Here is a 55,378-nt window from a genome sequence, read left to right on the forward strand (position 1 = left end):
ATCTGTTCGCCCAGGCCGCGCAGGCCGATCAGTTCTTCCTCGGTGAGCACCAGGGGCGTCGATTTGCGCAGTGTTCGCCACTGCTTGCGATCGAATTCCACATAGGGGCTGGGCTCGCTCATTTTCGCCACAGTATTAACCCGCCCCGCCTGCTCCGCAGGCTGCCATCCCCCTGGCGGCTGCGCTCCCATTCGGACAACACTCACGATCGCCCGGCAGGCTCCGTGAGTTTCGGTCTAGCTGTCGCCGCATGGACGAATTGTCCTCTGCCGCACAAGTGTGTGAAACGGGGGGTACCGCTACCGGCTGGTAACCGCAGGTGGCCCCGGCTCTCAGCCACTAGGGTTGACGGGCATGGAAGCGCATCCCCTTGTGACCGAATATCTGCGGATCGGCCTGGCCTTCGATCGGCTCGAGGAAGGTTTCGTCGACGCCTATACCGGTGACCCGGAGTTGCGCCGCGCCGTCCAGAACGCCCCCGCGCCGGAACCGCGCGACCTCGCGCGCCGTGCGGCCGGGCTGCGCGCCGAGCTCCCGGACGCGGGGCTGGCGCCCGAGCGCACCGAGTTCCTCGACGTCCACCTGCGGGCCCTGGAAACCTCGGGCCGCAAGTTCGCCGGTGACGACATCGGTTTCGTCGAGGAGGTCCGCGACTATTTCGACGTCGACATCGCCCCCGGCGACACCGAGCACTACCGCGAGGCGCACCGCCTGATGGACGAGGTGCTGCCCGGCGACGGCCCGCTGGCCGAGCGGGTCGCCGCGCATCGTCGCGCCGACGAGATTCCGCCGGCCCGGTTGCAGGTCTGCGTCGAAGCCTTCTCCTCCGCGCTGCGCGAGCTGGTCCGCGACCGTTACCCGCTGCCCGACCACGAGCACGTCACCTACGAGGTGGTCGGCGACAAGCCGTGGTCCGGATTCAACTACTACCTCGGCAACTACCACTCCCGCGTCGCGATCAACTCCGATCTCAAGCAGCACATGGCGAATCTGCCGAGCTTGATCGCGCACGAGTCCTACCCGGGTCATCACACCGAGCACTGCCGCAAGGAGGCCGGACTGGTGGCGGCCGGGCAGGCCGAGCAGACGCTGTTCCTGGTCAACACCCCGCAATGCTTGATGGCGGAGGGCCTGGCGGACCTGGCGCTGCGCTCGATCGTGGGGCCGGGCTGGGGCAAGTGGGCACAGGAGATCTACGCCGATCTGGGCCTGCGCTTCGACGGCGACCGCGCCGAACGCCTGGCCACCGCCTCGGCCGCGCTGCTGAGCGTGCGGCAGGACGCGGCGCTGCTGCTGCACGACCGGCACCGCGACGAGACCGAGGTCGCGGAATTCCTCCAGCAGTGGACGCTGGCCACGCCGGACCGGGCGCGGCAGTCGTTGCGATTCCTGTCCTCACCGCTGTGGCGGGCCTACATCAGCACCTACGTGGAGGGCTACAAGCTGCTCGGCGGCTGGCTCGATCAGGCCCCGGACGCCGCGGATCGCGCGGACCGGTTCCGCCGGCTGCTCGACGAACCGCTGACGCCCGGCGCGATCCGGCGCCAATGACCGAAAGGCCCGGCGCTTGGGGGCGCCGGGCCTTTGCGTCGCGAATTCTCCCGCGCTACTGGATGACTGCGCAGTTCCCGCCGGAGGAGATGGTGCACACCAGCTGCGACAGCACGCGCAGCAGGCCTTCGAGCGGGTTGGAGGGTACGGCGACCAGGTTCAGCATGAGTGCTTCCTTCGTAATCGAATGGAGATAACTTGCACCTGGTGAACCGGTGGTCACACCCCATTCCGTTACCTGTTGTCGCGCCCCCAAAACGTGGGGCAGGAGCGGGTTCTCGCCTGGCTTCAGCGGAAGATGACGCAGGTCGTGGTGGCGTGCGCGACCAGGCGGCCCTGCTCGTCGACGACGCGTCCCTCGGCGGTCGCGGTGGTCCGGCCGACGTGGATGGTGGTGCCGGTGGCGGTGAGCCGGCGGTCGTCGGTGGGCACCGACCGGATGTAGTTCACCTTCAATTCCAGGGTGCTGTAGCCGACGCCGGGTTCCAGGGTGGTGTGCACGGCGCAGCCCATCACCGAGTCGAGCAGGGTGGCGCAGATGCCGCCGTGCGTGCTGCCGAGCGGGTTGGCGAAATCCTGGCGAGTCCGCACGGCGAAGACCACTCGGCCGTGCTCGAGTTCCTCGACCTCCATGCCGAGCAGGTCACCGATGAAGCGCGGGCGGTTCGCCATGGTCATGGCGGTGCGCAGCAGTTCCAGGCCGGACATTTTCGAGTAGTCGATCTCGGCGGTGGTCATCGAATTTCCCGTCCTCTCTGTGAACCGATCGGTTCACATGGCATGATTGGAGTATGGACCGATCGGTTCATGAAGGCAAGGAGAAGCCCATGACGGCGGGCCCGCGGACCCGGTTGATCGACAGCGCCATCGAGCTGGTTCGCGAGCAGGGCGTGCCCGGCGCCGGCCTGTCCGCGCTGCTCGAGCGCAGCAACGCCTCCCGGAACTCGTTGTATCAGCACTTCCCGGCCGGCAAGGCCGAACTCGTGGCCGAAGCCACCACGGTGGCCGGTGCGCACATGTCCGCGGTCTTCGACCGGGTCACCGCCACCGGAACACCCGATCAATGGCTGTCCGGACTGGTCGGCTGGTGGAAGAAGGCCCTGCGCACCAGCGACTTCGCCGCGGGCTGCCCGGTGGTCAGCGCGGCGCTCGCCGAATCCGAACCGCGCGTGCAGGCCGCCGCGGCCGCGGTCTTCGACGGCTGGAACGACCGGCTGACGACCGCGCTGTCCGGCCAGGGAATCCCCGCCGAGCGCGCGCGGGCCCTCGCGAGCCTGGTGGTCAGCGCTCTGGAGGGCGCCATCGTCCAGGCCCGAGCCACGAAATCCGTGCAGGCGCTGGACGACCTCCAGGCCACCCTCGGTCCGCTGCTGCGCGCCGGATAAACTGAGCGCACCGCGACTGGCGCATTCGAGGTGGAAGCAACCACCGGGAAGCCTCCCGTCCCGCACCGCGCGCCTGGGTGCAGGGCAACGAAGAGGAGAACCCCATGCCCGACAACGCGGACCAGGCCAATACACTCGGCGGCGTGACCGCCTCTGTCAATACTCAGTCTCTCGGTGAGCTCGATCCGGAGCTCGCCGCCGCTATGGCCGGCGAACTCGCCCGCGAACGCGACACCCTCGAGATGATCGCCTCGGAGAACTTCGTGCCGCGCGCGGTGCTGCAGGCTCAGGGCAGCGTGCTCACCAACAAGTACGCCGAGGGCTACCCGGGTCGCCGCTACTACGGGGGCTGCGAGCACGTCGACGTCGTCGAGACCCTCGCCCGCGATCGCGCCAAGGAACTGTTCGGCGCCGAATTCGCCAACGTCCAGCCGCATTCCGGCGCCCAGGCCAATGCCGCGGTGCTGATGGCGCTGATGAGCCCCGGCGATCGGCTGCTCGGCCTGGACCTCGCGCACGGCGGTCACCTGACCCACGGCATGCGGCTGAACTTCTCCGGCAAGCTCTACGAGGTGCACTCCTACGGCGTGAGCAAAGAAGACCACCGCGTCGACATGGAGGAGGTGCGCAAGATCGCCCGCGCCTCTCGTCCGAAGGTGATCGTCGCCGGCTGGTCCGCCTACCCGCGCCATCAGGACTTCGCCGCGTTCCGCGAGATCGCCGATGAGGTCGGCGCCTACCTGTGGGTCGACATGGCGCACTTCGCCGGTCTGGTCGCCGCGGGCCTGCACCCGTCTCCGGTGCCGCACGCCGACGTCGTCTCCTCCACCGTGCACAAGACCCTGGGCGGCCCCCGCTCCGGCCTGATCCTGGCCAAGCAGGAATTCGCGAAGAAGCTGAACAGCGCGGTGTTCCCGGGCCAGCAGGGCGGGCCGCTGATGCACGCCATCGCCGCCAAGGCCGTCGCCTTCAAGATCGCCGCGGGCGCGGAGTTCAAGGACCGTCAGGAGCGCACCCTCTCGGGCGCGAAGATCCTGGCCGAGCGCCTCACCGGCGCCGACGTCAAGGACAAGGGCATCACGGTGCTCACCGGCGGCACCGACGTGCACCTGGTCCTGGTCGACCTGCGCAACTCCCAGCTCGACGGCCAGCAGGGCGAGGATCTGCTGCACGAGGTCGGAATCACGGTGAACCGCAACGCCGTTCCGTTCGACCCGCGTCCCCCGATGGTCACCTCCGGCCTGCGCATCGGCACCGCCGCCCTGGCCACCCGTGGCTTCGGCGACGCCGAGTTCACCGAGGTCGCCGACATCATCGCCACCGCCCTGGCGGGCGGCGACGTCGAGGCCCTGCGCGGCCGGGTCACCAAGCTGGCCCAGAGCGTCCCGCTCTACCAGGGTCTGGAGGACTGGCGCCTGCTCGGCTGAACCCGTGGGCTCAGTGCGGTAGTTCGACGCCCCGCGCGGCGGCCAGCTGGCCCAGCTTCTCCGACTCGTCGATGGCGACGGCAACGTAGGCGTGCATGCCGCCGCCGTCACGGCGGAGCAGGTATTCGTAGTCGCTGTCGGTGAGCAGGGCGCCCTGCGCGTCGTAGAAGTGCCAGCGGACCCGGACCCGGACGATCTGGCGGGTGAGATCGGTGGTTTCGAGCAAGGTGTAGCCGACGCTCGCCAGGCCGAGCCGGCGGTAGAAGGGGTAGCCGGTGGCCAGGCCCTCGGCCATCTCGGCGGTGCTGTCCGCGGAGCCGATGAAACCGTCGCTGATGATGGTGCCGGGCGTACCCCAGTGTGCGGCAGCGCGTTCGGAGTCGTAGGCGCTCAGGGCTTTCTCGTACTCATCGAAGAAGGCCTTGATTTCGTCTCGATTGGTCATAGCGTCCACGGTAGGGAAGAACCGCACCCACCGCGCCTGATTCGGCAGGCAAGGATGTGACACGCGCTCGCCGGGCCGGGCGAAATCAGGGCAACTGTGCTACGAGTCCATCCGGGCGCGGGCGCGAATAATGGCTTCATCCAGGTAGCGGGTGATTCCGGCGCTGGTCGCGGGCCGGATCATCAGCGCACCGTTGGCGGGCGTCTCGGCGTAACGGCCCTCGACAGTGTCGATCCAGCGAAGTTTGCCGGTGCGCAGCGGTTCCGCGTTGCGCGGGCCGAGCAGGACGACCACGGTGCCGCGGGTGCTGCAGGGCTGGCGCCAGAAACGGCGATAGCTGTCGCGGGCAACTGTGGGGTTGCCGAACGGGTCGGCCGGGTGCTCGTCGAGATCGCCCAGCAGATAACTCTTTTCGGCCGCGGTGCCGGCGGGTGGATCGGGTAGCAACCGGATGAGTTCGGTGGCGAGGTGGTCGCTGCGGCACCGGCGCAGACGTACCTTGCCGCCGTCGGCGGCGGGTTTCTGCATGGCGATGACCGCGGTGCCGCTGCGGCTGGCGCAGCCGATGGCCCGCATTTCGGTCGCCCCGCCGCGCCGGTTGTCGAGGCCGAATAGTTCTATGCGCCAATCGGGTTGGCCCAGCACCCGGAGCGCGCGCTTGAGGTGCAGGTGCTCGTCGGCGTCCAGTTCGCGCCGGAAGCGGCGCTGATAGTCGTGATATTCGTGCAGTCCGGGAAAGCGGCTGGTGAATCGGAACGGGAACGGCAGCCGGTCCAAGCCGGTGCCGTACCAGGCTGCCGCGAACTGTTCGGCGGTCAGCGTCCACTGGGGGAGCGGGGGCTGTGGCATCAATCGGCTCCGAGCGCGGGCGGGACGGTTTTCTCGGTCTCGCCGAGCAGTTCTTTCGTATGTTCTTTGGTGCGCAGGTATTTCGCCGATTTGTGCTCGCCGTCGTCCTCGCCGCGGGCGTGCCCGCGCGGCGGCATCATGCCCGCGTAACCGGGGGCGCCGGGCGTGGCGACGCGACCGCCGGCGGCGGCCGGGGCGGCCGGTGCGTTCTGTGCGGCCGGATGCGCGGGCACCGAGGTGCCGGGGCGCAACGGATTGGCCGCGTTCGCCGCGGCGCTCGAGTTGCCGGCCGCCGGGGCGCTCGGGACCACGGCCGGCTGCGGGGCTGCGGCGGGTGTGGTGCCCGGGACCACCGCGGTCGGCAGGGTGGCGGACTGCGGTGTGGTACCGGTCGCCGCCGGTGTGTAGGCGGACGGGAATGTGCTGCTGCCAGGATTCTGCGAAACCGATTGCGGTGCGGTGTTTCCCGGTGACTCGGCGGTATCGGCCGGATGCTCCGCGGTGGGGGTGGTTTCTTCGCTGGGCTGCCCCTGCTCGCTGGGCGTGCCCGCCTCGCTCGGCGCACCTTCCTCGGCGGGCGTGCCCGTTTCCGTGGGCTTCGCGGCTGCGGCGGGATCGGCCGGTTCGGTGGCGCTGGGCGTGCCGTTCCCCGTACCGGGTTGCTGCACCGGAGAATTCGGGCCGGGTGTGACCCCGGTGCCGGGCACGACGACCGGATTGACCGGCTCGGGCAGCGTCGGGATCTCCGGCGCCGTCGCGCCGTAGGGCTGGATGTAGTAGGTGTACATGTCGTCGCGGGCCTGCTCCTCTTGCGAGTTGCGCGCCGCCGGCTCGGTCGAGGCCGAGGACGTGTCCGCCACCGCGGGTATCGCGGCCTGGAAACTGGTCGCCGCGCTCGCCGCCGACGACAGCGGACCGGACTGCTGCGCCAGCGATTCCCCGAGTTCGCCCACCCGCGTGGCGTATTCGCGGATCCCGCGCACCGCCGCCGCGGCCGCGGCGCCTTCCCACCGCTGATCGATGGCTTTCTGGATCGCCGTCTCGAACTCGTCGCCCGCTTTCGTCACCGCCGTGGCGATCGCCGACCAGGCCGCGAACGCGGCGTCCAAGCCGGCCGGATTCATCTGGTCGGCGGCCTGTTTGATCTCGGCGTGCGAAAAGTTCTGCGCGTTCTCGGGATTGGTGATCGCCCTGCCGTCGGTAGGTCTCATGGATCGCTCCCCTGGTTCTCAGGTGCCCGGTGGCGGATGTGAGCCGTTCGACCATATAGACGCACTCCACCCCGTTCCGGTTCCATCGAAACACAGCCGATCGCCCCCGGCTAGGTGAGCGGGCGTTCACTTGGTGGTCAGCGCCGGGTAATCCTTCAGGTCGATGTCGTTGGCCGCCTTGTCACCGAACCTGGTCATCAGCGCGAACATTCGGCTGCCCAGGAACCAGTTGCGGAACTTGATGCCGCGTCCGGTGCGCGGCGCGAAGAACCTGCCCGCGCTGGTGTTCTTCGCGATCTTGGCGTAGCGGCGCATGATCTCGGTGTAGCGCTCGAAGGCGACGGTGTGATCGCCGTCCGCGAGTGCCAATTCCCCGGCGACCACATAGGCGCCGACCACGGCGAGCCCGGTGCCGAAGCCGCCCAGGGTATTTCCGTAGGCGGAGTCGCCGACCAGTGCGATCCGGCCCGTGGTGTAGCCCGTCTCTCGCATGCGCACCTGGCTCAGCGAATCCAGATAGAAGTCCTCGCATTCGGCTGCCTCGGCCAGCATCCGCGGCACCTCCCAGCCGAGGCCGGCGAACTTCTCGCTGACGATCCGGCGTTGTGCCGCGATGTCGGTGCGGTCGAATTCGATTTCGGGAGTGGCGAACACGTACATCTGCTGGGCCTTCGCGCCACCGTCGACGGCGAGCAGGCCCGGGGCGTTGAGCCCGTAGGCGATTTGGCGTTCCCGCCGGCTGATCTGCTCCGTCCACGGGCTGGCTCCCACCACGCAGTAGTAGTAGCCGAGATGTTCGACGAATTCCGATTCCGGCCCGAACGCCAGACGCCGGACCCGGGAATGGATTCCATCGGCCCCGAACACCAGGTCGAAGGTCCGCGGCTCGCCCCGCTCGAACTCGACGAGCACGCCGTCGGCGGTCTCGGTGAGCGCGCTGATCGAGTCCCCGAAGACGTACTCGCAGCTGCCGCTGGTCCGCCGATACATGATCTCGGCCAGGTCGCCGCGCAGGATCTCGACATCGCCGCCGGTGAAATCACCTGACATGAGGCCGATCCGTTCGCCCTGCTCGTCGACGAAGACGATGTCGGTGGTGCCGGTGCTGCGTTGCTGGACCTCCGCCCAGATGCCCATCCGCTCCACCACGGTCTGGTGGGTGGCGCCCTTGAAGTCGACGGCCTGGCCGCCGGGCCGCAGCTCGGGTGCCCGCTCTACGACGGTCACTTCGAAGCCGTACCGGTCGAGCCAGTAGGCCAGGGCCGGGCCCGCGACGGACGCGCCGGAGATGAGGACGGACTGGTTGCGCATGATTTCTCCTGACTCTATAACAGTGTCCGCTGGAATCTGTTTCCGGTGGACACGAATTAGAGTATGGTAGACACAGTTACCCGTCAAGCGGTTCCGGAAGGATCAAGGGCATGCCGTCACCGACCACCGTCGAGCTGCTGTGGGGCACCCAGCCGCGGCCCAAACGCGGACCGAAGCCCGCGCTCACGCTGGCGGGGATCGTCGCCGAGGCGATCGCGCTCGCCGACGCCGAAGGCCTGGCCAGCCTGTCCATGCAGCGGCTGGCCGATCGCCTCGGCTTCACCAAGATGTCGCTGTACCGGTATGTGCCGGGCAAGGAGCAACTCACCGCGCTCATGTTCGACACCGCCATGGGCGCGCCGCCGAAACCCGTGGCGCCGGCGGGGGATCGCGCGCAACCGTGGCGAGAAAGCCTGCGGCACTGGGCGGTCACGGTCTTCGACCGGTATTGCGCGCACCCGTGGTCGCTGGAACTCGCGGTCGGGATCCGCCCGCTGGGCCCCAACGAGATGGGCTGGCTGGAGGTCGCGCTGACCGCGCTGGAGGGCACCGGGCTGACCGGCCCGGAGCGGCTGGACTCGGTGGTGCTGCTCAACGGTCATGTCCGCAGCCTGGCCCAGCAGTCCCGCAGCGCCACCGGCGCGCAGCTGGCCGAGCAGGTCGCCCAGCAGTTCGGCGAGATGATGGCCGCCGCGGGGGCGGGTTATCCGGCCGTGCGCGCCGCGTTCGCCGAAGAAGCGGCCGCGGCCGGGCATCCCGGGCTTCCGGACAACCAGGGCGACGCACTGTACTTCGGCATCGAGCGGATCCTGGACGGGCTCGCCGTGCTCATCGCCGCGCGCAGGGGATAGTCCTAGCGCTCCGGTCCGCCTAGGCTCGACGCATGTCCGAGGAACTCGAACTGATGCAAGACGCGATCACCACGGTGCGGGAGTTCTTCGCCGCGCTGGAAATGGGCGCGGTGGACGAGGCGCTGGAACTGCTGCACCCCGACATCGTCTGGAAGAACACCTCGCTGCCCGACATCCGCGGCCTGCGGCGGGTCGGCGCTGTGCTGCGCGGCCTGGACAAGGACGCGTTCGGCTTCGGGGTCGACATGCACCACATCGCCGCCAACGGCGGCATCGTGCTCACCGACCGCACCGACTACCTGCGCGCCGGCCCGTTGACGATCGGCTTCTGGGTCACCGGCACCTTGGAACTGCGCGAGGGCCGAATCGTGCTGTGGCACGACCACTTCAGCTTCGAGAACTTCCTCAGAGGCACGGCGGTGGGCCTGTGGCGGCTGGTGTCGGCGAAGCTGCTCACCCGCCGCTGAAATCCCCCCGCCACCGCTCGGCCGAGGCGAGCATGTCTTTGCCGACGTGATCGAGGTAGTTGCTCATCTCGTCCAGCCGCGCCGCGGCCGGGGCGGCCGGCCCCAGGATGGCGGCGCCCTGGCGGGCTGCCTCGGCCAGCAGGAAATTCTGCCGGGCGCCCGTGAAAGTCGCACGCGGCCAGGCGTCTTCGTCGAGCAGGTAGTGGTCGCGGCGGCGCTCGGCGTCGCGTTCGCGCCGGATGATGTCCTGCTGCTCGAGGTAGCGGATGGCCGCCGAGATCGAGGCGGGGCTGACGCGTAGCCGATGTACCAGTTCGGCGGCGGTGCAGCTGGCGGTGTCGGCGGCATACAGGCAGGCCAGCACGCCGGAGGCGGTGCGCGGCATGCCGGTGCGGGCGAACATCGCGGTGAAGTGTGCGATGAATTCGGCGACCGCGGGCTCGATCGGTTCGGCCACGGCCGCGACGGTGGGTGTTCGGCGGCGAGCGCGCCGTTCGGTGGCGCGGTGCGCCCGCTCGGGTTCGTAGCGGTTGGGGCCGCCGTTGCGGCCGACTTCCCGGCTGACCGTGGAGGTGGGCCGATTCAGCCGCCGGGCGATCTCCGCGTAGCCCAGGCCGCGGGACAGCCCCGCGGCGATGTCCCCGCGATCCTCCCGGGTCAATCGGCCTCCGGGCACGCACGCCTCCTCCGGTCGGTGCGAAGCGCTGCGGTGAAACGCAACTCGTTGCAACGTTCCGCCTTCATAATTGCGTTCTGCCGCAGCATCGTTGCAACTTACTTCTTCAATCTACCTGCAAATAACGGTGATTGGCTTTCGGTTCTCGTTGTTCACCCAGTCGGTGCAACGTAGCGTTCGGGTCCTTCCGAAGAGATGAGCCCGAGGAGTAGTCGTGACCGAAACACAGGCCGTTCGTCTTCCCACCACCCGCCCGCAGGGCTGTCCGTTCGCCCCGCCCGTCGCATTCGCGGACATTCGCGCGCACCGCCCCCTCACTCCGATGGCCTTCCCCGACGGCCATCTCGGCTGGCTGGCCACCAGCCATGCGGCGGTCCGCGCGGTGCTGTCCGATCCGCGCTTCAGCTCCCGCTTCGAACTCATGCACTACCCGCTCGCCGATGTCGGGCAGCTGCCGCCCGCCCCGCTCGGCGACCTCACCGGCATCGACGCCCCCGAGCACGCCCGCTTCCGGAAACTGCTGGCGAGCAAGTTCACCGTGCGCCGGATGCGGCTGCTGACCGAACGCGTCGAACAGCTCGCCGCCGAACACCTGGACGCGATGGAGCGCGCCGGCGGCCCGCTCGATCTGATGAGCGCCTACGCCCGGCCCATCCCCACGTTGGTCATCTGCGAGCTGCTGGGTGTGCCGTACGGCGAGCGCGACGCCTTCTTCGCGCACACCGTCACGATGGGTGCGCTCGACAGCAGTCCCGAACAGCAGTACGCCACCTTCGAGGCCGTCAAGGACTACGTGCGCGACCTCGTCCGCGCCAAGCGCGCCGACCCGACGGACGATCTGCTCAGCGACCTGACCGGCACCGAACTCACCGACGACGAACTGGGGGGCATCGGTGGCTTCCTGCTTGCCGCAGGACTGGACACCACCGCGAACATGCTGGGGCTCGGCACCTTCGCGCTGCTGCGGCACCCCCATCAATTGGCGCTGTTGCGTACCGAACCCGACCGCGCCGACCGCGCCGTCGAGGAACTGCTGCGCTATCTGTCGATCGCGCATACCGCGGCGCGCACTGCCCTGGCGGACGTGCGGGTCGAGGGTCAGCTGATCCGGAAGGGCCAAACCGTCGCGGTGTCACTACTGGCCGCCAACCACGACCCGCTGAAGTTCGACGACCCCGGCAGCTTCGACATCGGCCGCAACGCCGTCGGGCACGTCGCCTTCGGTCACGGCGCGCACCAGTGCCTGGGCCAGCAACTGGCCCGCGTCGAAATGCGGGTCGCGCTACCGGCTCTGGTGCGGCGGTTCCCCGCGCTGCGCCTGGCCGTGCCCGCCGAAGATGTCCCGGTGCGCCACGACATGGACATCCACGGTGTTCATGAGCTCCCGGTGACGTGGTGAACCCGATGCGGATCACCGTGGATCGGGCCCGCTGCATCGGGGCGGGCATGTGCGCCCTCACCGCCGCCGCTGTGTTCGATCAGGATGCGGAGGAGGGCAAGGTGATCCCACTCACCGACACCCCCGGACCCGGAGTGCGGGACGCGGTGCGCGAGGCGGCGCTGATCTGTCCGTCCGGCGCGATCACCCTGCGGTAGCCGTGCGGGCTCAGCTGTGCGCGGCCAGGTACTCCAGGTAGAACGGCCGCAGCTGCTCGGCGACCGCGCCGTCCCCGGCGTGGATGTAGTCGTCGATCAACGGGACGACGTACTTGATGTCGGCCTCGCTCTCGCCGAGATCTCCGGCCGCGGCTTCGGCGGCCGGAATCCGGGTGAGCAGCTGCCAGAGGAACTTCACGTCCCCGTGGCGCACCGCGAGCTTCACCGCCTCGTCGTGCAGTTCCTTCGACGACAGGTTCTCGAGTTCCTCGTTGCCGGACATAAACCGACTCTAGCTCGCAGTCTCGTATCGGTTAACGAAAGATTCACGGACACGCCTTCACTTCCCCGAGCGCAGACCGGGTGGTCGGCGGTAGCGTCGGTAATGCGGGCCGCGTCGGTGTGGTTCGTACGGGAGGTCCTGACCGTGACTGAGAAATTCAGTGCGAGAGGGCCGGCGCCCGGCCCTCGTGGCAGTTGACGCAAGTCCAATGCCATCAGGACCGGCCGGTCCAGCGAGATCGTCCGCGCGCGGGTGCCGCACGGACACAAAGGAGCCCACCGTGACTGCTGCACGCTCCGTTTCCGCTCCCTCGGCGAAATCCTCCAGGAAATCCGCCGCTGTCCCTACAGACACCAAGGGGGCTCGCCCTTCGCTCTCCCAGAAAACCTTTGTCATCGACACCTCGGTCCTGCTGTCGGATCCCTGGGCATTCACCAGGTTCGGCGACAACGACGTGGTGCTTCCGCTGGTCGTCATCAGCGAACTCGAAGGCAAACGGCACCATCACGAACTGGGCTGGTTCGCGCGGGAAGCCCTGCGCAACCTCGACGATCTACGCCTGCAGTACGGCAGGCTGGATGAGCAGGTGCCGATCGGCACCGAGGGCGGAACGCTGCAGGTGGAACTCAACCACACCGACCCCGCGGTCCTGCCCGTCGGATTCCGCACCGACACCAACGATTCCCGCATCCTGGCCTGTGCGCTCAACCTGGCGGCCGAGGGCCGCGAGGTGGTGCTGGTGTCCAAGGACATTCCGTTGCGCGTCAAAGCCAGCGCGGTGGGCTTACACGCCGACGAATATCACGCCCAGGACGTGGTGACATCCGGCTGGTCCGGCATGGTCGAGATCGACGTCTCCAAGGAGCGGATCGATCAGCTCTACTCCGAAAACTCGATCGACCTGGACGAAGCCCGGGAGCTGCCCTGCCACACCGGCATCCGGCTGCTCGGGACCAGTTCCAGCGCACTGGGCCGGGTGACGCCGGACAAGCGGGTGCAGCTGGTGCGGGATCGGGAGGCGTTCGGTCTGCACGGCCGTTCCGCCGAACAGCGCATCGCGCTGGATCTGCTGCTGGACGAGAGCATCGGCATCGTCTCGCTCGGCGGCCGGGCGGGCACCGGTAAGTCGGCGCTCGCGCTGACCGCCGGCCTGGAAGCGGTGCTAGAGCGCCGCACCCAGCGCAAGGTCGTGGTGTTCCGTCCGCTCTACGCGGTCGGCGGCCAGGATCTGGGCTACCTACCCGGTTCCGAGAGCGAGAAGATGGGGCCCTGGGCGCAGGCCGTCTTCGACACGCTCGACGGCTTGGCCAGCCGCGAGGTGCTGGAGGAGGTGCTCTCCCGCGACATGCTGGAGGTCCTGCCGCTCACCCACATTCGCGGTCGCTCGCTGCACGATTCGTTCGTGATCGTGGACGAGGCGCAGTCGCTGGAGCGCAATGTGCTGCTCACGGTGCTCAGCCGGCTGGGTACCGGATCGCGGGTGGTGCTCACCCACGATGTGGCGCAGCGGGACAACCTGCGGGTCGGCCGGCACGACGGTGTCGCGGCGGTGATCGAAAAGCTCAAGGGGCACCCGCTTTTCGCACACGTCACGCTCACTCGCAGCGAGCGGTCGCCGATCGCCGCTCTGGTCACCGAGATGCTGGAGGAGTACGGCCCGAGCGCGTAGCCCGGTGGTGCTCTCGTAGAGCAATCTTCGAGAGTGTGTTTCATCTCACATCGAACGGGTAATATCCCGCGGCGATACCTGTTCAGCGCGATCCGGCGAATCCCTTGCAGATTCGCCGGATCGTTGCTGAACATCATGGTTTGCCTATTCGAGAAGAGGATGGACATGACCCACTTCGCTCGACGAACGGCTACATTCACCGCGGCGCTCGGCGTCGCCGCACTGCTGCTGTCCGCTGGATGCAGTGAGGACGAGGCGAAAGAGAACGTCGACAAGGCCAAAGGCGCGGTGACATCGGTGCTGGCGACGCCCTCGCCCACCGCGAGCGGCTCGGCCACCGGCTCCGAGACCGCCGGCGGCAGCGCCACCAGCACCACCGAGGCGGCCGAGGAAACCAAGATCGCCACCCAGGGCGGCCAGGAAGTCACCATCTCCGGCGATATCTACGAGAAGTACCTCGCGGCCGGCGGCGCCACCGGTGCGCTCGGCCTGCCGCTGGAAGCGCAGGAGAACGGCCCGGCCGGCGGCAAGTATCAGGACTTCGCCGGCGGCACCATCTACGAGGCCGAAGACGGCGATCCGCACATCGTGTGGGGCGAGATCCGCAAGGCCTGGGAGGCCAACGGCGGCGCCAACGGCAAACTCGGCTATCCGACCAGCGACGAGAAGGACATCACCGGCGGCAAGGAATCCACCTTCACCGGCGGCACCATCACCTGGAAGGACGGCCAGACCACGGTCACGCCGAAGTAGCAGCCCGGGAGCGCTCGGGACTCGCGGTCCCGGGCGCTCTTTCTGGTGCGTAGCTCCCCGCTGGCTGGACGCACCAGCTAGGTTGTGCTGGTGCAAAATCACTTGACCGACCGCGAGCTGCTCGACGCGCTGGCGGATGAGGTGGACCTGATCCTGAACCGGCACATCGCCACCGCCGACGGCTGGCAGCCGCACGACTACGTGCCCTTCGACGACGGTCGCAACTTCAGGTTCCTCGGCGGAAACGATTGGGAGCCCGGGCAATCCGAGCTCAGCGAGGTCGCGAAGCTGGCGCTCACCGTCAGCGTGCTGATCGCCGACAACCTGCCGGCCTTCCATCGCGAGCTCGGCAAGCATCTGCGCATCGGTCCGTGGTGGCGCTGGGTCGGCCGGTGGACCGCCGAGGAGAACCGGCACGAGATCATGATCCGCAACTACCTCATGGTGACGCGGGCGGTCGATCCGGTCGAGCTGGAGCGGGCCCGGATGGCGCACATGACGACCGGCTTCAGCCGTCCCCCCATGCATCTGCTGGACGTGCTCGCCGAATGCGCGATCGAGGAAGCCGCCTCGGCGATCCGGCACCGCAATACCGCGGCCCTGAACGAGAACCCGCTGGTGACCGCGATGTCGGAGCGCATCGCCGTGGACGACGAGATGCAGTCGGTCGTCTTCGCCGAGCTGATCGGCGCGGCCTTCGCGATCGCGCCGGACCAGACCATGCGCGCCATCGCCGATCGGGTCGCGGGCTTCACCGTGCCGTCGGTGACCTTGCCGGACGGACGCTCCAGCGACGAGGTGCTGGCGGCGGCCGGTATCTACGACCCGGCCAAGCAGGATGAGCTGGTCTTCGCGCCGCTGCTGCGGCGGTGGAACGTCTTCGAGCGCACCGATCTGGGTGCGGAGGGCGAGCAGGCGCGCGCCGAGCTCGCGCACCTGCGCGCCGGAGCGCCCGCCTAGGAGAACGCCGGCCTGGGTATCCGAGATAGCGGATACCCAGGCCTTTCGTCACTTGTCGCCGTCGACCTTCGACATCGACAGCACATCGAGGCGGCGATCGAGTTCTTCCTCGCTCAGCTTCTCGCCGATCAGCCCGCGGTCGATGACCGTCTGCCGGATCGTCTTCTGCTCCTTCAGCGCCTGCTTGGCCACCGCCGCCGCCTCCTCGTAACCGATCGCCGAGTTCAGCGGGGTCACGATGGACGGCGAGGACTCGGCCAGGGTGCGCAGCCGCTCCTCGTTCGCGACCAGCCCGCGCACGCACTTGTCGGCGAACAGTCGCGACACATTGGCCAGCAACCGGATCGACTCCAGCACGTTGCGCGCCATCACCGGAATGTAGACGTTGAGCTCGAAAGCGCCGCTCGCGCCGGAGAACGCCACCGTCGCGTCGTTGCCGATCACCTGCGCCGCGACCTGCGTAACCGCCTCGGGTAGAACGGGATTCACCTTGCCCGGCATGATCGAGCTGCCCGGCTGCAAGTCCGGCAGCTGCAATTCGCCCAAGCCGGTGAGCGGGCCCGAACCCATCCACCGGATGTCGTTGGCGATCTTGGTGAGGCTGACCGCGACGGTGCGCAGCGCGCCCGAGAGTTCCACCAGGCCATCTCGGGCGGCCTGCGCCTCGAAGTGGTCCCGCGCCTCGGAGAGCGCATCGATGCCGGTCGACTTCACCAGTTCCGCAACGACTTTCGAGCCGAAACCGTTCGGGGCGTTCAAGCCCGTGCCGACCGCGGTACCGCCGATGGCGAGCTCGCCCAGCCGGGGCAGCGTCGCCATCAGGCGTTCCATGCCGGCCGCGACCTGCCGGGTGTAGCCGCCGAACTCCTGACCGAGGGTCACCGGCACCGCGTCCATCAGATGCGTGCGGCCGGACTTCACGACCGTGCGCCACTCGCTGGACTTGTCCAGCAGCGCCAGGCGCAGATGTTCCAGCGCCGGAACGAGATCGGTGATGACCGCCTCGGTCGCCGCCAGATGCGTCGCGGTGGGGAAGGTGTCGTTGGACGACTGGGACATGTTCACGTCGTCGTTCGGGTGCACCTCCACCCCGGCCGCCTTGGCGAGCGAGGCGATCACCTCGTTGGCGTTCATGTTCGAACTGGTGCCCGACCCGGTCTGGAAGACATCGATCGGGAACTGGTCGTCGTGGGCGCCCGCGGCGATCTCTTGGGCGGCCGCCACGATGGCGTCGGCCTTGGTCTTGTCCAGCAGACCCAGATCCCGATTCACCGTGGCACAGGCGGCTTTCAGCAATCCGAGCGCACGGATCTGCGCTCGCTCCAGCCCGCGTCCGCTGATCGGGAAGTTGTCCACGGCCCGCTGCGTCTGCGCGCGCCACAGGGCGTGCACCGGGACCCGGACTTCCCCCATCGTGTCGTGCTCGATGCGAAACTGCTGCGATTCCTCGGTCATGGGATCGACCCTATGTCGCTGGCGCCGCCTTGTGGGCTGCCACGCCTGAGGTCATTCGCACATCCGGTTCCCGGAATAAGGCGCGGCTCAGGACGAGAAGAGCATCTTCCCGAAGCCCTTGTTCCGGCCGTGATGGCCGTGCCCGTACCCGCCGTGGCCGCCGTAGTGCGGCGCGGGCGCGCCCCACGCCGGACCGGGCGCACCGGCGGGCGGTGGCGGCGCGGCGTAACCGGATTCCAGCCGAGTCAGATTCTCCAGCTCGCCGTAGTCCAGGAAGATCCCCCGGCAGTTACCGCACTGCTCGATGTGAACACCGCTGCGATTGTAGGTCTGCATCAGACCATGACATTTCGGACACTGCATATCGGCGACGGTACTCGCTTCCGCGCAACCATGCGCCGATCACGATGTGACGGAGTGCGCGGAAATCCGGCGGCAGGCGTCGACCAGGGCGATATCGACGTCGTCGAGGGGTTCCCCGGTGCGTCCGGCAGCGCCGACAGCCAGTGCGGCAGCTTGGATTACGACCGCGCGGGCGGGAAGCTCCAAGGCAGGCCAGGGGTCGCCGTCCACCGGCACCGCAGGCCCGCCCGCACGGCGATACGCATCCAGAAACCGTTCCCACACAACACGTTCCAGCACCCCCGCCGCATAGAAGGCGGCCGGTCGCGCGAGATCCCACGCCGGTTCACCGCGCCCGATATCGTCGATATCAACCAGCCGCCAAGAGTTTTCGCCGCCCTCTGGCAACCGGATGAGCTGCCCAAGATGAAAGTCGCCATGCACGAGTAACCGTCGCCCGGCAGTCGGTGCGGGCTTCTCGGTGGTGCGATCGGTCCTGCCGACAACGTGGCCAGGTTTGTCGATGAGGTGTCCGGGTTTGCCGACTGCGTGGTCAGGTTTGTCGGTGGGGCGGTGGGCCTTGTCGGTGGTGAGGTTGGGACCTTCGGGTATGAGGCCGGGCCTCTCGGCGGTCAGGTCGGCGAATGCGCGGCGCACGACCGCGGCCGCGGCTTGGTCTACCGCGCTTCCGGCAGCGTCGAGTCGGTTCATCGCGCGCCTGACCCGGGCGGGGCCGCCTGCGGCGGGCAGCGGGTCCAAAGGGTGGGCGGCGCAGTTGACGCGATGCTCTGGGGGTATCGGCAGCGCGTGCAGTCGTGCGAGCAGGGTTGCCGCTTCCTCCCACGGCGCGGCGTCGGGGTTCTCCGGATCCACCGTTTCGCCGAAGGGCCACACGGTGATCAAGCGATCTTCGTAGCGCTGGGCGATTGTCGGGGTGTTCGGTGCCGCGATGATCTCGCGCAGCCACGGGTGGGAGGCGAGCCGCAGCCGAACCAGCAACGCCGCCTCGTTGGTCTCGGGCGGATGCGCCTTGGCCACCCAGGCCCCCACCCGGACTACCGCCGCGTCCGCCCGATCCGCCAACAACTGCGGCTCGCCCCTCCCGCCCGCCGCTCGCGCCGCCCCCGCCAGCTCTTCGACAGCCCGGAAGCACTGGCCCGCAACACCATCCGTCCCACCTTGCGAGTATGCCGCAGTGCGGGCGGCCGCACAGGCCGGGCCGTCACGACACAGCGGCGATCGCGCAGGTGCAGTCACTCGCAGGGCTGTAACGAGCCCTGCGACAGGGCTACCCGCCCCTGTTCCGTGACAAGCGCCGTCCGGGTGTCGGCACGGCTGGGCAACGAAAAGGCGCGCAGGCGAAAGTGCCTGCGCGCCTGGCGATTCGGCCGAACTCAGGGTAGCGGCGGGGTCGCGTCCTCGTCGCCGATGAAGTCGACCGAGCTGTACTCGCGCAGCTTGGTGAGGCGGTGGTAGGCGTCGATCATGCGGACCGTGCCGGACTTCGAGCGCATGACGATCGACTGGGTGGAGGCGCCGCCGCCGTAGTAGCGCACGCCGCGCAGCAGGTCACCGTCGGTGACGCCGGTGGCGCAGAAGAAGATGTTCTCGCCGGAGACCAGGTCCTCGGTGGACAGGACGCGGTCCAGGTCGTGGCCCGCGTCGATGGCCTTCTGGCGCTCCTCGTCGTCCGTCGGGGCGAGCATGCCCTGCAGCGCGCCGCCCATACAGCGCATGGCGGCCGCGGCGATGATGCCCTCGGGGGTGCCGCCGATGCCGACCAGGATGTCGGTGCCCGAGTCGGGACGCGCGGCGGCGATGGCGCCGGCCACGTCGCCGTCGGAGATCAGGCGGATGCGGGCGCCCGCGTCGCGCACCTGCTGGATCAGGTCCGCGTGGCGCGGGCGATCCAGGATGCAGACGGTCAGATCGGACTTCGACAGCTTCTTCGCCTTCGCGACGCGGCGGATGTTCTCGGCGATCGGGGCGGAGACATCGATCACGTCGGCGGCATCCGGGCCGACCGCGATCTTGTGCATGTAGAACACCGCGGACGGATCGAACATGGCGCCGCGCTCGGCGACCGCGAGCACCGCGATGGCGCCGGGGGAGCCCTTCGACATCAGCGTGGTGCCGTCGACCGGGTCGACCGCGAAGTCCACCTCGGGCCCGGTGCCGTCGCCCACCAGCTCGCCGTTGTAGAGCATCGGGGCTTCGTCCTTCTCGCCCTCGCCGATGACCACGACACCGCGCATGGACACCGAGTTGACCAGCTCGCGCATCGCGTCGACGGCGGCGCCGTCGCCACCCTCCTTGTCACCGCGGCCGACCCAGCGGCCCGCGGCCATCGCCCCCGCCTCGGTCACCCGGACCAGTTCGAGCGCAAGGTTGCGGTCCGGTGCCTCGCGGCGGCTAGTGGGCGAAGATGCCGTCATGGCGGGGTGCCTCCCTCGGGTTGTGCGTACCGGACGATTGTCTCATTACGTGGGTAAGCCCCGTGCCACCCCTGGTCCGAGGGGTGCGCCCGCAAGTGGATACTGGGGACGTGTCGTATCAGAAACCGCGGATTCTGCTCAACTACAAGGATCTGTTTTTCTCGCTGATCCCGCTGGTGCTGATCGTCGTGGTCTTCGCCGGGGTGGCCAGCCAGTGCAGCTTCGCCGCCAAAGGCCCGACGCAAGGCGCGATCCCGCATTTCGACATCAAGTCGGCCCTGGCTTCGGACGCGAAATCGCTGACGTTCCCGATCCGGAATCCGGCCGTCCCTGCCGACTGGACACCCAACTCCGGCAGCCGCGCGAGCATCGCCGGCCCGGGCGGCGGCGCCGTCAGCACTGTGGGCTACATCACCCATCAGGGCACCTACATGCAGCTGACCCAGACCGACGCCACTGAAGAGGCGCTCGCCCGCTTCGTGCTCGGCTCCCGCTATGCCAGCGGCACCCAGCCGCTGGGCAATCAGCAGTGGACCGTCTACGCCGAGCCGACCGAGGAGACCGCCTGGATCGCCGACCTCGGCGCCGCCCGCGTGCTGATCAAGGGCGCCGGCAACGAGGGCGCCTTCAAGACCCTCGCCGAAGCGGTCGCCGCCGCCCAGCCGCTCGCGCGCTGAGGCTTTCACCCCGGAACTCGCGCCCCGAGTAATCGGGTCGTGCGCTGTCCTCTCGATCCCCGAATACTCGTCCCGGGCGGGGATTTCGATAAAGAGGATAGTTCCGATGAAGAAACTCGTAGTCGTCGTAGCCGCGTCCGCGGCCCTGCTCACCCCCGCCGCTGTCGCCGGTGCCGCCCCCGTGGCGCCGGCCCCCGAAGCGGCCGTGGTCGCCGAAGGTGGGTCGAGCGGTTCCTCCTCGGGTTCCGCCGCGGCCCAAGCCCTGTGCCGCCTGCTGAAGATGCTCAAAGCCGGCTCGGTCGACAGCTCCGGCGGCGGCCCCGCCTGTACGTTCTGACCCGTTCGGCTCAGGCCTCTTCGGCGGCCTCGGAACGGGAGATCGCCTCCTCGACGCGCTGGCGGGCGCCCGCGAGATGTTCCTCGCAGCGGTTCGCCAGCGCTTCGCCGCGTTCCCACAGCGCCAGCGAGTCGTCCAGGTCCAGGCCGCCCTGTTCCAGCATCTTGACGACGTTGACCAGTTCGTCGCGGGCGCGCTCGTAGCCGAAGGTCGCGATCTCGGCGGTGTCCTGGGCGGTGTCGGGTTCGGCCACGGTTAATCCTTCTCGGTGTCGGATGGCTTGCGGGCGCCCAGGGCCTGGGTGCCCAGCGCGGCCGCGGAGATCGCGCCGTCGGCGACTCGGATGCGCAGCTGGCTGCCGGCCGGGGCGTCCTCGATGCTGCGCACGACATGACGTTCCGGTCCGGTCACCCGCTGGACCACAGCGTAGCCACGCGACAAGGTCGCGGCCGGACCCACCGCGGTCAGTTTCTCGCGCAGATGCCGGGCGGCGGTGGACTCGGTCCGGATCAACTGCTCGGCGCAGCGCCGCGCGGCGGTGCGCAGTCGCTCGACTTCCTCTGTGCGCCGGTCGATTTCGCGCAGCGGATCGGCCATAACCGGGCGGGACCGGAGCTGGACCAGCGCCCGGGTCTCGCGCTCCACCCAGCCGCGCAACGCGGCCGCCGAGCGGGCGCGCAGGTCACGCACGCCCGCCAATTCGGCCGCGGCGTCGGGAACTACCCGCTTGGCCGCGTCGGTCGGGGTGGCCGCGCGCACGTCGGCGACGAAATCGCTGAGGGGGTTGTCGGGTTCGTGCCCGATGGCGCTGACGACCGGGGTGGTCGCGGCCACGATGGCGCGGCACAGCGCCTCGTCGGAGAAGGCGAGCAGGTCTTCCACGCTGCCGCCGCCGCGCGCCAGCACGATCACCTCGACGGCCGGATCGCGATCGAGTTCGGCCAGCGCGTCGATGAGCTGCGGCACCGCCATCGGGCCCTGCGTCGCGGCGTTTCTCACTTCGAAATGTACTGCGGGCCAACGGTTCTGCGCGACCGTCAGGACATCGCGTTCGGCGGCGCTGGCGCGGCCGGTGATCAGGCCGACGGTCTTCGGCAGGAACGGCAACGGGCGCTTGAGCCGCGGATCGAACAGACCCTCGGCGGCCAGCAGCGCCTTCAAGCGCTCGATACGAGCCAATAGTTCACCGACGCCGACGGGGCGAATCTCGAGGACGCGCAACGAGATCGTGCCGCGGCCGGCGAAGAAGGACAACTTGCCGTAGACGACGACCCGGGTGCCCTCTTGCAGCGGGATCGGGGATTTGCGGATCAGCTCGGGATCACAGGTCACCGAGAGCGACATGTCGACGGAGGGATCACGCAGGACGAGAAAGGCGGTGCGAGTGCCGGGCCGCAGATTGATCTGCGTGATCTGACCCTCGACCCAGATGCTGCCGAGCCGGTCGATCCACTGCGTAACCTTCATCGAGACCGTGCGCACCGGCCACGGCGCGTCAGCGGAATTCGCGGGGCTGTTCGCCGAGGGGTTGGCCGCGGAGGTCATACAGCTAGATATACGCGGTGCCACCGACGCCCTTGCGCAGCGGTCGCCCGCTACAGCGTCGGCCGAACAATGTCATCAAGCTCTCCAAGCCTGAACCGGCCCCGAACGGAGGGAGTCTTACGACCGACCCGTTCGCGGCCGTCTCGCGTCAGAGTGGCCGAAGCGCAGGCGCCGCCAAAAATTACTGCGCCTGCACTGTCGCGATGCGATTGGTCAGCATGGTGACGAAGGCGGCCCGGGCGCGCGTCTGCTGCTCGTAGTCGAGCAGGGTGGCGAGATCCTCGAGGGTCAGCATGCGCAGGCGGGCGCGCAGCTGGGCCAGGGTCATGTTGGCGTAGTCGTAGCGGGCGGCGATCTCCGGCTCGGCGATCTCCACGGGCTCCGGCTCGGCCTCGGCGACCGGCTCCGGCTCGGATTCCGGCTCCGGCCGGTCGATTTCCGGCACCGTGATCGTCGTCACTGCGGTGACGTGACCATTGGTCGCGCGGGCGGAATCGGTGGCCTCGCCCTCGGTGTAGAGGTCGAAGCGACTGGTACGGCCGGCCGTGACCGGCGCGGAGCCAGAAGTTTGCTCCGAGGGCAGATCTTCGTCGAAGGTGGCCCACTCCGGCTGCGCTTCCGGACCCGTGCCGAGCCGGTCGAAAACAGCGTCACCCTTGAGCGCGAGGCTGGTCACGAACTGCTGCACGTGCATCGTGGTCTGCAGCAGCTGGCTGATCGCGGTGATCGGGAAATTCATTGCCGTCGTGGGTAACCGGCGGGTTTCTTCGAGGGCGTATACGGCGGCACCGGCGGCGACCCGGGCCAGGAACGGAGGTCGAAACATGGTCCTAGCCTGCCCGATCCGATTGGTTATGCAAAGACTTACTGTCACAGACACATCGTGACCCCCGTCATGCCGCGTAATCCGCCCGGGTCATGGTCGGTGTACGCCAGTAAGCTGTGGGGCATGTCTTCGGCCATACCTTTGAACGTCGGAATCGCCCGATCGGCGGGCGCCGGATCAGCCGATGCCAATGGGGGAAAGCGCGTCCTACTCGCGGAGCCGCGCGGCTACTGCGCGGGCGTGGACCGTGCGGTGGAGACGGTGGAGAAGGCGCTCGAAAAACACGGCGCCCCCATCTATGTGCGCAAGGAGATCGTGCACAACCGCCATGTGGTGGAGACGCTGCGCGATCGCGGCGTCGTCTTCGTCGACGAAACCGACGAGGTGCCCGAGGGCCAGGTCGTGGTGTTCTCCGCGCACGGCGTCTCGCCGATGGTGCACGAGACGGCCGCCGAGCGGAATCTGCACACCATCGACGCCACCTGTCCGCTGGTGACCAAGGTGCACCAGGAAGCCAAGCGCTTTGCCCGCGACGACTACGACATTCTGCTGATCGGCCACGAAGGGCACGAGGAAGTAGAAGGCACCGCCGGTGAGGCGCCGGATCACGTGCAGCTGGTGGACGGCCCGGATTCGGTGGACAAGGTCACCGTGCGCGACGAGTCCAAGGTGATCTGGCTCTCGCAGACCACGCTGTCGGTCGACGAGACCATGGAGACGGTGAAGCGGCTGCGCGAGCGCTTCCCCGGATTGCAGGATCCGCCGAGCGACGACATCTGCTACGCCACCCAGAACCGTCAGGTCGCGGTGAAGGCGATGGCGCCGGAATGCGATCTGGTGATCGTGGTCGGCTCCCGCAACTCCTCGAACTCGGTCCGGCTGGTCGAGGTCGCGCTCGGTGCCGGTGCGAAGGCTTCCTACCTGGTGGATTACGCCAAGGAGGTCGATCCGGCCTGGCTCGGGGGCGTCCGCACCATCGGCATCACCTCCGGCGCCTCGGTGCCGGAGATCCTGGTGCAGGGTGTGCTGGAAATGCTGGCCGAGCACGGCTTCGGCGAGGTGCAGCCGGTGACCACCGCCAATGAGACCCTGGTCTTCTCGCTGCCCCGGGAGCTGCGCGCCGCGCGGAACTAGCCGCTACAGGTTTTCCGGCTTGCGCCGCTCGGTGCGGCCGGTATCCCGTTCCCGGTAGCGCACATTGGGCCGCGGCAGCGGCGGGTTGTCGCTGCGCGGGGTGGCCGAGCGTCCGGTGCGGCCCGAGCGGCCGTCCCGGGACCGGCCCGACTTGCCCACCCGGGGCGGGGTGTCGGCGACGTCGCCGGACCCGCGCTTGCCCGGCCGTGGCGGCGGGTACTTGTCGGTCTTCTGATCGGCCAGATCCAGATCGTCATCCGGCTCCGGCTGACCGCGCCGGGGCCGGCGCTTCGCGGAATCCGCGAGACCGCCGCCCCGCCCGGAGCGGGATCGGCCGGTCTCGGTGCTGCGTCCCCAGCTGGAGCCGCGCCGCGCCTCCGCGGCGCTCTCGGCGGACTGCTCGCGCCGGAACAGGTAGATCCGCAAGCCGCCGATGAGCAGTACCAGCGCCGTGGCCAGCAGCATCGTCGGGAAGCGGTAGACCAGCGGGACCGCCAGGTTCAGCAGGATGTCCTTGAGGCCCGAGCCGCCGCTCCCCGACAGCTGCTGGTAGGCCAGCGGCACCGAGATGAACATCAGCAGCGGCGGCAGCACCATCGTGCTGAACAGCCCGCGGTAGCGAACGACGAGCACCGCCGCCACGCAGCCGACGACATAGAGCGTCGCGAACGTACCCGTCAGCTCGCTCATGTCGCCGTTGGCATCGATCAGGAACCCGAGGAACGTGCAGGCAACCGCAATCAGGACGGCTGCGCCGGCCGGGATACCCGGCACCGACGGCAGGATCGAACGTTGCGGCGCGGGCACCCGGGAACGCACACGTTGGGAAGCAGCCACGTTATGAACCCTAACCGCCGACGCGCCGTACGGCGTTATGGCACGGCGCGACTATGTATTGCGGCTAACCGTCGGCGTCCGCGAACCCCACCGCGCGGGGCCAGGAATCCACTCGTGCGATGGCCGGGACCTCTTGCTCGGCGATCTCCATGTCGTGCAGCTTGCGGGCCGTCACCATCACTCGAGACTCCACCGAGGCCACTGTGTAGTTGAAGGCGTCCACGGCTTTCGACAGCTGGGAGCCGAGCCGGTCCAGATGCCGTCCGGTCATGCCGAGGCGGGAGTAGAGCTCGCGGCCCAGCTGCTGGATCTTCGCCATATCGCGGGACAGGGCCTCCTGCCGCCAGCTGAAGGCCACCGTGCGCAGCAGGGCGATGAGTGTCGTGGGGGTAGCCAGGATCACGTTGCGGCCGAACGCGTATTCCAGCAGGCCGGAATCGGTGGTGAGGGCGGCGTCGAGGAACGGATCGCCCGGGACGAACAGCACCACGAACTCCGGGGACGGATCGAAGGCCGCCCAGTAGGCCTTGTCGGCCAGCTGATCGACGTGCGCGCGCAGATGTTTGGCGTGCCGGAGCAGATGCTCGGCGCGCTCGTCCGGATCGTCGACGGTGCTGGCGTCCAGATAGGCGTTGAAGGGGACTTTGGCGTCGACCACGATGTGCCGGCCGCCGGCCAGCCGGACCACCATGTCGGGCCGGACCGTGCCGGTGCGGTCGGCGTTGCCGTCACCGCGCGCCGCCCGGCTCACCTGGGTGTCGAAATCGCAGTGCCGGGTCATGCCGGCCAGTTCCACCACGCGCTCCAGCTGTATTTCGCCCCAGCGGCCCCGGATCTGCGGCGCGCGCAGCGCCGCCACCAGCTGGCTGGTCTGGCTGGAGAGCTGATGCGAGGTGCGCTGCATGCCCGCGACCTGTTCGCGCAGACCCGAATACGCGTTGATGCGGCTGTGCTCGACCTGCTGGATGTGCTGATTCAAGGCGCCTACCGCCTCCCGCAGCGGTTCCACCATGGCGCCGATGGCGTGCGAATGCCGGCGGGCCGCATCCTCGTTCGCGGCGGTCAGGGATTGGCGCAGCAGGTGCTCGTTGTCGTTGGCCGCGGACAGCCTGGCCTCGGCGGCGGCGGCTCGTTGACCCGCGTGGGCGGTGTGCCCGAGCCAGCCCAGCCCCACTCCGGCGGCGAATACCAGCAACAGTGCGACAAGCATCGATGCGGTCATGGAACGAGATAGTGCCCCACCCCACCGACAAGTTCGGTCGCCTGGCAACTTCACAGCGCATGTGTCGGCAAACCGACTGAGCCGCAGTGATGTCAATGACTGTGGACAGACCGGCGAGCCGTGGCAAACAAATGTGCGCGATCGGCGTGCGTCCGGGCACACCGAAATCCGCTGGCGCTGCGGGGACTATAGGCAGCGGGGTGTTCGCCGAGATCAGCGGAGTCGGGGTAGCGCATGCGCCGCATTCGTGAGTTCGGGCACTCGACACGCGGCCTGGCGCTGAAAACACGCCGCTGCGGAACCCGGCAAATCCGACACCCCGGTCGCGGCAATTGAATTGTGTCGGTGGGTGCGCCTACGTTTTTCGCCATGCGGATGCTGCACACCTCGGACTGGCACATCGGGCGTACCTTCCACGGTGTCGATCTGCTTGCCGATCAAGAGCGTTCGTTGCAGGCCATCGCGGAGCTGGTGGCGTCCGAGTCGGTCGAGGTGGTGGTACTGCCCGGCGACGTGTACGACCGCTCGATCCCCAGCGCGGACGCGATCGCGGTCTGCATCCGCGGCTTCGAGGCGATCCGCGCCGCGGGCGCGCAGATCGTCGCGACCTCCGGCAACCATGATTCGCCTGCGCGGCTCGGCGCGGGCGCCAGCTTCGCGGCGGCGGGCGGACTGCACCTGCGCACGCGGGTCGCCGACGCCGACCGGCCGGTCCTGCTCGCCGACGCGCACGGCGAGGTCGCCTTCTATGGCATCCCCTATCTGGAGCCGGAGGTCACGCGCGCCGAACTCGGCGTGCCACAGGCGCGTTCGCACGCCGAGATCCTGGACGCCGCGATGGGCCGGATCCGCGCCGACATCGCCGCGCGCGGCGCCGCGCGCACCGTGGTGCTCGCACACGCCTTCGTCGTCGGCGGCGAGGCGACCGGCTCGGAGCGCTCCATCTCCGTCGGCGGCGTCGAAACGGTGCCGATGTCGGCGTTCGACGGCATCGACTATGTAGCGCTCGGCCACCTGCACTCCCCGCAGATCCTGTCGGAGTCCATCCGCTATTCCGGCTCGCCGTTGCCGTACTCGTTCGCCGAGAACTCGCACCGCAAGGCAGTCTGGATCGTCGATCTCGACGCCGCGGGCCTGCACACGGTCGAGCGTCACGATCTCCCGCTGGTCCGCGGCCTCAGCAGGCTCACCGGAACCCTCGACGAATTACTCTCCGACGCCGCCCACGCCGAGGCGGTGGAGCACTACGTGTCCGCGACTCTGACCGACCACGCCCGCCCGGTCGACGGCCTGCGCAAACTCCGTGCGCGCTTCCCGCACGCGGTACACGTGGAATGGTCACGCCCAGAAGGCAATCCGGAACTGCGCTACCGTGAGCGAGTGCACGGCCGCCGCGACACCGAAGTAGCGCACAGCTTCCTCACCGACGTGCGCGGTGTGCCCAGCGCCGGTGAAATGGCCTGGCTGGAGCGCGCCCTCGCGGTAGCGGTCACCGAACCCGAGCGGGTAGCAGCTGTCAGCGATCAGACCCTGCTCGGGGAACTCTCGGCATGATCGACCGCACAGCCGAATATCCTCACGGGGTTCGCAGCTCCTCGCTCAACCGAAAGTGGACCACCCTCCGTGACCTTTGTGTGAGTGATCAGGGGCTTCGGCTGGCGAGGGGGCGGGGGTGAGGCTGCATCGGTTGGAGATGACAGCGTTCGGGCCCTTTGCCGAGACCACGGTCGTCGACTTCGACGCGCTGGGGGCCGACGGCTTGTTTCTGCTGCATGGGCAGACCGGCGCGGGGAAGACGACGGTGCTCGATGCGATCGCGTTCGCGCTGTATGGGCGGGTGCCGGGGGCGCGGGGCGAGAGTAAGCGGCTGCATTCCGATCACGCGCCGGAGCAGACTCCGCCGCAGGTGGTGCTGGAGGCGACGCTCGGGGGCCGGCGGTTGCGGCTGAACCGGGTTCCGGAGTTCGAGCGGCCCAAGCTGCGTGGCACCGGGATGCGGACCGAGCAGGCGAAAGCGACGTTGGCGTGGCTGGATGGGCGAGGCGAGAATTTGTCGCGCATCCCCGATATCGGGGACGAGATCGTCCGGCTGCTCGGCATGAGCGCTGATCAGTTCTTCCAGGTGGTGTTGTTGCCACAGGGGGATTTCGCTCGATTCCTGCGGGCCGACAACGAGGATCGCGAGAAGCTGCTCGAAAAGCTCTTCGACACTGAGCGATTCGGTACGGCGGAGCAGTGGCTCGCGGATAAGCGCCGGGCATCGGCGGCTGATCTGGAGAAGCGCCGCCAGGGGATCGAGCGTTTGATCGCGCAGATTCGCGGTGCGGCGGGGCTGAGTGTCACCGAATCCGTCGGGGCATTGGAGTCCGTCGGCTGGTCGCAGGATCTGCTTGCTACCGCGCGTACCGATCTTTCCAGTGCGATCACGGAAACCGAACGCTGCCAACAGGAGTCGACACGCGTCGGGAAGCTCGCCGAGGAGCAGCGCAGGCTGCACGAATTGCGCCGTCGGATGACGGCGGCGCGCGCGCAGCTCGACGACTACGCCGCGAACGCCGACCACCGCGCCGCCTTGCAAGCCGAACTCGAAGCGGCCCGGCGGGCCCAGCCGGTCGCCGACGCGATCGACGAGGCGCGCGCCGCGGTGATGACGAGTCGACGGCGTGACGCCGAAAAGCAGGAAGCTGCGGCGAAACTCGTGGCCGCGTTGATCGAGCCCGCCGCCGCCGAGGTTGGTGGTGCAGAGTTGATCGCCGACGACCGCCACGGCGACGACCGGCTTGCCGACGACCGCCACGCCGACGAAATTGGCAGCACCGCAATGATTCCGGGCACCGACCTGCCCGGTGACCGGGCGCCTGCCATCCGCCCCGACGCCGATGTCGATGTCGCTATCCGGCACTGGAGCACCCAGATCGGCGCACTCGACGAGATCAGTGCCGACGCATCTACCGCCACCAAACTCGGCGCCGAATTGACCAAGCTGCGTGAGGAAGACACCGCATTGACAGGGCGGGTCGGGAAGCTCATTCGCTTGCGTGAGCAACTCCCCGCCTCGATCACCACCATCGAAGCCCGGCTCCGCGAGGCCACCGAGGCCGTCGCACTCCTGCCCGCGCTTACCGCGGACTGCGAGCGCCTCCAGACCGCCGCCACGGCTGCCGTCGAATTGGCCAGGCACCGGCAGGCTTTGGACCGTACCCGGATCGAATTCGAAACCGCTCGCACCGCCCACAACGATGCCAAAGAGCGCGTCCTCGATTTGCGTGAGCGGCGCTTGGCCGGGATGGCGGCCGAACTGGCCGGACAACTCAGCGACGGCCGGCCGTGCACGGTCTGTGGCTCGGACGAGCATCCCGCACCCGCCCGCCCGACCTCGGACGCCGTCTCCAAGGAGGCGGAGGAAGCGGCGGAAACCGCGGCCCGCAGCGCCGAGGACAAGCGGGACCAGGTCCTGGCCCGCATCGCCGAACTGGAACGCGAAATCGAAGGCCTCACCGCCCGCGGCGGCGACATGGACCGTGTCGAACTCACCACCGCCCTGCGCACGGCGACGGACCGCTACGAGGACGCCTCCCAATCCGCCACCCTGGCCGAAGGTTTGACCGCCGAACTGGCCCAACTCCGCGCCGACGAATCCCGCCTGCACGACGAACTGCGCGAAACCGAAACCCGCCGCAGCACTATCACCACCCAGATCACCGCGACCGCCACCCGCGTCCTCGAACTCACCGACCGCCTGCGCACCGCCGCGGGCGCCGACGAATCCATCGACCGCCGCCGCACCCGCCTGAACACCCTGATCAAATTCGCCACCACCTACCGCGACGCCCGCACCCAGGCCGCCGCCGCCCGCGAAGCCGTCACCACCATCGCCACCCGCGTCGAAAGCCTCTCCCTCGCAGCCGGTTTCGTCATCACGACGAACACGTCGGGGTCGAGCGGCGCGGCGCAGGCGAACGCCGTCAACGCGACAGGTCCCCTGGCCTCCGGTCAGCGTGCGGGGATGGTGGACGCGACAGGTTCCCTCGCTTCCGGCCAGCGTGCGGAGATGGCGGGCGCGACAAGTCCACTCGCTCCCGAGCAGCGCGCGGAGATCAGCGCTTCGTCCCCGCGTCGTGACGGCCCGCGCGACGATGTCGCACTGCTCACCGCCTACGCCAAGATCGTTACCGCCGCCGCACGAACCATGCAGCGGCAGAACGAGATCGAAGCGGAACTCGTGGCCGCGGACCGCGCTCGTGCCCACGCCGAAGCGGTGCTGGCCGAACCCGAGGTGCGGGCCGCCGCGGCGGCGGAGCCCGGTGACCTCGCCGAACTGGAGACCGCTGTCGCGCAAGCACGGTCGCAGCTGAACGCCGCCGTGGCCGCGCACGCCGACGCCACCCGCCGCGTCAAACTGCTCGAGGAACTCGGTACCCAGCTCTGGACCGAGGTCGACCGCATCACCCCGCTCCAGCGGTCCCACGACGAACTCGCCGGGCTCGCCGAGGTGGTCGCGGGCCGCGGTGAGAACAACCGCCGCATGTCCCTGCGCTCCTACGTCCTCGCCGCCCGCCTGGAGGAAGTCGCTCTCGCGGGCTCGGTCCGGCTGCGCCGAATGTCCATGGGCCGCTACGAATTCGTGCACACCGACAAGGCGGGCCCGCGCGGCCGCCGCGGCGGCCTCGGCCTCGACATCCGTGACGACTACACCGGCGCCATCCGCCCCGCCAAAACCCTGTCCGGCGGCGAAACCTTCATGGCGTCCCTGTCCCTGGCCCTCGGCCTCGCCGACACCGTCGCCGCCGAATCCGGCGGCATCGCCCTGGACACCCTCTTCATCGACGAGGGCTTCGGCGGCCTGGACGCCGACACCCTCGACGCCGTCATGGGCGTCCTCGACGAGCTCCGCTCCAACGGCCGCGTAGTAGGCGTAGTCAGCCACGTCGACGAAATGCGCCAGCGCATCCCCAGCCGCCTCCACGTCCGCCGCACCCCCACCGGCTCCCACCTGCGAGCCACCGTCGCCTGAAGCGGTTGTATATACTTGCTGTCGGGGATCCATATACCCGGAGGCGGGCTCATGACGAAGCGACTGATCGAGATCGACGACGAACTACTCGAAGCTGCGCAGCGAGAACTAGGGACCAGCGGCGTCTCCGACACCGTGCGGGCGGCCCTGCGGTCCGCCGCCGCGGCCGCCGCTCGGGTAGCCGAACTGGAATGGCTTCAAGAAGGGGGATTGGAAGAGATGCAAGATCCTGAAGCAAGAGCCCGCGTATGGCGGTGACCGCTCGGTTCCTGATCGACACGAGCGCGGCCGCCCACCTCGAGAAGGAGGCTGTTCAGCAGCGGCTCGCCCCACTGATCACCCGCGGTCTGGTAGCCACCTGCGCGTCCCTCGACGCCGAAGCGCTCTACAGCGCCCGAAGTCCGGCCGACTACGAGAAAGTCCGGGCGAATCGGCGTGCGGCATACGAATATCTGCCGACCGACGACGAACATTGGCAACGCGCGTTCGCGATCCAGCGCGAACTCGCCCGCGGTGGCAGGCATCGCACGGTCGGCATAGCGGACCTGCTCACAGCGGTTCTGGCCGGCCAACATCGGCTGGTGCTCATTCATTACGACGCGGACTTCGAAACCGTGGCATCGGTCATTGATCTGAACCATCGCTGGGTAGTGCCGCGGGGGAGCCTGTAGCGACCGAGGTTCAGGCCTCGTGGTCGAGGAGCCAGCGCTTGGCTTCCAGGCCCCAGCGGAACCCGCCCAGGGCGCCGCCGATGCGGAAGACGCGGTGGCAGGGGACGAAGAGGGCGGCGGCGTTGCGGGCGCAGGCGTTGGCGGCGGCGCGGGTGGCGGCGGGGCGGCCGGAGAGAGCGGCGTATTCGGTGTAGGTGACGGGTTCGCCGGCGGGGATCTTGCGGAGGACGTCCCAGGCGTGCAGGAGGAATTCGCCGGATTGCTGGCGGACGGGGATGGCGTCGATGGCGGTGAGATCGCCTGCGTGATAGTCGATTACGGCTTGGCTGATCGCCCCGAGGGAATCCCGGCGGCGCAGTTCTGCGGGGCGCAGGGTGGGGTGGATCAGGAGACGGAGGTTGTCGGCGTCGGCGGTCCAGCCGGAGGCCAGGACGGCGCCGTCGGCGGCCGCGAGGGTGGTGAAGGGGCCGATCGGGGTGTCGACGATGGTGAAGTCGGCGGTGGTCATGAGATTCGTCCGTTCTTCTTGGGGGAGTTGGCTTTTCGGGGGGTGGCGGCGCGGTCGGCCAGGGCCGCCTTCCACAGGTGCATGGAGAGGTAGGAGCGCCAGGGGGAGTAGCCGGCGGTGTCGGTGAGGTCGAGACCGAGCAGGGTCGCGCCCTGCCGGACGACGAGGTCGGTGCCGAGCAGGATGTCGGGGTCGGCCAGCAGGCGCATGGTCACGTAGTCGGCGGTCCAGGGGCCGACGCCGTCGAGCGCCAGCAGGTCGCGGCGTAGCTCGGCGGCGGTGCGGCCCTGGTGTAGGTGCAGGTCACCGCCGGCGAGCGCGGCGGCCACGCCGACGATGGAGCGGATCCGCTTGGCGGGGCCGGTCAGCACTTCCGCGCCGCGTTCGGCGATCACGTCGGGGTTCGGGAACAGGCGGGGCAGCGGTCCCTCGATCGGTTCGCCGAGCGCCTGCACCAGTCGAGCGGTGTGCGTCGCGGCGGCCGACACGGAGATCTGCTGCCCGATCATGGTGCGCAGCAACAGTTCCGGGCCGTCCAGGCACCCGGGCACCCGGATGCCCGGACTGAACTGCGGCCGGACCGTCCGGATCGGCGGCGGCTCCGATTCGTCGGCGGGCGCGGCCCCGGCATCGGGCAGCCCGTCCACGGCGAGTTCGGGCACCGGCGTTTCCAGCGTTCGCGCGCCCAGCACCTCGTCGATCCCGACCGGGTCGGCATCCAGATCCAGCAGGTGCCGTAGTCGCGCCACGGTCGGCGCGAGGTCACGCATATCGTGCAACGCCAGCTCGGCCCGCACATGATCACGCTGGAAGCTGAGTCGCGCGGTGGCGTGCCCGTTGGGGGTGCGTAAGGCCCGGGTGTAGGCCCGGTCCTCCCACGACTCCATGCCGGGCGTCACATGCGCCGACAGGAACCATTCCAGCCACGCGCGATCCAGCGGCTCCCGGAACGGAAGCCGAAGCGTCAGTGCGCCGTTCGCGGCGGGCACGGCATCGCGCCGGGCCCGTTGGTGCGCCTCGGTGCGCATCACGGTCGGGCTGACCGCGAACACCTCGCGCACGGTGTCGTTGAACTGCCGGATACTGGCGAACCCGGCTGCGAACGCGATATCCGACATCGGCATATCCGTGGTCTGGATCAGCAGCCGCGCCGTATGCGCGCGGTGCGCCCGGGCCAGCGCCAGCGGACCCGCGCCGAGCTCGGTGGTCAGCACCCGGGTCAGCTGCCGCTGCGAATACCCGAGGGTGGCCGCCAGCGCGGGCACGCCGCCCCGTTCGATGACCCCGTCGCCGATCAACCGCATGGCCCGCGCGGCCAGGTCGGCCCGCGTGTTCCACAGCGGCGACCCGGGCGCGGCGTCGGGCAGGCACCGGCGGCAGGCCCGGTATCCGGCCTGCTGTGCGGCCGCGGCGGTCGGCAGGAAGCTGACGTTGGTCGGCTTCGGCGTGATCGCCGGACAGGAGGGACGGCAGTAGATGCCGGTGGTCCGCACCGCGGTGAAGAACTGCCCGTCGAACCGGGAGTCCCGGGTAGAGACCGCCCGATAACACCGTTCGAAATCCAACGCCATGATCGTCACGCATTCCACAATGTCAGCTCCGCGGCGGGCGCGCTAGCGGAAAAAAGACACCACAACCCGGCCTTGTCGCAGGGCACAAAACCGGGGCCGTGCCCCTGGCGGCAGGGGCCAGGGAACCTGGGGCTGTGGACTGCGCCGATGCCCGAATAGCGTGATCATCACTGCTTCGGGGGAAGTTGGGCAGTTCGAAAAAGACAGAGCAGAAGGAATTCTCGATGAAACGATCACTCGCCGCGGCCACCCTGGCCGGTGCGCTGATGCTGGCCCCGATGGCCACCGCCGCTGCCACGGCCGAACCGGTCGCCCCGGTCTCGGGCTGCACCACCATCCCGCCCGGCACCGGTGGGTGCAGCTGGTTCCACGAGCTCGGGAACCTGCTGACGGCCGGCTCCTCGGCCCTCAGCAGCGGCTCGAAGTCGGCGAAGTAACGCGCGACCCGCACGAAACGGCCGCCGCACCGATCTGGTGCGGCGGCCGTTTGTGTTCAACAGCAGCGGTTCTGCGGTTTGCGTTCGGCTTCGTCGTACCGATCGCGCCAGTACTGCCGCTCGCTCGGAACCTCGCAACCGGGATGCTCGCGTTGCAGATGTGCCACGTAGCGCTGGTAATCCTGCCCGCCGATGATGGCGTTATACCAGCTCAGCAGGCTCTTGGCGCCCTCGAGAAGACGCCGCGGCGCGGCCGGTCGGGTGGACCGGCCGCGCCGCGGCACAACGGGTTTCGTCACTTGCTCAGACTGACGTCCGGGCTCTCGGCGCCGTGCGCGGCGCCCCGCGGGGGAATCTTCCCCGCGGCGACCAGCTCATCCCACTGCTTCTGCACTTCCTTCTCCTCCGGTGTCGGGAAGAAACCGGTCGGCTCGAAGAGCTTCGAGGGCTCCTCGGGTGACTCGGTGGTCTCCGAACCGCCCTTGCGCCAGGCATTGAAGCAGACCAGCGCACCGACGATCGCGACGATCAGCACCATCGCGGCGAACACGATCGACAGCGAGCCCTGGATGAAGGTGTTGCGGATGACGATGTCGACATCTTCCGGTGTCTTCGCCGTCAGGCACAGCTTCCCGGCGGCCTGAGCCTGTTCGCAGATGCTGTTCTGCTTCCAGTATCCCACCTTCGGATCGGCCGAGAAGATCTTCTGCCAGGACGCCGTCATCGTGACGAGCAGGTCCCAGACCAGCGGGATGCCCGGAATCCAGGCCCACTTGGTGTAGCCCTTCTTCACGATGATGGTCAGGACGACGGTCAGCGCGATCGCGGCGAGCAGCTGGTTGGCGATGCCGAACAGCGGGAACAGCGCGTTGATGCCGCCGAGCGGATCGTTGACGCCCATCAGCAGGATGGAGCCCCACGCGGCGACCACGATCAGCGAGCACAGCCAGGCGCCGACCCGCCAGGACGGATCCTTGAACTTGCGGGCCGCACCGCCGAAGTTGCCCAGCGCGTCCGACACCATGAAGCGCGCGACACGGGTGCCCGCGTCGATGGTGGTGAGGATGAACAGCGCCTCGAACATGATCGCGAAGTGGTACCAGAACGACTTCATCCCGGCGCCGCCGAGGAACTTGCTGAACACCTCGGCGATGCCGACGGCCAGGGTCGGCGCGCCGCCGGTACGCGAGACGATCGACTTCTCACCGAGATCCGAGGCGGCCTGGGTGAAGTCGGCCGCCGTGGCCGGGGGACCCGACAGTCCGAGCGAATTGGTGTACGCGGCAGCCTTTTCCGGGGTGCCGCCGGTGACGCCGAGCGGCGCGTTCATGCCGAAGTACAGGTGCTGGTCGATGATCGTGGCGGTGATGATGGCCATGACCGCGACGAACGACTCCATCAGCATGCCGCCGTAGCCGATCATCCGCGCATGCGATTCCTTGGCGAGCAGCTTCGGCGTGGTGCCCGAGGACACCAGCGCATGGAAACCGGACAGGGCGCCACAGGCGATGGTGATGAACAGGAACGGGAACAGGCTGCCGGCGAACGCCGGTCCGGGCTTGTCGAAGGCGAAGTCCGACACCGCGGGCGCCTTCAGCACCGGCATGGTGATGAGGATGCCGATGGCGAGCAGGCCGATGGTGCCGATCTTCATGAAGGTCGACAGGTAGTCGCGCGGGGCGAGCAGCAGCCACACCGGCAGCACCGAGGCGAAGAAGCCGTAGGCGATCAGCAGCCACGCGATGGTGACCTTGGACAGGGTGAACCAGTCTTCGCCCCAGGCGGTTTCGGAGACCCAGCCACCGGAGACGATGGCGAGCAGCAGCAGCACGATGCCGATCGCGGAGACCTCGCCGACCGCGCCGGGCCGCAGGTACCGCAGGTACACGCCCATGAACAGGGCGATCGGAATGGTCAGGCCGATGGAGAAGACACCCCACGGGCTTTCGGCCAGCGCGTTGACCACGACCAGCGCGAGCACCGCCAGCAGGATCATCATGATCACGAGGATGCCGACGATGGCGGCCACGCCGCCGATCGCGCCGAGCTCGTCCCGGGCCATCTGCCCGAGGCTGCGGCCGCGCCGCTTGGTGGAGGCCCAGAGCACCAGGTAGTCCTGCACGGCGCCGGCGAAGACGACGCCGACCACGATCCAGATGGTGCCCGGCAGGTAACCCATCTGCGCGGCGAGCACGGGACCGACCAGCGGGCCGGCGCCGGCGATGGCGGCGAAGTGGTGGCCGTAGAGGACCCGCCGGTCCATCGGCATGTAGTCCTTGCCGTTTTCCAGGATCTCGGCAGGGGTAGCCAGGTCGTCGCGGGGCTTGGTGATCTTCCACTCGATGAACTTGGCGTAGAAGCGGTAGGCGGTGATGTAGGTACACACCGCCGCGATCACGATCCACACCGAGTTGACCGACTCACCGCGCGCGATGGCGACGACGGCCCAGGCGACGGCGCCCAGGATCGCGATGGCGGCGAAGATCGCCTTCTTCTTCGCCGTCATCGGAGACTTGTCGACCACACCTACCGGGGGTAGATCTGGGTCTGTCCGCAGATATTCGATTGTCGCCATCAAGCCCTCATCTCCTGAAAAAGCGCAGGAACCAGCAGAAACCACAAAAAAAGTAACCGATCGAGGTTCCTCGCCGAGCTAATTTGGTGTGTCCGCCGTCACCTGCGTTATAGCCGTGCGTATGCTGCCACGCCGCCTCACGTTCCGCCACAAGCTTCGGAGAGGCTTAGGCAAGTCTGAACATTCGAACCGGTCGAACGGTCGATAACGCGCGACGAACGGTCGGTGTGCCGCGACCGGCGGTCGAAGAATATTTTGCCGTAAGTATGCTGCTGCGCATCATGACGACACCCCTCGGCTCGTGATCGCGGTCCGTCGCCGGACCTTGCTCGGTGCCGCGCTGGCCGCACCGCTGGCGCTGGGCGGATGTGGCGCCGATGACGACGCGCTGACCTTCTTCTTCCAGGCCCGGCCCGAGGAGGCCCGGGTCCGGCTGACGATCATCGAGGAGTTCCGCAAGCGGCATCCCGCGATCAAGGTGCGCACCATCATGTCCGGCCCGGATCCGCTCCAGCAGATGCTCACCTATTGCGCGGGCGGCAAATGCCCCGACGTGATGATGGCCTGGGAGTTGCTGTACGCCGGGCTGGCCGAGCGCGGGGTGCTGCTGGACTTGCGGACCCTGCTGGACCGGGACCCCGGGTATGCCGAGGAGCTGCGGCGTGACAGCTACCCGACGTTGTACGACACCTTCACCTATGGCGGCGGGCAGTACGCCCTGCCGGAGCAGTGGTCCGGCGTGTTCCTCTATTACAACCGGCAATTGTTCGCCACCGCCGGGCTGACCCCGCCCGCGCGCTGGGACGACGCCTGGACCTTCGAGGAATTCCTGGACGCGGCACAGCAGCTCACCCGGCGCGAAGGCAGCCGAACCAAACAGTGGGGCTTCGCCGATGCCTGGGTGCCGTATTTCTCGGCGGCCTGCTTCGGGATGAACAACGGCGCCGAGTGGTTCACGCCGTCGGTGAACCCGACCCGGACGAATCTCGGCGACCCGCGCTTCGCCGCCGGGTTCCAGTTCTACGCGGACTTGGCGGTTCGGCACCGGGTCGCACCAAAAGTGGCTGACCAGCAGTCGGTTTCGGCGCCCGATCTGTTCCGGCGCGGGCGGGCGGCGATGGCGATGGGCGGGCACTGGCTCTATTCGGAGTTCGCCGGGCAAGACGATCTCGATATCGATCTCACGGTGCTACCGCGCGGCCCGCACGGTGGGCCCGGCGCGATCACCGACGTGGGCTGCACCGGGCTGTCGATCGCCGCGGACAGTCCACGCATCGAACAGGCCTGGGAGTTCGTGAAGTTCGCGACCGGCCCGGTCGGTCAGGCCATCGTCGCCTCCTCGGGACTGTTCGTTCCGGTGCTGAAATCGGCGATGGCGACACCGGGTTTCGCCGCCGCGCACCGCCGGATTCGCAACCTCGAGGTGATGTCCGGGGGACCGGCCGCCTCCCGTCCGCTGCCGGTGACGCCTGCTTGGGGGAAGGTGTCGGCGTTGCTGGAACGCGGCGGCAATGGGGTGCTGCGGGGTGCGGCCACGGCCGAATCCCTCGGGGGGAGCTTTACCGCCGACATCGACGCGTTGCTGGGTGCCCATGCTTGAACGCGAAACCATGCCCGTGGCGGGGGACGCCGGTCCGCACCGGCACGACGCCGTGCCGGCCACGCGGCCGGCGATGTCACCCGCACAGACTGGATCCGGCGAAGTCGACGGCCGCGCGAACCAGGGCGGCCCCCGGCCGGTCCGTGGCCGCCTGGCCCGGCGGCGCGAGCGTGCGGGCTGGCTGTTCATCGCGCCGAATCTCGCTGCGGTTCTGGTCTTTCTGGTGTTTCCCTTGGCCTTCTCGCTGTACCTGAGTTTTCACTCGTGGGATCTGTTCAGCCCGCCCCGCTTTGTCGGCATCGCGAACTATCGGCGGCTGTTCGGTTCGGACCCGCTGTTCCTGATCGCGTTGCGGAACACGGCGGTGTTCACGGTGCTCACCCTGGTGCCGACGGTCGCGATCGGGCTCGCGGTGGCCGCCGCGCTGAACCGGAAACTGCGCGGTATCGGCCTCTTCCGGACGATCGCGTTCCTGCCGCTTGTCGCCTCGACGGTGGCCATGGCGGTGGTGTGGCGGTTCATCTTCACCACCGATGACGGACTGCTGAACCTGATGCTCGGCTGGTTCGGGATCGATCCGGTGCCGTGGTTGACCGATCCGAACTGGGCGCTGGTGTCGCTGAGCATCGTTACCGTCTGGAAGAGCGTGCCTTTCGCGACGGTGATCCTGCTCGCGGCGTTGCAGGGCGTGCCGGAGCCGTTGTACGAGGCGGCGAAGATCGACGGGGCCGGTGCGATTCGCCGGTTCTGGTCGGTGACGGTGCCGCTGATCCGGGGGCCGCTGTCGTTCGTCTTCGTCATCACGGTGATCAACTCGGTCCAGGCCTTCGACCAGGCCTATGCCTTGACGGGGAGCGGCGGAGGGCCGGAGACCGGCACCTATCTGCTCGGAATCATGTTGTTCCAGCACGCGTTCGGGTTCTACGAGGTGGGTTACGCCGCCGCGCTGGCCTGGGTGATCTTCGCGATTCTGCTGCTGCTGACGCTGCTGCAATTGCGCTTCGCGCGCCGATCGGAGGTCGAACTGTGACGCGCGGCATGCCCTTCCGGCCCGCCCGGTTGCCGGTCCAGCACCGGATTCTCCGGCGCGTCGGGGGTGGCGTGCTCGCCTATATCGCCCTGAGCGCTATCGCATGGTGCGCGCTGCTGCCGATTCTGTGGGCACTGTCCGGGTCGCTGAAGCGTGATGGCGAAATCGCCGAGGCCGCGGTGCTTCCCGAGCGTCCGCAGTGGTCCAACTACGGCGAAGTCTTCGAGCTGCTGCCGCTGGGCCGAATGTTGCTGAACACCACGGTGTACGCCGTCTGCGTCACCGCCGGTCAGGTGTTCTTCTGTTCGCTGGCCGGGTATGCGTTCGCGCGCTTGCGTTTCCGTGGTCGTGAGGCGCTGTTCGTCGCCTACCTCGCCACCCTGATGGTGCCGCTGACCGTCACGGTGATCCCGCAGTTCCTGCTCATGCGGGCCCTGGGCTGGGTCGACACCCCGTGGGCGATGATCGTCCCCGGCCTGTTCGGCAGTGCCTTCGGCACCTATCTCATGCGCCAGTTCTTCCGCACCCTCCCAGCGGAATTGGAGGAAGCCGCCATCGTCGACGGGTGCAGCACCTGGCAGGTGTATTGGCGGGTCTTGTTGCCGCACATCCGCCCGGCGCTGATGGTGCTGGCAGTGCTCACCTGGATCACCGTCTGGAACGACTTCCTCTGGCCGCTGATCATGATCCAGCGTAACGATATCGCCACCGCCACACTGGGTTTGGTGCGCCTGCAAGGTCAGTATCACACCCAATGGCCGATCCTGATGGCGACGGCGATCGTCATCCTGCTGCCGCTGCTGGTGATCTACGCGTTCGCGCAACGCGCCTTCGTGCGCGGCATCGCCATGTCGGGTATGGGCGGCCGCTGACCACGGGCCCGTAGAACCTGGGGCGGCAAACGAGTTGGCACCGCCAGGCCGGATGGGACACGATGGCTGTCATTGCCGGCCCGGCGGGTCGGGGGGAATATGCAGTCCAGGGTTTGGAGTCGAGATGCTGCGTAGCGGTGAGGTTTTCGCCGACTATGTGATCGAACGGGAATTGGGCCGGGGCGGCATGGGCACGGTCTACCTGGCTCGGCACCCCCGGTTGCCCCGTTTGACCGTGCTGAAAGTGCTCAACCCCGAGCTGTTCTCCGACGCGGAGAGCCGGGCTCGATTCGAGCGGGAAGCGGAACTGGTCGCCCGGCTGGACCATCCCAATATCGTTTCGGTGTACGACCGCGGGGCCGTCGGTGAGCGCTTGTGGATCGCCATGCAGTACGTGGAAGGCGCTGACGCGTCGACGATCTCCGGTCCGATGGCGCCGGAACGGGCGGTGCGGATCATCAGCGAGGTGGCCGAGGGCCTCGATCACGCGCACAGCAAAGGCGTCCTGCACCGCGACGTGAAGCCGGCCAACATCCTGCTGGAGCACCCGCACGAAGGGCGTCCGGAGCGAGTCCTGCTGAGCGACTTCGGTATCGCGCGCCTGCGCGATGACGGCGGCCATCTCACCAGCACCGGAACCTTCACCGCGACACTGGCGTACGCCTCGCCGGAACAACTCTCCGGAGCCACCCTCGACGCGCGGGTCGACCAATACTCCTTGGCGTGCACGCTTTTCCGGTTGCTCACCGGTGCACCGCCGTTCACCGCGGAACATCCCGCGGTCGTGATGCAGGGGCACCTCTACGACGCGGCCCCGATCGCGAGCATGCTGCGCCCGGATCTGCCCGCCGCCCTCGACTCCGTGCTGACCAGGGCGATGGCGAAGCGACCGGAGAACCGGTTCGCCAGTTGCACCGATTTCGCGGCGGCGGCCCGGCGCGCGCTCGGGGACTGGACCGCGCCCACCGTGCCGACCGCCCCGACCATGGCGGCCACCGCGCACACGCAGCTCGCGCAGCCCACGCCACCGGCCCTCGCGCCCGGCAAACGCTCGCGCACCCGGGTGCGCGCGGGCATCGCGGCGGGCGTCGCGGCCGTGCTGCTCGCCGGCGCCGGAGCCTATGCCGCGTACGGGAATTCGGATTCGCCGGTGCAGACCTCGGCCGGGGATCACGCGGCGATCTGGAACGCCTTTCCCAAGATGGTGCCCGTCGACACCAAACGCAAGGAGGGTTACCACGGGTCCAGCTGCAAGAGCAGCAAGGACGGCAAAGGTGTCGATCGGGACGACGACGGCTTGGACTTCGGCCGGTGGACGGCGGGCTGGGAATGCGAGTCCAGCAGCGATTACAAGGACCCCACCTTCCGGATCTACGCCTACCAATCCGCCGCCGACGTACAGGCCGTGGTGGCGCTGCTGGATCCGAAGACTCGGTTCACCGCGGAGAACAACGGGCGGTCGTACACCCTGTACCGGGTGAAGTCGTACTGGGGCGAGGCGATCGTGGCCGTCTTCCTCGACAGCCGGGACCGCGCGCCGTTCCTGATGTACGCCCGCCCCAAATACACCAGTGAACCGCTGGATGTGGCCGCCTGGTGGAAGTCGACCACCCTGGACTAACTACTCGCCGCGATAGGTGCCGAAGCTCCACAGGTTGCCCTCGGGGTCGCGCACGCTGAATCCGCGTGAGCCGTAACCCTCGTCGCGCAGGCCGCGCACCACTTCTGCGCCCGCGGCGGTGGCGCGTTCGAACAGTTCGTCGGGGTTGTCGCAGACGACGTAGAGGCTGGCGGCCCCGGCGGGCCGGGTCCCGAACGGGGAATCGTCGCGGCCGGTGGAGCCGAACATGATGCCGCCGCCGAGTGGCCAGCGCAGTTCGCCGTGCTCGACGATCGCCGGGTTGTCCTCGCGGGCGTAGACGGCGGTTTCCTCGAAGCCGAAAGCTTCGACCAGGAAGGCGGTGGTGCCGCGGGCGTCGTCCAGGGCGAGGGCGGGCCAGATGAAGGCGGCTTTGGTTTCCGTTGGATTCGTCATGAACCCAGCTTCATCCGCGGAGCTCGGGTTCGTCTTGGACGGATGGAATCTCCTCCGCGAGCCAGGTGGTCGGGCTGCAACCGGCCAGTTCGGCGAAGTCCCGGTTGAGGTGGGCCTGGTCGTAGTAACCGCAGGTGGCCGCGACCTGGGCGATCGTGATGAACGAGGGGGTGCGCTCGATCATCCGGCGGGCCCGTTCGAATCGGGTGACGCGGGCCGCGAGCTTGGGGCTCAACCCGAATTCGGTGCCGAATCGGCGGGCGAGATGCTGGCGGGACCAGCCGATGTCGGTGGCCAGCGTCGCGATGTTGGCGGTGCCGCCGGATTTCACCAAAGTGCGCCAGGCCCAAGACAATTCGGGGGCGACCAGGCGGTCGGGGCGGGCCAGGCCGGTCAGCACCCGATCGCAGGCGGCGAAGCGCTGCGGCCAGGTGGCCGGCCCTTGCAGGCGCTCCCACAGTTCGTCGCCGACCGGGCCTGCCACATCGGCGAATTCCAGCGAGGTGTTCCACAGTTCGCTCGCGGGGACGCCGAACAGGGTGCGCGACCCGAGCGGGGTCAACGCGATCGCCACGCCTTCCTGGTGGCCGGAATGCGAGATGGCCGCCGGGGTCGCCTGTAGGCCGCTCAGCACGCAGCGATAGTCGGCCGGACGCTGACGCGGATCCGTCTGAGCGACAACGTCGATGGTGTGCCCGATGGCGACGATGAAGGTCAGATGCCGCGACGGCAGCCCCCGGTGTACCCCGGGCTGGTACCCGGTCATCCGGTAACCGAGGTAGTGGTCGATGAACCCCGCCAGTTCCGGCGCGGGCTGTGCTGCCACCACCTCCGTGGTCGGCTCCATACGCGTCACGCTACGCCGCCGCGTTTTTCTCGCAACCCGATGCGTTCCAGCGGTACCGCCTGCTCGCCGCATGCGGGGGGCGTTGCCGTGCGCACCGCGCGGCAGACCCAGCGGTGAGAATGCGCACAAGTCCGGGTCAGTGTGTGCGAGATCGGGTTGCTGCCCGGTTACCGTTACGCGTTCTAACGTTTTCTGGAGGTGTGATGCGGCGGGTCGGGTACGAGCGCAGCGGTGGTCCTGAGGTGCTCGAGCTGTCCTCGGCCGAGGTTCCGGTACCGGGGCCCGGTGAACTCCTGGTCAAGGTGCAGGCGATCGGTGTGACGCTGCCCGTCGTCCGGAAGGTGCGCGAATCCGCCGATCCGATCCCGCTGGGCGGGGAAATCGCTGGTGAGATCGTCGCGGTGGGTGACGGGGTCACCGGCTACACCCCCGGATACCGCGTCACCGGACTGTGCTTCGGGCACGGTTACGCCGACTACGCGATCCTGTCCGCGCGCATGGCATCTCCGATTCCCGACGGCGCGTCCGCGGTCGACGCGGTGGCCCTGGTGCGTAGCGGTTTGGTTGCTCTCGGCGCGCTCGATTCCGCTCGCCCGGAATCCGGGGAGATCGCCCTGGTCACCGCCGCCGCCAGCGGTGTCGGTCACCTGGCCGTGCAGCTGGCCCGGGTCCGCGGCGCGGCCTGGGTCGTCGGCGCCGTCTCCGATGCCGCCAAGACCGAGTTCGTGCGCGGTCTCGGCGCGGACGAGGTCGTCACCTACGACCAGGCCGCCTGGGGCAAGTCCGCCGACTACGCCCTCGACGCAGTCGGCGGCGCACTGCTCGGGCCCGCCCTGCACGCCCTCAATCCCGGCGGCCGCCTCGTCGCCTACAGCTCCGGCGGCGGCACCATCGAGGCCTACGACCTGCTGGCCGCGGCCAAGACGGTGATCGGATTCCAGATCCGCCGCATCGCCGAAGGCCGACCGGACGTCTATGACCATTGGCGCCAAGAGCTCTGGCAGTACTTCGCCTCGGGCCAGCTCCGCCCCGTGCACACCGAGTTCGCGCTCGAGGAGGCGGCGCAGGCCCATGCCCTCGTCGAGGCCCGCGCCAACCTCGGCAAGGTCGTGCTGATCCCCTGAGGTTCAGTTGGCCACGTTGACGTGCTTGCGCACGGCGCCCTGGTCGGGCACCAGATCGAGCAGGCACGCGGCCAAGTCGTCCCGCGTGATCTGGATGCCGAAGGTGACGTTGCGTTCGACCGCCGTGCGGTAGGCGCCCTTCGCCGCCTTGTCGGTGAGTTGTGGCGCGCGGACGATGGTCCAGTCCAGAGCGCTGTCGCGCGCGGCCTGCTCGGCCGCGGCCATGTCGTTGAGACTGTGCCGCAGCAGCGGGCGCAGGATCAGCGGCTTCACCACGAACCGGGTGAACCAATCGTCGCCCGGACCGGCGACCCGCGCGCTGTTGCTGACCAGGACCAAGCGGCGCACGTCCGTCGCCGCCATGGCCTTGGTGATCGATAGCGCGGCGTCCGTGCTGACCGTCGTCGGTCCGGAGTCGCGTGCGCCGATGGTGCTCAGCACCGCGTCGGCGCCCTGGATGGCCGCGGTGATCTCGGCGGGATTCATCGGGTCGGCGACGACGGTGCGCAGCCGCGGCTGATCGGTTGCCCGGCCGCGGGCCGCGGACGACCGCCGTCACCTCGTGGCCCTGGCGCAGGGCCTGCTGTACGAGCCGGCCGCCGGTGCCGCCGCTTGCTCCGAAAATGGTGAGTCGCATGTCGAGCCCTTCAGGTTGGTGAGTACTTACTAACCTGGGATGGGTGAGTAATCACTAACTTGTCAATGGGAGATTTCGTGGGCACTCGCGACCAGATCCTCGACGCCGCCGCGGAGATCATGCGTACGCGCGGCGTCATCCATGCCACCACCAAGGAGATCGCCAAGGTCGCGGGGTATTCCGAGGCGGCGCTGTACAAGCACTTCAGTGACAAGGAGGACCTGATCCTCAACGTCCTCCGGTATCGCATGCCGGGACCGGCGAGTGCGCGGCCGGAGCCGGGGGAGTCGACCGTCGAAGCGAATCTGGCCGCTGTCGCCCGCGGCGCGCTGTCCTTCTATCAGCAGTCGCTGCCGCTGCTCGGCGGCATGCTCGCCCAGCCGAAACGCATGGCGTCGCACCGTGATTCGATGCGTAAGCACGGCGCGGGCCCGGGACAGGCGATCGCGGGCATCGCCGCCTATCTGCGCGCGGAGCAGGCGCTGGGGCGGGTCGCCGTGGACGCCGAGGTGGACACCGCGGCGGCCTTGCTCGACGGCGCCTGCTTCCATCAGGCGTTCCTGCGGTTCTATGAACAGGGCCCGGAGGCCGCTCCCGCACCGGACGAACTCGCCGGCGAGCTCGCCCGGACCCTGGTGCGGGGACTCTGACGGCCGGCGGGGTGCGGGCTCCGCGTAGACTCTCGAACTCGTGAGTCTCACCCTCGGAATTGTCGGCCTGCCCAACGTCGGAAAGTCGACGCTGTTCAACGCGTTGACCAAGAACGACGTGCTGGCCGCGAACTACCCGTTCGCGACCATCGAGCCGAACGTCGGGGTGGTGCCGCTGCCCGACCCGCGTCTGGGCACGCTCGCCGAGATCTTCAGCTCCGAGCGCATCGTCCCGGCCGTGGTGTCCTTCGTCGACATCGCGGGCATCGTGAAGGGCGCGTCCGAGGGCGCCGGTCTGGGCAACAAGTTCCTCGCCAACATTCGGGAAGCCGACGCCATCTGCCAGGTGGTGCGCGTGTTCGCCGACGACGACGTGATCCACGTCGACGGCAAGGTGGACCCGATGGCCGATATCGAGGTGATCGAGACCGAGCTGATCCTCGCCGATCTGCAGACCTTGGAGAAGGCGGTCCCGCGCTTCGAGAAGGAAGCCAAGATCAAGAAGGAGCGCAAGCCGCTCGCCGACGCCGCCAAGGCGGCCCAGGAGATCCTGAACGAGGGCACCACCCTCTTCGCGGCCGGCAACAAGGTCGACACCGAACTGCTCAAAGAGCTGTCGCTGCTCACCACCAAGCCCTTCCTCTACGTCTTCAACGCCGACGAATCGGTCCTCACCGACGAGGCGAAGGTCGCCGAACTGAAAGCCGCCGTCGCCCCCGCCGACGCCGTCTTCCTCGACGCCAAGGTCGAAGCCGAACTCCTCGAACTCGACGACGAGTCCGCCCTCGAACTCCTGGAATCCATCGGCCAGACCGAGCCCGGCCTGCACGCCCTGGCCCGCGCCGGCTTCCACACCCTCGGCCTGCAGACCTACCTCACCGCCGGCCCCAAAGAAGCCCGCGCCTGGACCATCCACCAGGGCGACACCGCCCCCAAAGCCGCCGGCGTCATCCACACCGACTTCGAACGCGGCTTCATCAAAGCCGAAATCGTCGCCTTCGCCGACCTCGTCGCCGCCGGCTCCATGTCCGCCGCCAAGTCCGCGGGCAAGGTGCGCATGGAAGGCAAGGACTACATCATGGTCGACGGCGACGTCGTCGAGTTCCGCTTCAACGTCTAGCGCACCGTCGAAGAACGAGTAGAAGCTTAAGCCCTGGTCACAGGGCTGAGGAGCAACTGCGCCCCTGTCCGGGGGCCGGCTGGGGCGCAGTGCATTTGGGCGCCGTCGCCTGTTGGGGATCGCTTGACCGGCGCCGACTGCGCCCGCAGGCATGTCAGGATGTTCTGTCTAGATTCCCCACGGATCCCAAGGTTCGGGTACGACGATGTCAGCGGCGGCCGGGTCACCGAGTTCATAGATCGCATCAGCTCGTTCGCCGAGCAAGCCGCTCAGGACGGTGTCAAGCAATTCCAGATGTTGCTGCCGCAGCGTGCCGACGGGGCTCTGCATTCGGGCACAACTGTCGGTGACCGCGTCAACGATGCGGACGTCTTCCATGGCCTTCACCAGCAGGCCGGCTTCGGTGTATCTGTCCAGCGGTGTTCCGATCGCGCGATACGACCGGGCCGTCTGAAGTAGAAACCTCAGTAGGACGCGACGGCGCATATCGCCGGATCCGTTCAATGGGTCGGGCAGTCCGAGATCCACGCCAAACAACTTCTCGAGGCCAGCCAGGTAGGCCATACGCGACTTCGACCGTTTGACCGCGTCGGGGGACCAACTCGCATACGCAGCCTCGGCTTCGACTCCGGTCTTGCCTTCCAGCGTGGAGAATTCTCCTACCGCATCCAGGTAGGCACTCAGTAGAACCGCTCGGTCATAGTGGGCTGGCGAGGAGTTGGTCATGTGGCGAGCTTGCCTGGCCAGGTCTTACGGCGCGAGTTGATTTCCGGCCGCTACGTTCGGCACGCAAGCGGATACCGCCACGACTAGGTGGTGGCCATAACGTCCGTCTGTGAGTCACCAGCAAGAATCCGGGCGCCATCACCGAAGCCGCCACGGCGGTCACGCAACTGTTCCCCTAGACATCACCGAACATCATGCAGCCCAAACGATCCTGGCACGCTGGAGCCGAGTCACAACGGCAGGAACACAGTGAGTCAGCGGCAGCCGAAGTCCTTCATCCGATTGTCCGCCGAAGACGCAGTGTGCGGTGCAGTGAGGTTTCATCGCGCATTAGAGGTGCAGATGGTGTCCACGAGTTTAGGAGGCAGGAGAACTGACAAGACCATGAAATCTGGAGGGGTGTGCGCCGCCGCCCGCGTCATCGCATTGTTCTCGGCGATAGTGGCGGTGGGCCCAGTCGAATAGAAGAACATGGGCGACACTCCGTCGGAAGGTTCCCAAGTACGCTCGACCACGGCTCCGCATTCATTGCGGAGCTGGAGCTGGGGCACGCAGATGCTGTTCGAGTCCACGCTGAGGCACGCTCGGATGGCGGCAAAATCTGCGGTTGTCTGGGTCGGATAATCGATCGCCGTCGCGAAGTTGTAGCCACCCACTGACGCAGCAATTGCGCCGTACAAGTCAGCGTCGGCGTGCGCGGTCGCGGATACCGCGACAATCAGTGCCCCTGCTGCTGGAATCACACTGGCTGCCAAGGCCTTCCGCAGTTTTTTCATGTTCCTCAACCCCCGATGCCGAACGTTCGCACTCAGGAGATCATGGTGGCGGCCAAGCGAATTGTCCAGCCTTGGGTAACCAACAGTCCCGCAGCCGGCTGGAGTCGCAAAGTGACGGATTCGACTCGGTCCGTGACAGTTTCGCCCGCCCCCGACGCAGCCTGTTGGGATACAACATCTGAACCTCGCACAGCTCTTCGCAATCGGACTTCAGCGGATGTGCACGCACTCGACTCGGCATTTGCGGTGCGTTGGCGCCGGCGGGACTCTACGGGATCGGCGTTGCCGTCCAACCGCTGCCGAGGCTGGCAGTCTGGTCTGGCTGCGGTCGGGCTGGCAAACGGGATACGTTGTGTGGCAGGACCTTTGGTTGCTGTCGGCCCGGTGACAGCTCCCCGTCGTTCCTCGAATCGGCGAGAGCATCACCATCGACCATCCCCGCGGCACGACACTGTCGGGGCGGGGAGTGCGAATCCGCTCGGCGGCGCTAAGGAACGTTTCCGCTTGGCGCCCTTGGTGTTTCGGGAGCGGGTGCGCTGGCTGGATCGGTCTGCGATCGGAGCCGCAGACCGGCTGAGCCGAGTGGCGACATGCCGGTCTGCGGTGAAATGCTCAGGGCAGTACGGCGCAGGCGGGACCGAGGTTGACGCCGGTTCCGACGTTCATCGCAGTGCGGAGGCTGTAGACATCGAAGTCGTCACCGTCCAGGAGTTCGAGTACCACGATCTTGTGCGGGCCCTTCCGGTCGGGGGTCCACGTGGTGCGCGCGATACCGGATGCATCCGCTGTCACTTGGTTCGGCTGAAATTGCTTGTGGTCCGCGGTTTCCGGGTCGTTGCCGATCTGGTCGAGCATGATCACGGCCCGGCCGGGTTCCGTGGTCACGGTGATCGGGTAGGAGCAGCCGGTACCGCGGGCGTCTGCCGAGCTGCCGAAGCTCTGTCCCTGTTCGACGTGGATGCGCGTGACCTCTGCCCCCGCCTGAGGCGCGGCGAACGCGATCCCCGCAGCAAGCGCGCTGAGCGCCGCCACAGTAGCGGCTGCCCTGCTGGATTTATGCACGTTGAATTGCTCTCTCTAGCACTGAATTCCTCCGTTTGGAGGCGCAGAGAACTATACGTCCAGAACTTGCCCGTATCGGTCAGTGCACCAGGAAATCCGAGCTGGGTGGCGACTGGATTCCGGCCGCTGCGATGAGTTTTCCAGACCGCCACCGCCGTCCGCCCCGGCAAGATCCGCAGCGCAGTCGATCTCGCGCTCAGCTGGTGGTGTCCTGCACCGGATAGTCGATGACGACGACACCTCCGGTGGCGTAGTTGGCGACATCGGCGGCTGCCCGCTGGCCCTGCTGCGATGCCTGTGCCGCGGCGAGGGCGGCGGCGTCAGCGAAGTCGCCTTCGAAGACCGCGAAATACGGCGCTTCTCCGTTGGGTGCCGCCACGTCGAAGCTGTAGCGCCATGCAAGCAGGCCGGGCATCTTTGTGGCCAGTGGAAGATGGGTGGCCACGTAGTAGTCGCGGAAGTGGTCGGGGTCAGCGGGCTTGGGGTATAGGACTACCAATTTGTGCATATGTGCAGGTTAGGGCTTGACGCGTGGTCGGGGGAAAGACCGGTACGGGATAGACTCAGAACGGATCGTTATCAATCGACGGGGAGGGCGTGTGGCGCCGGATACGGTGAGTCTTCGGTACTTTCTGGTGCTGGCGCAGGAGTTGAACTTCACCCGCGCCGCCGCGCGGATCGGTATCGCACAGCCCGCGCTCAGTGCCCGGATGCGCCGATTGGAGACGGAACTCGGCACGAGCCTGCTGGTTCGCAACACGCGTAGCGTCGAATTGACTACGGCCGGTGCGGCTTTGGCGGAGTCCGCGCCGCCCGCGCGCTGGCGGCGCTGGACCGGGCATGGGACACCGCTCGGAAAGCGGGGGCCGGTGAATTGGGCACGCTCCGCATCGGATACAGCCTCAGCGCGGGGGCCGAGACGGCACCAGCCCTGGTGGACAGGCTCATTCGCAGCAGCCCGGGACTCGAGGTCAGCGCGGTCCCCATGGCGACACCGGAGATCACTCCCGCAGTCGCCGACGGCCGCATCGATGCGGGAATCACCCGCGGTGAACAGCCGGGTCGTGGCGTGCGCCGGTTCTTGTTGCGGCGGATGCGCGTCGGGGTCCAATTGGCGCAGCATCATCCGCTCGCCGAACATCCGGAGCTCGAGATCGCCGATGCGGCCGCGTACCCGCTGCGACTGCCCGACCGCACGGCCAACCCGGTGATCCACGATCAGCTGTCCGCACTGTTCCGCGACATCCATCCGGCCCCCCGATTCCACACGCCCCCAGTCTCTTTCGACTTGTCTCAGCGCGACCTACGCGACGGGCTCACCCTCGCCCCGTCCGGTGAAGCCGCGGTCGCGACACAATCGGCCGGTCTCACGTGGCGACCGCTGCGAGGCGCACCCGCCTTGACGATCCACTTGGTCCTCCCGCGCGTGCAGTCACCACTACATCGCCGCCTCCGCACCGTCGCCAAAACCCTGGCACATGAGCTGCACTGGCTGCCGGACCACTGACCAGAGGCGGTCAGAGCTTCGCTACGAGTACAAGACGGCAGCCACCGAAATCCGGTCGGGGTCGAAAGTTGTAGTCCGGATCTTTTCGTCGCGAAACTCGGTGACGCTGATCGTGCTGTCACCTAGGAAAGATATCTGTGCGGGGCAAGGCCCTTCGGACTCGATCCACACCAGCGCCTGCCTGCTGAAGAGCCCGCCGCGCTCTCGAAGCCATACGCGGCAGCCGGAATCGAAAGCGTAGTAAGGCACTACGACCGCTTCATGGCGGCCGTCGGGGCTTACCACGATGTCCTTGACGTTGCCGTCATCGTCGGACCAGGCTGCTATGAATGCCGTCAACAGCCAGAGCGGTAGCGCCACCAGCGTCACGACGGCAACAAAGGTTCGCCACGCCCACTTGCGGTACCGAATCAGCGTAGGGGCGCACACGAAGCAGAGCGCTACGGCCGCCGTCCAGAAGATCGGGGCCGCGACGAGGGGCACGCCGTCGAAGCGGTAGAAGCGGACCGCCAAACCCTCTCCGGGCACGGCAATGAACCACGCCGCGATCGCTGCGGCAAACAACGCGGCGGCGGCGAGCAACCCGCTGAGCCGTGCTCGGCTCGGCAGCTGACCCGCCCCGCTCACGTGCACATCCTAGGCCGGTGACCGGACGTTCAGCGTGCTTCCGCGGCGGCCGCGATGTCGCGGAGGTCCTGGGCCATCATCTTCTCCGTGGCTTTCGTGGCGATGCCGCTGAAGACCTTCATCAGCAGTTTGGCGAGGACGCTCGACGTGTCGGACTCGGCGCCGAAGATCATCGAGAGGTCTGTGCCGTCACCGCTCGGGGTGAGGGTGAAGCAGGTGGTGTAGTCGGCGCCGCGGGAGTTCGCTTTGACCACGGTGCGGCGCTCGGGTTCGACCTCGGCGACCCACATTTCCTCGGTCGCCTCCTTGCCCATCATCTTGCGCGTCTCGCGCCAGCGAGTGCCGACGGCGTAACCCTCGCCGGAGACGCGTTCGAGGCTGAGCACGCCGGTCAACGTGGTCGCGGCCGAATCGAGGTCGGTGAGCACCGCCCACACCGCCGCCGGGGTCGCCTTGATGTGCTGGTTGAGCTGAATCTCGTTGTTCGGCAAGGTCGGTGCCCTTCGTCGGGGAAGTCCGTCTCGATCCGCAGAGCATACAGTCGGCCATTGAATTGTCCGGCAGATTGTTCGACGGGTCAGTTCTGGCAGCCCGACCACACCATTTTGGGCGAACTCGAGGACGGATATTCGCGCAAGTTGTGCATACGCGCCTCGTATTCGGCGCGCAGGAGATCATCGGGATATCCACGATTGGTGGACCACCCGCGGGAGAAGCCCTGCGAGGAACTCATCAGAACAGCGCATTCACCGGATTTCACATAGATCTGCACCCGGCAGGTATGTCCGTTGGCCACGGTCGACCCCAAATTGATGCCCTGCGGGGACGCCGCGATACAGGTGTCGAGCACAAGCTTCTCCGCCCCCTCCTTCGATGCTTGGTCCCGCACCTCGAACACCTGGCGGTTGTCCGTAACCACAACCACCGTCCACTGTTTGGGCGCGGCGCTCGCCGCACCCGCCGCGAACCCGGACCCCATAAGCACCGCAGCGACGAGCAGACCGCGCGACCAAGCCACACGACGTTTCACTCACTCCACCAAATCCACATTCCGAACGAGGTGGATAGACAGACCCCACCTGCCGCGCAACGAATCGACGCAACAGCACAACATACAAAGGGTGACGATCCCGGGCAAATCGAATACCCCATCCGCTATCGACGACGAGCGCCTACTCTGCCGCGAAGACGGTTCGGAAGGTGGAAAGGGTTGTCTCGCTGGGGGTTCGGTCCAGTATTGCGAAGGTGATCTCGTCGAAGTGCTTGTTGAATCGGCCTCCGTCGGCTAGAAGTGCATGGAAGACACCGGCCACGAGGGTGGGGTCGTTGCCGTAGGCGCCGCAGCCCCAGGCGCCGAGCACCAGACGGCGGTAGGTGGCTGCTGCTTCGAGAATTCGTTCGGCGCGGGTGGCCAATACCGTGGGTAGTCGATGGAGTTCGGTGTTCAGTTCCTGTGCGATCACGTTGGTTCGGGGTGCCGGGCAGGTGAGGAAGGTAACCGGATAGGGGTTGTCGAGCAGGGTGCCGGTGTCGTCGCGGAAGACGGGGACGGCGGGGGAGAGGATTACGCGGTCGCTATAGAAAGGGTTCGGGGTGTGGCGGTGGTGCTCGTAGTATTGCGGGACGGCCAGCAGGGTGGTGTACAGCGCTGACGCTCGGCACAGGGCCTCTTCCTGGGTGCGGGCGCCGGCGAGGTAGTGGCCGCCGGGGTTGCGGGCGGACGCGAAGTTCAGGACGGCGACCGGTTCTGGATCGGTGTCGAGCATTCGGTGCGCTGCGGCGAGGCTGCTCTCGTCGGTAACTGTGATGGCGGTGGTGGCGTCGTTGCGGATGATGACCGGGATCGGGTCGGGACCGTACATTCGGGTGGCCTGGACGGCGGCTTGCACTGCCGATGTCAGCGAGACGTGATGTCCGCCGGGCGTCAGGTAACCGCCGGCCGCGATGATGCGTTCGTTGTCGGCGGCGATGGCTCGCAGGTGTTCGGTCACGCCCGCAATGCTCTCATCTCGGCCGGCCGGCAGTTCCGTGCAAATGTCAACGGCCCGAGTCGGACTCGGGCCGTTGGTTCCGGATGGCTGCCGTTACTTGACCGCGTTGGCCAGTTGATCGGCGTAGGGGGCGACGAACTTTCCGACGAGGGGCAACGGCGCGCGGACGCCGCCGTTGCTGTTGGCTTGGACCATCGCCATGATCCAGACGACGACCGTGCCGACCATGAGGGCGAGACCGGCGAGGCTGAAGATCAGGCCCAGGGCTCCGAGGAGCGAGCCGACGATGCTCAGGACGATATTGAGTACCGAGACCGCTCCGAAGAAGACGATCGATTGCGAGGCATGGAATTTCACGTCGGGATCGGCCTTTCCCAGGAAGAGGAAGATGATTCCGGTGAGCCAGCCCAGCGCATAGGACAGGATCGCGCTGGTCTTCTTGTCCAAGCCGGTGGACTGCGGACGGTTGGTGGGGTGCTGAGAAGATGTCATGGGACAAGTAGAGGCCGGGCGCGCCGCCTACCGATCCCAGGTTTCGCAGGAGCCGCGGCCGGCGGATCGGGTAACCGCTACCTGCGGCGCTTCGAAAGTCGCACGACGATATACACATTGGCGGACACGATCGCGAGATGCGGCGCGAGCGCGAGCAAGGCCGCAGGGAGCGAGTAGAGCGGCTTCCACTCGTATGGCGAAGGATTAGGTCCGGTGGCGACAGCGAGAACGCACGCGACGATCAGGAAGCAGGCCAGCGCGGTTGCCGTGCTGCCGACCTTCGCGAACCAGTTGCCCTGGCGAAAGTTCCTCCGCCTCAATGCGAATGCGCCGATCAACGAGACCACTAGGAACGGAGCGAGCACCACCTGCGTAGCGATGCCGAGGATATTGGACAGCTCCAGAATCTTGCCGAGCCGCGCGGAGTAATCGTTCACGAGCTGTTCGGCGAGGAGCGTCGCCGTGAGGAACACCATCGGCAGCAGCGCCACCACTGTGACCCGAATCGAGTCCCTCGGTCGACCTTCGAGGTCGTGTGCCCGCGAGACCATGCCCGCCCCGCCTGCTGTCTCTGTCCCCACCCGCTCGATCACCTAGTCAGAATGGCACAGCGAAGGGTAGTCAGGCTCGGGTGTTGTTGCGCTGGTTGGCGTTGAAGCGCGCCTTCTTCTGGCGATTTCCGCAAGTGTTCATGTCACACCATTTGCGGGTGCGGCTCTGGCTGGTGTCGAAGAAGGCGGCTCGGCAGGTGGGGGAGTCGCACAGAGCCAGTTTTCCGTCTCGTTCGCCGGTGATGATGTCGATCGCGTCGGCGGCGATGACGCCCAGGGCATCTTCCACCGAAGTGAGTTGCCATCGGCGCTTGCGCTCGGCCGTCAGGATGGCCGTGGCCCGGCCGCCGCTGCTGGAGTCATTGATGACTTGGACGGCGGCGGCGGGAAGCGCGGCTCGGGTCGCGGCCGCTGTCGCGGCGGTGTGAATCGCTTCTCGCAGTTCCCGGGCGCGGGCGAGTTGGGTGTCGGTGCAGGAGTCGACAGCGAGGCCGTTCAGTGCCAGCCAGTCCACAAGTCGTTGCGGTGTGGGAATCCGCTCCACGGAGTCGCCCTGACGTTCGGTGCGAGTGGCCGTGAAGCTGGTGGCCAGCACGGAACCGAGGCGGAAATCGGGGAACCCAGCACGCATGGAACCACCTTAGCTGGTTGCGCGAAGGCGACACGGAGTGTTAGAACCGTCTAAGCCGGTTCTTGAATGTCGTAGCCGGT

At 67.9% G+C, this 55,378-nt stretch carries 60 protein-coding genes and 1 pseudogene (1 of these 61 running past the window's edge); 26 read left to right on the forward strand and 35 right to left on the reverse strand.

Annotated elements, in window-relative coordinates:
* Positions 1-131: the 5' end (the start) of a type I pantothenate kinase gene (gene coaA / locus AB0M14_RS22685; protein ID WP_364997989.1), read on the reverse strand. Its footprint begins 802 nt before the window's first position; only the first 131 of its 933 coding nucleotides appear in the window; it begins with the start codon at positions 129-131; its stop codon lies beyond the left edge, outside the window.
* A gap of 223 nt (positions 132-354) precedes the next feature.
* Between coaA and AB0M14_RS22690 the strand changes: the two genes are divergently transcribed.
* Positions 355-1,551, forward strand: coding sequence for a DUF885 domain-containing protein (locus AB0M14_RS22690; protein WP_364997991.1), 1,197 nt, complete (start codon positions 355-357; stop codon positions 1,549-1,551).
* A 288-nt stretch (positions 1,552-1,839) separates the two neighbouring features.
* On the opposite strand, the gene AB0M14_RS22695 is transcribed toward AB0M14_RS22690, so the two are convergent.
* The gene (locus AB0M14_RS22695; RefSeq protein WP_364997993.1) at positions 1,840-2,289 is read right to left on the reverse strand and encodes a PaaI family thioesterase; all 450 of its coding nucleotides are present in this window, start codon (positions 2,287-2,289) and stop codon (positions 1,840-1,842) included.
* A 53-nt stretch (positions 2,290-2,342) separates the two neighbouring features.
* Between AB0M14_RS22695 and AB0M14_RS22700 the strand changes: the two genes are divergently transcribed.
* Complete coding sequence (locus tag AB0M14_RS22700) at positions 2,343-2,936, forward strand: TetR/AcrR family transcriptional regulator (RefSeq protein ID WP_364997995.1); 594 nt, start codon at positions 2,343-2,345, stop codon at positions 2,934-2,936.
* A 104-nt stretch (positions 2,937-3,040) separates the two neighbouring features.
* Positions 3,041-4,363, forward strand: a complete 1,323-nt coding sequence (gene glyA / locus AB0M14_RS22705; protein WP_364997997.1) for a serine hydroxymethyltransferase — start codon at positions 3,041-3,043, stop codon at positions 4,361-4,363.
* A gap of 10 nt (positions 4,364-4,373) precedes the next feature.
* On the opposite strand, the gene AB0M14_RS22710 is transcribed toward glyA, so the two are convergent.
* The 4 genes from AB0M14_RS22710 to AB0M14_RS22725 form a co-directional block, all read right to left on the reverse strand.
* Positions 4,374-4,808, reverse strand: a complete 435-nt coding sequence (locus AB0M14_RS22710; protein ID WP_364997999.1) for a hypothetical protein — start codon at positions 4,806-4,808, stop codon at positions 4,374-4,376.
* 99 nt (positions 4,809-4,907) lie between these two features.
* Positions 4,908-5,657, reverse strand: a complete 750-nt coding sequence (locus AB0M14_RS22715; protein ID WP_364998001.1) for an ESX secretion-associated protein EspG — start codon at positions 5,655-5,657, stop codon at positions 4,908-4,910.
* Complete coding sequence (locus tag AB0M14_RS22720) at positions 5,657-6,868, reverse strand: hypothetical protein (protein ID WP_364998003.1); 1,212 nt, start codon at positions 6,866-6,868, stop codon at positions 5,657-5,659. The genes AB0M14_RS22715 and AB0M14_RS22720 overlap by 1 nt, the downstream gene beginning before the upstream one ends.
* 126 nt (positions 6,869-6,994) lie before the next feature.
* The gene (locus tag AB0M14_RS22725) at positions 6,995-8,179 is read right to left on the reverse strand and encodes an FAD-dependent monooxygenase (protein WP_364998005.1); all 1,185 of its coding nucleotides are present in this window, start codon (positions 8,177-8,179) and stop codon (positions 6,995-6,997) included.
* A gap of 110 nt (positions 8,180-8,289) precedes the next feature.
* Between AB0M14_RS22725 and AB0M14_RS22730 the strand changes: the two genes are divergently transcribed.
* Together AB0M14_RS22730 and AB0M14_RS22735 are read left to right on the forward strand one after the other, a co-directional pair.
* A complete protein-coding gene (locus AB0M14_RS22730; RefSeq protein WP_364998007.1) occupies positions 8,290-9,030 on the forward strand; it encodes a TetR/AcrR family transcriptional regulator in 741 nt (246 codons plus the stop codon).
* A gap of 32 nt (positions 9,031-9,062) precedes the next feature.
* Positions 9,063-9,497, forward strand: coding sequence for a limonene-1,2-epoxide hydrolase family protein (locus tag AB0M14_RS22735; RefSeq protein ID WP_364998009.1), 435 nt, complete (start codon positions 9,063-9,065; stop codon positions 9,495-9,497).
* Here AB0M14_RS22735 and AB0M14_RS22740 read toward each other — a convergent pair.
* A complete protein-coding gene (locus tag AB0M14_RS22740; RefSeq protein ID WP_364998011.1) occupies positions 9,484-10,173 on the reverse strand; it encodes a MarR family transcriptional regulator in 690 nt (229 codons plus the stop codon). The two genes, AB0M14_RS22735 and AB0M14_RS22740, sit on opposite strands and share 14 nt — an antisense overlap.
* A gap of 214 nt (positions 10,174-10,387) precedes the next feature.
* On the opposite strand from AB0M14_RS22740, the gene AB0M14_RS22745 reads away from it, so the two are divergent.
* Together AB0M14_RS22745 and AB0M14_RS22750 are read left to right on the forward strand one after the other, a co-directional pair.
* Positions 10,388-11,572, forward strand: a complete 1,185-nt coding sequence (locus AB0M14_RS22745; RefSeq protein WP_364998013.1) for a cytochrome P450 — start codon at positions 10,388-10,390, stop codon at positions 11,570-11,572.
* 5 nt (positions 11,573-11,577) lie between these two features.
* A complete protein-coding gene (locus AB0M14_RS22750) occupies positions 11,578-11,769 on the forward strand; it encodes a ferredoxin (protein WP_364998015.1) in 192 nt (63 codons plus the stop codon).
* Between the two features lie 10 nt (positions 11,770-11,779).
* On the opposite strand, the gene AB0M14_RS22755 is transcribed toward AB0M14_RS22750, so the two are convergent.
* Positions 11,780-12,052 (reverse strand): hypothetical protein, encoded by a 273-nt coding sequence (locus tag AB0M14_RS22755; RefSeq protein ID WP_364998017.1) that lies wholly within the window; start codon positions 12,050-12,052, stop codon positions 11,780-11,782.
* 280 nt (positions 12,053-12,332) lie between these two features.
* On the opposite strand from AB0M14_RS22755, the gene AB0M14_RS22760 reads away from it, so the two are divergent.
* The 3 genes from AB0M14_RS22760 (at position 12,333) to AB0M14_RS22770 (ending at position 15,434) form a co-directional block, all read left to right on the forward strand.
* A complete protein-coding gene (locus tag AB0M14_RS22760; protein WP_364998019.1) occupies positions 12,333-13,721 on the forward strand; it encodes a PhoH family protein in 1,389 nt (462 codons plus the stop codon).
* A 165-nt stretch (positions 13,722-13,886) separates the two neighbouring features.
* Entirely contained in the window at positions 13,887-14,474 is a 588-nt protein-coding gene (locus AB0M14_RS22765) for an esterase (RefSeq protein WP_364998021.1), read from the forward strand.
* Between the two features lie 90 nt (positions 14,475-14,564).
* Complete coding sequence (locus tag AB0M14_RS22770; RefSeq protein ID WP_364998023.1) at positions 14,565-15,434, forward strand: acyl-ACP desaturase; 870 nt, start codon at positions 14,565-14,567, stop codon at positions 15,432-15,434.
* 48 nt (positions 15,435-15,482) lie between these two features.
* Here the strand turns inward: AB0M14_RS22770 and AB0M14_RS22775 are convergent, their stop codons facing one another.
* From AB0M14_RS22775 to glpX, 4 genes are all read right to left on the reverse strand, one after another.
* A complete protein-coding gene (locus tag AB0M14_RS22775) occupies positions 15,483-16,889 on the reverse strand; it encodes a class II fumarate hydratase (protein ID WP_364998025.1) in 1,407 nt (468 codons plus the stop codon).
* Between the two features lie 87 nt (positions 16,890-16,976).
* Positions 16,977-17,252, reverse strand: a complete 276-nt coding sequence (locus AB0M14_RS22780) for a zf-TFIIB domain-containing protein (protein WP_364998027.1) — start codon at positions 17,250-17,252, stop codon at positions 16,977-16,979.
* 39 nt (positions 17,253-17,291) lie between these two features.
* A complete protein-coding gene (locus AB0M14_RS22785) occupies positions 17,292-18,314 on the reverse strand; it encodes a phosphotransferase (RefSeq protein WP_364998029.1) in 1,023 nt (340 codons plus the stop codon).
* A 311-nt stretch (positions 18,315-18,625) separates the two neighbouring features.
* A complete protein-coding gene (glpX, locus tag AB0M14_RS22790; protein WP_364998031.1) occupies positions 18,626-19,666 on the reverse strand; it encodes a class II fructose-bisphosphatase in 1,041 nt (346 codons plus the stop codon).
* A gap of 110 nt (positions 19,667-19,776) precedes the next feature.
* On the opposite strand from glpX, the gene AB0M14_RS22795 reads away from it, so the two are divergent.
* Both AB0M14_RS22795 and AB0M14_RS22800 read left to right on the forward strand, forming a co-directional pair.
* Positions 19,777-20,343, forward strand: a complete 567-nt coding sequence (locus AB0M14_RS22795) for a DUF4245 domain-containing protein (RefSeq protein WP_364998033.1) — start codon at positions 19,777-19,779, stop codon at positions 20,341-20,343.
* 106 nt (positions 20,344-20,449) lie between these two features.
* Positions 20,450-20,680, forward strand: coding sequence for a hypothetical protein (locus tag AB0M14_RS22800; RefSeq protein WP_364998035.1), 231 nt, complete (start codon positions 20,450-20,452; stop codon positions 20,678-20,680).
* A 10-nt stretch (positions 20,681-20,690) separates the two neighbouring features.
* On the opposite strand, the gene AB0M14_RS22805 is transcribed toward AB0M14_RS22800, so the two are convergent.
* From AB0M14_RS22805 to AB0M14_RS22815, 3 genes are all read right to left on the reverse strand, one after another.
* Positions 20,691-20,933 (reverse strand): exodeoxyribonuclease VII small subunit, encoded by a 243-nt coding sequence (locus AB0M14_RS22805; protein ID WP_364998037.1) that lies wholly within the window; start codon positions 20,931-20,933, stop codon positions 20,691-20,693.
* Between the two features lie 2 nt (positions 20,934-20,935).
* Complete coding sequence (gene xseA, locus AB0M14_RS22810; protein ID WP_364998039.1) at positions 20,936-22,225, reverse strand: exodeoxyribonuclease VII large subunit; 1,290 nt, start codon at positions 22,223-22,225, stop codon at positions 20,936-20,938.
* A 181-nt stretch (positions 22,226-22,406) separates the two neighbouring features.
* A complete protein-coding gene (locus AB0M14_RS22815; RefSeq protein WP_364998041.1) occupies positions 22,407-23,051 on the reverse strand; it encodes a lipid droplet-associated protein in 645 nt (214 codons plus the stop codon).
* Between the two features lie 123 nt (positions 23,052-23,174).
* Here AB0M14_RS22815 and AB0M14_RS22820 point away from each other — a divergent pair, with 123 nt between their 5' ends.
* The gene (locus AB0M14_RS22820) at positions 23,175-24,185 is read left to right on the forward strand and encodes a 4-hydroxy-3-methylbut-2-enyl diphosphate reductase (RefSeq protein ID WP_364998043.1); all 1,011 of its coding nucleotides are present in this window, start codon (positions 23,175-23,177) and stop codon (positions 24,183-24,185) included.
* 3 nt (positions 24,186-24,188) lie between these two features.
* Here the strand turns inward: AB0M14_RS22820 and AB0M14_RS22825 are convergent, their stop codons facing one another.
* On the reverse strand, positions 24,189-25,022 hold the full coding sequence (locus AB0M14_RS22825; protein ID WP_364998045.1) for a DUF6542 domain-containing protein: 834 nt from the start codon (positions 25,020-25,022) through the stop codon (positions 24,189-24,191).
* A 64-nt stretch (positions 25,023-25,086) separates the two neighbouring features.
* Positions 25,087-26,244, reverse strand: coding sequence for a DNA recombination protein RmuC (locus AB0M14_RS22830; RefSeq protein WP_364998047.1), 1,158 nt, complete (start codon positions 26,242-26,244; stop codon positions 25,087-25,089).
* Positions 26,245-26,613: 369 nt separating this feature from the next.
* On the opposite strand from AB0M14_RS22830, the gene AB0M14_RS22835 reads away from it, so the two are divergent.
* From AB0M14_RS22835 to AB0M14_RS22850, 4 genes are all read left to right on the forward strand, one after another.
* Positions 26,614-27,798, forward strand: coding sequence for an exonuclease SbcCD subunit D (locus AB0M14_RS22835; RefSeq protein ID WP_364998049.1), 1,185 nt, complete (start codon positions 26,614-26,616; stop codon positions 27,796-27,798).
* A gap of 118 nt (positions 27,799-27,916) precedes the next feature.
* Positions 27,917-31,258, forward strand: coding sequence for an AAA family ATPase (locus AB0M14_RS22840; protein WP_364998051.1), 3,342 nt, complete (start codon positions 27,917-27,919; stop codon positions 31,256-31,258).
* Between the two features lie 51 nt (positions 31,259-31,309).
* A complete protein-coding gene (locus AB0M14_RS22845) occupies positions 31,310-31,516 on the forward strand; it encodes a DUF2191 domain-containing protein (protein WP_364998053.1) in 207 nt (68 codons plus the stop codon).
* Entirely contained in the window at positions 31,507-31,929 is a 423-nt protein-coding gene (locus AB0M14_RS22850; RefSeq protein WP_364998055.1) for a PIN domain nuclease, read from the forward strand. Before AB0M14_RS22845 ends, AB0M14_RS22850 begins: the two co-directional genes overlap by 10 nt.
* Positions 31,930-31,939: 10 nt before the next feature.
* Here the strand turns inward: AB0M14_RS22850 and AB0M14_RS22855 are convergent, their stop codons facing one another.
* Both AB0M14_RS22855 and AB0M14_RS22860 read right to left on the reverse strand, forming a co-directional pair.
* Entirely contained in the window at positions 31,940-32,437 is a 498-nt protein-coding gene (locus tag AB0M14_RS22855; RefSeq protein ID WP_364998057.1) for a methylated-DNA--[protein]-cysteine S-methyltransferase, read from the reverse strand.
* Positions 32,434-34,008: an Ada metal-binding domain-containing protein gene (locus tag AB0M14_RS22860; RefSeq protein ID WP_364999020.1), complete on the reverse strand. Its 1,575-nt coding sequence runs from the start codon at positions 34,006-34,008 to the stop codon at positions 32,434-32,436. The genes AB0M14_RS22855 and AB0M14_RS22860 overlap by 4 nt, the downstream gene beginning before the upstream one ends.
* Positions 34,009-34,232: 224 nt before the next feature.
* Between AB0M14_RS22860 and AB0M14_RS22865 the strand changes: the two genes are divergently transcribed.
* Positions 34,233-34,445: a hypothetical protein gene (locus tag AB0M14_RS22865; RefSeq protein ID WP_364998059.1), complete on the forward strand. Its 213-nt coding sequence runs from the start codon at positions 34,233-34,235 to the stop codon at positions 34,443-34,445.
* 56 nt (positions 34,446-34,501) lie between these two features.
* Here the strand turns inward: AB0M14_RS22865 and AB0M14_RS22870 are convergent, their stop codons facing one another.
* Both AB0M14_RS22870 and AB0M14_RS22875 read right to left on the reverse strand, forming a co-directional pair.
* Positions 34,502-34,744: a YbdD/YjiX family protein gene (locus AB0M14_RS22870; RefSeq protein ID WP_364998061.1), complete on the reverse strand. Its 243-nt coding sequence runs from the start codon at positions 34,742-34,744 to the stop codon at positions 34,502-34,504.
* Positions 34,741-37,020, reverse strand: a complete 2,280-nt coding sequence (locus AB0M14_RS22875; protein WP_364998063.1) for a carbon starvation CstA family protein — start codon at positions 37,018-37,020, stop codon at positions 34,741-34,743. Before AB0M14_RS22875 ends, AB0M14_RS22870 begins: the two co-directional genes overlap by 4 nt.
* 301 nt (positions 37,021-37,321) lie before the next feature.
* On the opposite strand from AB0M14_RS22875, the gene AB0M14_RS22880 reads away from it, so the two are divergent.
* The 4 genes from AB0M14_RS22880 to AB0M14_RS22895 all read left to right on the forward strand — a co-directional run bounded on the left by AB0M14_RS22880 (position 37,322) and on the right by AB0M14_RS22895 (position 42,143).
* Complete coding sequence (locus AB0M14_RS22880; RefSeq protein ID WP_364998066.1) at positions 37,322-38,620, forward strand: sugar ABC transporter substrate-binding protein; 1,299 nt, start codon at positions 37,322-37,324, stop codon at positions 38,618-38,620.
* Positions 38,613-39,650, forward strand: coding sequence for a sugar ABC transporter permease (locus tag AB0M14_RS22885; RefSeq protein ID WP_364998068.1), 1,038 nt, complete (start codon positions 38,613-38,615; stop codon positions 39,648-39,650). Before AB0M14_RS22880 ends, AB0M14_RS22885 begins: the two co-directional genes overlap by 8 nt.
* 8 nt (positions 39,651-39,658) lie before the next feature.
* On the forward strand, positions 39,659-40,522 hold the full coding sequence (locus AB0M14_RS22890; protein ID WP_364999022.1) for a carbohydrate ABC transporter permease: 864 nt from the start codon (positions 39,659-39,661) through the stop codon (positions 40,520-40,522).
* 124 nt (positions 40,523-40,646) lie between these two features.
* Positions 40,647-42,143: a serine/threonine-protein kinase gene (locus tag AB0M14_RS22895; protein ID WP_364998070.1), complete on the forward strand. Its 1,497-nt coding sequence runs from the start codon at positions 40,647-40,649 to the stop codon at positions 42,141-42,143.
* On the opposite strand, the gene AB0M14_RS22900 is transcribed toward AB0M14_RS22895, so the two are convergent.
* Both AB0M14_RS22900 and AB0M14_RS22905 read right to left on the reverse strand, forming a co-directional pair.
* A complete protein-coding gene (locus AB0M14_RS22900) occupies positions 42,144-42,557 on the reverse strand; it encodes a VOC family protein (protein ID WP_364998072.1) in 414 nt (137 codons plus the stop codon).
* Between the two features lie 10 nt (positions 42,558-42,567).
* Complete coding sequence (locus tag AB0M14_RS22905; protein ID WP_364998074.1) at positions 42,568-43,404, reverse strand: helix-turn-helix domain-containing protein; 837 nt, start codon at positions 43,402-43,404, stop codon at positions 42,568-42,570.
* Between the two features lie 203 nt (positions 43,405-43,607).
* Between AB0M14_RS22905 and AB0M14_RS22910 the strand changes: the two genes are divergently transcribed.
* Positions 43,608-44,528 carry a zinc-binding dehydrogenase gene (locus tag AB0M14_RS22910; protein ID WP_364998076.1) on the forward strand — a complete coding sequence of 307 codons (921 nt, stop codon included), beginning with the start codon at positions 43,608-43,610 and terminating at the stop codon, positions 44,526-44,528.
* Positions 44,529-44,531: 3 nt separating this feature from the next.
* On the opposite strand, the gene AB0M14_RS22915 is transcribed toward AB0M14_RS22910, so the two are convergent.
* Entirely contained in the window at positions 44,532-45,014 is a 483-nt protein-coding gene (locus AB0M14_RS22915; protein ID WP_364998078.1) for an NAD(P)-binding oxidoreductase, read from the reverse strand.
* Positions 45,015-45,242: 228 nt separating this feature from the next.
* On the opposite strand from AB0M14_RS22915, the gene AB0M14_RS22920 reads away from it, so the two are divergent.
* Both AB0M14_RS22920 and ychF read left to right on the forward strand, forming a co-directional pair.
* Positions 45,243-45,815 (forward strand): TetR/AcrR family transcriptional regulator, encoded by a 573-nt coding sequence (locus AB0M14_RS22920; RefSeq protein WP_364998080.1) that lies wholly within the window; start codon positions 45,243-45,245, stop codon positions 45,813-45,815.
* 40 nt (positions 45,816-45,855) lie between these two features.
* Entirely contained in the window at positions 45,856-46,935 is a 1,080-nt protein-coding gene (gene ychF, locus AB0M14_RS22925; protein ID WP_364998083.1) for a redox-regulated ATPase YchF, read from the forward strand.
* Between the two features lie 168 nt (positions 46,936-47,103).
* Here the strand turns inward: ychF and AB0M14_RS22930 are convergent, their stop codons facing one another.
* From AB0M14_RS22930 to AB0M14_RS22945, 4 genes are all read right to left on the reverse strand, one after another.
* Positions 47,104-47,661, reverse strand: a complete 558-nt coding sequence (locus AB0M14_RS22930) for a hypothetical protein (protein ID WP_364998084.1) — start codon at positions 47,659-47,661, stop codon at positions 47,104-47,106.
* Between the two features lie 320 nt (positions 47,662-47,981).
* Positions 47,982-48,437: a DUF4189 domain-containing protein gene (locus tag AB0M14_RS22935; protein WP_364998086.1), complete on the reverse strand. Its 456-nt coding sequence runs from the start codon at positions 48,435-48,437 to the stop codon at positions 47,982-47,984.
* Positions 48,438-49,049: 612 nt separating this feature from the next.
* Complete coding sequence (locus AB0M14_RS22940; protein WP_364998088.1) at positions 49,050-49,499, reverse strand: hypothetical protein; 450 nt, start codon at positions 49,497-49,499, stop codon at positions 49,050-49,052.
* A gap of 196 nt (positions 49,500-49,695) precedes the next feature.
* A complete protein-coding gene (locus AB0M14_RS22945; protein ID WP_364998090.1) occupies positions 49,696-50,007 on the reverse strand; it encodes an EthD family reductase in 312 nt (103 codons plus the stop codon).
* 91 nt (positions 50,008-50,098) lie between these two features.
* On the opposite strand from AB0M14_RS22945, the pseudogene AB0M14_RS22950 reads away from it, so the two are divergent.
* Positions 50,099-51,006, forward strand: a pseudogene (locus AB0M14_RS22950) (LysR family transcriptional regulator).
* Positions 51,007-51,027: 21 nt separating this feature from the next.
* Here the strand turns inward: AB0M14_RS22950 and AB0M14_RS22955 are convergent.
* From AB0M14_RS22955 to AB0M14_RS22985, 7 genes are all read right to left on the reverse strand, one after another.
* On the reverse strand, positions 51,028-51,633 hold the full coding sequence (locus AB0M14_RS22955; protein ID WP_364998092.1) for a hypothetical protein: 606 nt from the start codon (positions 51,631-51,633) through the stop codon (positions 51,028-51,030).
* A 29-nt stretch (positions 51,634-51,662) separates the two neighbouring features.
* Positions 51,663-52,124, reverse strand: a complete 462-nt coding sequence (locus AB0M14_RS22960; protein WP_364998094.1) for an SRPBCC family protein — start codon at positions 52,122-52,124, stop codon at positions 51,663-51,665.
* Positions 52,125-52,210: 86 nt separating this feature from the next.
* Entirely contained in the window at positions 52,211-52,663 is a 453-nt protein-coding gene (locus AB0M14_RS22965) for a hypothetical protein (RefSeq protein WP_364998096.1), read from the reverse strand.
* A gap of 142 nt (positions 52,664-52,805) precedes the next feature.
* Positions 52,806-53,624 carry a TIGR02452 family protein gene (locus AB0M14_RS22970; protein WP_364998098.1) on the reverse strand — a complete coding sequence of 273 codons (819 nt, stop codon included), beginning with the start codon at positions 53,622-53,624 and terminating at the stop codon, positions 52,806-52,808.
* Positions 53,625-53,717: 93 nt separating this feature from the next.
* Entirely contained in the window at positions 53,718-54,116 is a 399-nt protein-coding gene (locus tag AB0M14_RS22975) for a DUF4870 domain-containing protein (RefSeq protein WP_364998100.1), read from the reverse strand.
* A 77-nt stretch (positions 54,117-54,193) separates the two neighbouring features.
* Positions 54,194-54,709: a hypothetical protein gene (locus AB0M14_RS22980; protein ID WP_364998102.1), complete on the reverse strand. Its 516-nt coding sequence runs from the start codon at positions 54,707-54,709 to the stop codon at positions 54,194-54,196.
* A 28-nt stretch (positions 54,710-54,737) separates the two neighbouring features.
* Positions 54,738-55,298: an ABATE domain-containing protein gene (locus tag AB0M14_RS22985; protein WP_364998104.1), complete on the reverse strand. Its 561-nt coding sequence runs from the start codon at positions 55,296-55,298 to the stop codon at positions 54,738-54,740.
* Positions 55,299-55,378: the final 80 nt, after the last annotated feature.

It is taken from the genome of Nocardia sp. NPDC051832, from assembly GCF_040681285.1.
Taxonomy (GTDB): domain Bacteria; phylum Actinomycetota; class Actinomycetes; order Mycobacteriales; family Mycobacteriaceae; genus Nocardia.

Bases quoted from the DNA above. Each gene is read 5' to 3' on its own strand.
- AB0M14_RS22915 (WP_364998078.1), bottom strand. From the start codon at position 45,014: ATGAATCCCGCCGAGATCACCGCGGCCATCCAGGGCGCCGACGCGGTG.
- glpX (WP_364998031.1), bottom strand. From the start codon at position 19,666: ATGACGGCATCTTCGCCCACTAGCCGCCGCGAGGCACCGGACCGCAAC.
- xseA (WP_364998039.1), bottom strand. From the start codon at position 22,225: ATGACCTCCGCGGCCAACCCCTCGGCGAACAGCCCCGCGAATTCCGCT.
- AB0M14_RS22865 (WP_364998059.1), top strand. From the start codon at position 34,233: ATGAAACGATCACTCGCCGCGGCCACCCTGGCCGGTGCGCTGATGCTG.
- AB0M14_RS22945 (WP_364998090.1), bottom strand. From the start codon at position 50,007: ATGCACAAATTGGTAGTCCTATACCCCAAGCCCGCTGACCCCGACCAC.
- AB0M14_RS22700 (WP_364997995.1), top strand. From the start codon at position 2,343: ATGGACCGATCGGTTCATGAAGGCAAGGAGAAGCCCATGACGGCGGGC.
- AB0M14_RS22985 (WP_364998104.1), bottom strand. From the start codon at position 55,298: ATGCGTGCTGGGTTCCCCGATTTCCGCCTCGGTTCCGTGCTGGCCACC.
- AB0M14_RS22730 (WP_364998007.1), top strand. From the start codon at position 8,290: ATGCCGTCACCGACCACCGTCGAGCTGCTGTGGGGCACCCAGCCGCGG.
- glyA (WP_364997997.1), top strand. From the start codon at position 3,041: ATGCCCGACAACGCGGACCAGGCCAATACACTCGGCGGCGTGACCGCC.
- AB0M14_RS22930 (WP_364998084.1), bottom strand. From the start codon at position 47,661: ATGACCAACTCCTCGCCAGCCCACTATGACCGAGCGGTTCTACTGAGT.
- AB0M14_RS22750 (WP_364998015.1), top strand. From the start codon at position 11,578: ATGCGGATCACCGTGGATCGGGCCCGCTGCATCGGGGCGGGCATGTGC.
- AB0M14_RS22895 (WP_364998070.1), top strand. From the start codon at position 40,647: ATGCTGCGTAGCGGTGAGGTTTTCGCCGACTATGTGATCGAACGGGAA.
- AB0M14_RS22780 (WP_364998027.1), bottom strand. From the start codon at position 17,252: ATGCAGTGTCCGAAATGTCATGGTCTGATGCAGACCTACAATCGCAGC.
- AB0M14_RS22690 (WP_364997991.1), top strand. From the start codon at position 355: ATGGAAGCGCATCCCCTTGTGACCGAATATCTGCGGATCGGCCTGGCC.
- AB0M14_RS22735 (WP_364998009.1), top strand. From the start codon at position 9,063: ATGTCCGAGGAACTCGAACTGATGCAAGACGCGATCACCACGGTGCGG.
- AB0M14_RS22875 (WP_364998063.1), bottom strand. From the start codon at position 37,020: ATGGCGACAATCGAATATCTGCGGACAGACCCAGATCTACCCCCGGTA.
- AB0M14_RS22765 (WP_364998021.1), top strand. From the start codon at position 13,887: ATGACCCACTTCGCTCGACGAACGGCTACATTCACCGCGGCGCTCGGC.
- AB0M14_RS22835 (WP_364998049.1), top strand. From the start codon at position 26,614: ATGCGGATGCTGCACACCTCGGACTGGCACATCGGGCGTACCTTCCAC.
- AB0M14_RS22890 (WP_364999022.1), top strand. From the start codon at position 39,659: ATGCCCTTCCGGCCCGCCCGGTTGCCGGTCCAGCACCGGATTCTCCGG.
- AB0M14_RS22910 (WP_364998076.1), top strand. From the start codon at position 43,608: ATGCGGCGGGTCGGGTACGAGCGCAGCGGTGGTCCTGAGGTGCTCGAG.
- AB0M14_RS22975 (WP_364998100.1), bottom strand. From the start codon at position 54,116: ATGACATCTTCTCAGCACCCCACCAACCGTCCGCAGTCCACCGGCTTG.
- AB0M14_RS22815 (WP_364998041.1), bottom strand. From the start codon at position 23,051: ATGTTTCGACCTCCGTTCCTGGCCCGGGTCGCCGCCGGTGCCGCCGTA.
- AB0M14_RS22755 (WP_364998017.1), bottom strand. From the start codon at position 12,052: ATGTCCGGCAACGAGGAACTCGAGAACCTGTCGTCGAAGGAACTGCAC.
- AB0M14_RS22695 (WP_364997993.1), bottom strand. From the start codon at position 2,289: ATGACCACCGCCGAGATCGACTACTCGAAAATGTCCGGCCTGGAACTG.
- AB0M14_RS22855 (WP_364998057.1), bottom strand. From the start codon at position 32,437: ATGACCACCGCCGACTTCACCATCGTCGACACCCCGATCGGCCCCTTC.
- AB0M14_RS22725 (WP_364998005.1), bottom strand. From the start codon at position 8,179: ATGCGCAACCAGTCCGTCCTCATCTCCGGCGCGTCCGTCGCGGGCCCG.
- AB0M14_RS22715 (WP_364998001.1), bottom strand. From the start codon at position 5,657: ATGCCACAGCCCCCGCTCCCCCAGTGGACGCTGACCGCCGAACAGTTC.
- AB0M14_RS22860 (WP_364999020.1), bottom strand. From the start codon at position 34,008: ATGGCGTTGGATTTCGAACGGTGTTATCGGGCGGTCTCTACCCGGGAC.
- AB0M14_RS22900 (WP_364998072.1), bottom strand. From the start codon at position 42,557: ATGACGAATCCAACGGAAACCAAAGCCGCCTTCATCTGGCCCGCCCTC.
- AB0M14_RS22830 (WP_364998047.1), bottom strand. From the start codon at position 26,244: ATGACCGCATCGATGCTTGTCGCACTGTTGCTGGTATTCGCCGCCGGA.
- AB0M14_RS22820 (WP_364998043.1), top strand. From the start codon at position 23,175: ATGTCTTCGGCCATACCTTTGAACGTCGGAATCGCCCGATCGGCGGGC.
- AB0M14_RS22845 (WP_364998053.1), top strand. From the start codon at position 31,310: ATGACGAAGCGACTGATCGAGATCGACGACGAACTACTCGAAGCTGCG.
- AB0M14_RS22905 (WP_364998074.1), bottom strand. From the start codon at position 43,404: ATGGAGCCGACCACGGAGGTGGTGGCAGCACAGCCCGCGCCGGAACTG.
- AB0M14_RS22720 (WP_364998003.1), bottom strand. From the start codon at position 6,868: ATGAGACCTACCGACGGCAGGGCGATCACCAATCCCGAGAACGCGCAG.
- AB0M14_RS22885 (WP_364998068.1), top strand. From the start codon at position 38,613: ATGCTTGAACGCGAAACCATGCCCGTGGCGGGGGACGCCGGTCCGCAC.
- AB0M14_RS22710 (WP_364997999.1), bottom strand. From the start codon at position 4,808: ATGACCAATCGAGACGAAATCAAGGCCTTCTTCGATGAGTACGAGAAA.
- AB0M14_RS22800 (WP_364998035.1), top strand. From the start codon at position 20,450: ATGAAGAAACTCGTAGTCGTCGTAGCCGCGTCCGCGGCCCTGCTCACC.
- AB0M14_RS22850 (WP_364998055.1), top strand. From the start codon at position 31,507: ATGGCGGTGACCGCTCGGTTCCTGATCGACACGAGCGCGGCCGCCCAC.
- AB0M14_RS22775 (WP_364998025.1), bottom strand. From the start codon at position 16,889: ATGACCGAGGAATCGCAGCAGTTTCGCATCGAGCACGACACGATGGGG.
- AB0M14_RS22935 (WP_364998086.1), bottom strand. From the start codon at position 48,437: ATGAAAAAACTGCGGAAGGCCTTGGCAGCCAGTGTGATTCCAGCAGCA.